44 protein-coding genes and 1 pseudogene (2 of these 45 cut by a window edge) are annotated in these 57,671 nt (G+C 50.1%); 5 read left to right on the top strand and 40 right to left on the bottom strand.

What is annotated here, in order from left to right; genetic code table 11:
* The 18 genes and pseudogenes from metG to adhE all read right to left on the bottom strand — a co-directional run.
* Positions 1–1,991, bottom strand: partial view of a methionine--tRNA ligase gene (gene metG / locus LQV63_RS14610; protein ID WP_233697269.1) — the 5' portion only. Its footprint begins 19 nt before the window's first position; only the first 1,991 of its 2,010 coding nucleotides appear in the window; it begins with the start codon at positions 1,989–1,991; its stop codon lies beyond the left edge, outside the window.
* Between the two features lie 398 nt (positions 1,992–2,389).
* Positions 2,390–2,656: a membrane protein insertion efficiency factor YidD gene (gene yidD, locus LQV63_RS14605; RefSeq protein WP_233697264.1), complete on the bottom strand. Its 267-nt coding sequence runs from the start codon at positions 2,654–2,656 to the stop codon at positions 2,390–2,392.
* Positions 2,653–3,114: a Fur family transcriptional regulator gene (locus LQV63_RS14600; RefSeq protein WP_019422951.1), complete on the bottom strand. Its 462-nt coding sequence runs from the start codon at positions 3,112–3,114 to the stop codon at positions 2,653–2,655. The genes yidD and LQV63_RS14600 overlap by 4 nt, the downstream gene beginning before the upstream one ends.
* 224 nt (positions 3,115–3,338) lie before the next feature.
* A pseudogene (locus LQV63_RS14595) lies at positions 3,339–3,749 on the bottom strand (glycoside hydrolase family 3 C-terminal domain-containing protein); the annotation flags it as partial.
* A gap of 152 nt (positions 3,750–3,901) precedes the next feature.
* Positions 3,902–6,052 (bottom strand): stalk domain-containing protein, encoded by a 2,151-nt coding sequence (locus LQV63_RS14590; RefSeq protein WP_233697263.1) that lies wholly within the window; start codon positions 6,050–6,052, stop codon positions 3,902–3,904.
* Positions 6,053–6,277: 225 nt separating this feature from the next.
* A complete protein-coding gene (gene nagZ / locus LQV63_RS14585) occupies positions 6,278–7,900 on the bottom strand; it encodes a beta-N-acetylhexosaminidase (RefSeq protein WP_233697262.1) in 1,623 nt (540 codons plus the stop codon).
* A gap of 69 nt (positions 7,901–7,969) precedes the next feature.
* Complete coding sequence (locus LQV63_RS14580) at positions 7,970–9,580, bottom strand: response regulator transcription factor (RefSeq protein ID WP_233697261.1); 1,611 nt, start codon at positions 9,578–9,580, stop codon at positions 7,970–7,972.
* Positions 9,577–11,406: a sensor histidine kinase gene (locus LQV63_RS14575; RefSeq protein ID WP_019422956.1), complete on the bottom strand. Its 1,830-nt coding sequence runs from the start codon at positions 11,404–11,406 to the stop codon at positions 9,577–9,579. Before LQV63_RS14575 ends, LQV63_RS14580 begins: the two co-directional genes overlap by 4 nt.
* 27 nt (positions 11,407–11,433) lie before the next feature.
* On the bottom strand, positions 11,434–12,264 hold the full coding sequence (locus LQV63_RS14570) for a carbohydrate ABC transporter permease (protein ID WP_019422957.1): 831 nt from the start codon (positions 12,262–12,264) through the stop codon (positions 11,434–11,436).
* The gene (locus tag LQV63_RS14565) at positions 12,264–13,148 is read right to left on the bottom strand and encodes a carbohydrate ABC transporter permease (protein WP_233697260.1); all 885 of its coding nucleotides are present in this window, start codon (positions 13,146–13,148) and stop codon (positions 12,264–12,266) included. Before LQV63_RS14565 ends, LQV63_RS14570 begins: the two co-directional genes overlap by 1 nt.
* 106 nt (positions 13,149–13,254) lie before the next feature.
* The gene (locus LQV63_RS14560; protein WP_019422959.1) at positions 13,255–14,625 is read right to left on the bottom strand and encodes an ABC transporter substrate-binding protein; all 1,371 of its coding nucleotides are present in this window, start codon (positions 14,623–14,625) and stop codon (positions 13,255–13,257) included.
* A 509-nt stretch (positions 14,626–15,134) separates the two neighbouring features.
* Positions 15,135–16,817 (bottom strand): ABC transporter substrate-binding protein, encoded by a 1,683-nt coding sequence (locus LQV63_RS14555; protein ID WP_233697259.1) that lies wholly within the window; start codon positions 16,815–16,817, stop codon positions 15,135–15,137.
* A gap of 42 nt (positions 16,818–16,859) precedes the next feature.
* On the bottom strand, positions 16,860–17,750 hold the full coding sequence (locus LQV63_RS14550) for a carbohydrate ABC transporter permease (RefSeq protein ID WP_019422961.1): 891 nt from the start codon (positions 17,748–17,750) through the stop codon (positions 16,860–16,862).
* An 18-nt stretch (positions 17,751–17,768) separates the two neighbouring features.
* Positions 17,769–18,752, bottom strand: a complete 984-nt coding sequence (locus tag LQV63_RS14545; RefSeq protein WP_233697258.1) for an ABC transporter permease — start codon at positions 18,750–18,752, stop codon at positions 17,769–17,771.
* Between the two features lie 213 nt (positions 18,753–18,965).
* Complete coding sequence (locus tag LQV63_RS14540; RefSeq protein WP_233697257.1) at positions 18,966–21,362, bottom strand: AraC family transcriptional regulator; 2,397 nt, start codon at positions 21,360–21,362, stop codon at positions 18,966–18,968.
* Positions 21,363–21,681: 319 nt separating this feature from the next.
* Positions 21,682–22,416 carry a pyruvate formate-lyase-activating protein gene (pflA, locus tag LQV63_RS14535; RefSeq protein ID WP_019422964.1) on the bottom strand — a complete coding sequence of 245 codons (735 nt, stop codon included), beginning with the start codon at positions 22,414–22,416 and terminating at the stop codon, positions 21,682–21,684.
* 172 nt (positions 22,417–22,588) lie between these two features.
* Positions 22,589–24,856: a formate C-acetyltransferase gene (gene pflB, locus LQV63_RS14530; RefSeq protein WP_019422965.1), complete on the bottom strand. Its 2,268-nt coding sequence runs from the start codon at positions 24,854–24,856 to the stop codon at positions 22,589–22,591.
* A gap of 461 nt (positions 24,857–25,317) precedes the next feature.
* Complete coding sequence (adhE, locus tag LQV63_RS14525; RefSeq protein ID WP_233697256.1) at positions 25,318–27,945, bottom strand: bifunctional acetaldehyde-CoA/alcohol dehydrogenase; 2,628 nt, start codon at positions 27,943–27,945, stop codon at positions 25,318–25,320.
* A gap of 406 nt (positions 27,946–28,351) precedes the next feature.
* Between adhE and LQV63_RS14520 the strand changes: the two genes are divergently transcribed.
* Positions 28,352–29,059, top strand: a complete 708-nt coding sequence (locus tag LQV63_RS14520) for a Crp/Fnr family transcriptional regulator (protein WP_026011201.1) — start codon at positions 28,352–28,354, stop codon at positions 29,057–29,059.
* Positions 29,060–29,167: 108 nt separating this feature from the next.
* Here LQV63_RS14520 and LQV63_RS14515 read toward each other — a convergent pair whose 3' ends face one another.
* The 4 genes from LQV63_RS14515 to nirB all read right to left on the bottom strand — a co-directional run bounded on the left by LQV63_RS14515 (position 29,168) and on the right by nirB (position 35,099).
* Positions 29,168–30,571 carry an alpha-L-fucosidase gene (locus LQV63_RS14515; RefSeq protein WP_233697255.1) on the bottom strand — a complete coding sequence of 468 codons (1,404 nt, stop codon included), beginning with the start codon at positions 30,569–30,571 and terminating at the stop codon, positions 29,168–29,170.
* Between the two features lie 901 nt (positions 30,572–31,472).
* Positions 31,473–32,264, bottom strand: coding sequence for a formate/nitrite transporter family protein (locus LQV63_RS14510; protein ID WP_233697254.1), 792 nt, complete (start codon positions 32,262–32,264; stop codon positions 31,473–31,475).
* A 49-nt stretch (positions 32,265–32,313) separates the two neighbouring features.
* The gene (nirD, locus tag LQV63_RS14505; RefSeq protein WP_019424027.1) at positions 32,314–32,640 is read right to left on the bottom strand and encodes a nitrite reductase small subunit NirD; all 327 of its coding nucleotides are present in this window, start codon (positions 32,638–32,640) and stop codon (positions 32,314–32,316) included.
* 32 nt (positions 32,641–32,672) lie between these two features.
* Positions 32,673–35,099, bottom strand: a complete 2,427-nt coding sequence (gene nirB / locus LQV63_RS14500; protein WP_233697253.1) for a nitrite reductase large subunit NirB — start codon at positions 35,097–35,099, stop codon at positions 32,673–32,675.
* 429 nt (positions 35,100–35,528) lie between these two features.
* Here nirB and LQV63_RS14495 point away from each other — a divergent pair, with 429 nt between their 5' ends.
* Positions 35,529–38,696, top strand: coding sequence for a beta-galactosidase (locus LQV63_RS14495; RefSeq protein ID WP_233697252.1), 3,168 nt, complete (start codon positions 35,529–35,531; stop codon positions 38,694–38,696).
* 92 nt (positions 38,697–38,788) lie between these two features.
* Here the strand turns inward: LQV63_RS14495 and LQV63_RS14490 are convergent, their stop codons facing one another.
* The 10 genes from LQV63_RS14490 to LQV63_RS14445 all read right to left on the bottom strand — a co-directional run bounded on the left by LQV63_RS14490 (position 38,789) and on the right by LQV63_RS14445 (position 47,988).
* Positions 38,789–39,541, bottom strand: a complete 753-nt coding sequence (locus LQV63_RS14490; RefSeq protein ID WP_233697251.1) for a hypothetical protein — start codon at positions 39,539–39,541, stop codon at positions 38,789–38,791.
* 185 nt (positions 39,542–39,726) lie between these two features.
* Positions 39,727–41,685, bottom strand: a complete 1,959-nt coding sequence (locus LQV63_RS14485) for an ABC transporter permease (RefSeq protein WP_233697250.1) — start codon at positions 41,683–41,685, stop codon at positions 39,727–39,729.
* Entirely contained in the window at positions 41,657–42,436 is a 780-nt protein-coding gene (locus LQV63_RS14480; RefSeq protein ID WP_019424032.1) for an ABC transporter ATP-binding protein, read from the bottom strand. The genes LQV63_RS14485 and LQV63_RS14480 overlap by 29 nt, the downstream gene beginning before the upstream one ends.
* A gap of 203 nt (positions 42,437–42,639) precedes the next feature.
* Positions 42,640–43,722: a sensor histidine kinase gene (locus LQV63_RS14475; RefSeq protein WP_019424033.1), complete on the bottom strand. Its 1,083-nt coding sequence runs from the start codon at positions 43,720–43,722 to the stop codon at positions 42,640–42,642.
* Positions 43,719–44,423 (bottom strand): response regulator transcription factor, encoded by a 705-nt coding sequence (locus LQV63_RS14470; protein ID WP_019424034.1) that lies wholly within the window; start codon positions 44,421–44,423, stop codon positions 43,719–43,721. The genes LQV63_RS14475 and LQV63_RS14470 overlap by 4 nt, the downstream gene beginning before the upstream one ends.
* A gap of 249 nt (positions 44,424–44,672) precedes the next feature.
* The gene (hfq, locus tag LQV63_RS14465; RefSeq protein ID WP_019424035.1) at positions 44,673–44,918 is read right to left on the bottom strand and encodes an RNA chaperone Hfq; all 246 of its coding nucleotides are present in this window, start codon (positions 44,916–44,918) and stop codon (positions 44,673–44,675) included.
* Between the two features lie 237 nt (positions 44,919–45,155).
* On the bottom strand, positions 45,156–45,848 hold the full coding sequence (gene ric, locus LQV63_RS14460; protein WP_233697249.1) for an iron-sulfur cluster repair di-iron protein: 693 nt from the start codon (positions 45,846–45,848) through the stop codon (positions 45,156–45,158).
* A 138-nt stretch (positions 45,849–45,986) separates the two neighbouring features.
* Complete coding sequence (locus tag LQV63_RS14455) at positions 45,987–46,847, bottom strand: DegV family protein (protein ID WP_019424037.1); 861 nt, start codon at positions 46,845–46,847, stop codon at positions 45,987–45,989.
* Between the two features lie 165 nt (positions 46,848–47,012).
* Positions 47,013–47,579: an FAD-dependent oxidoreductase gene (locus LQV63_RS14450; RefSeq protein WP_233697248.1), complete on the bottom strand. Its 567-nt coding sequence runs from the start codon at positions 47,577–47,579 to the stop codon at positions 47,013–47,015.
* A gap of 34 nt (positions 47,580–47,613) precedes the next feature.
* Entirely contained in the window at positions 47,614–47,988 is a 375-nt protein-coding gene (locus LQV63_RS14445) for a winged helix-turn-helix transcriptional regulator (protein WP_019424039.1), read from the bottom strand.
* 223 nt (positions 47,989–48,211) lie between these two features.
* Between LQV63_RS14445 and LQV63_RS14440 the strand changes: the two genes are divergently transcribed.
* From LQV63_RS14440 to LQV63_RS14430, 3 genes are all read left to right on the top strand, one after another.
* Entirely contained in the window at positions 48,212–49,492 is a 1,281-nt protein-coding gene (locus LQV63_RS14440) for a CapA family protein (protein WP_233697247.1), read from the top strand.
* 92 nt (positions 49,493–49,584) lie between these two features.
* Positions 49,585–50,499, top strand: a complete 915-nt coding sequence (gene rbsK, locus LQV63_RS14435) for a ribokinase (protein ID WP_233697246.1) — start codon at positions 49,585–49,587, stop codon at positions 50,497–50,499.
* Between the two features lie 6 nt (positions 50,500–50,505).
* Positions 50,506–51,651 (top strand): GNAT family N-acetyltransferase, encoded by a 1,146-nt coding sequence (locus tag LQV63_RS14430; RefSeq protein WP_233697245.1) that lies wholly within the window; start codon positions 50,506–50,508, stop codon positions 51,649–51,651.
* Positions 51,652–51,674: 23 nt separating this feature from the next.
* Here LQV63_RS14430 and LQV63_RS14425 read toward each other — a convergent pair whose 3' ends face one another.
* From LQV63_RS14425 to LQV63_RS14390, 8 genes are all read right to left on the bottom strand, one after another.
* Positions 51,675–52,481, bottom strand: a complete 807-nt coding sequence (locus LQV63_RS14425; protein WP_233697244.1) for a LutC/YkgG family protein — start codon at positions 52,479–52,481, stop codon at positions 51,675–51,677.
* On the bottom strand, positions 52,478–53,986 hold the full coding sequence (locus tag LQV63_RS14420; RefSeq protein ID WP_233697243.1) for a LutB/LldF family L-lactate oxidation iron-sulfur protein: 1,509 nt from the start codon (positions 53,984–53,986) through the stop codon (positions 52,478–52,480). Before LQV63_RS14420 ends, LQV63_RS14425 begins: the two co-directional genes overlap by 4 nt.
* Positions 53,958–54,713, bottom strand: coding sequence for a (Fe-S)-binding protein (locus LQV63_RS14415; protein ID WP_019424045.1), 756 nt, complete (start codon positions 54,711–54,713; stop codon positions 53,958–53,960). Before LQV63_RS14415 ends, LQV63_RS14420 begins: the two co-directional genes overlap by 29 nt.
* Before the next feature lie 92 nt (positions 54,714–54,805).
* A complete protein-coding gene (locus LQV63_RS14410) occupies positions 54,806–55,657 on the bottom strand; it encodes a fumarylacetoacetate hydrolase family protein (protein ID WP_019424046.1) in 852 nt (283 codons plus the stop codon).
* A 48-nt stretch (positions 55,658–55,705) separates the two neighbouring features.
* A complete protein-coding gene (locus tag LQV63_RS14405) occupies positions 55,706–56,479 on the bottom strand; it encodes an SDR family NAD(P)-dependent oxidoreductase (RefSeq protein WP_019424047.1) in 774 nt (257 codons plus the stop codon).
* Positions 56,480–57,055: 576 nt separating this feature from the next.
* Entirely contained in the window at positions 57,056–57,442 is a 387-nt protein-coding gene (gene rbsD / locus LQV63_RS14400) for a D-ribose pyranase (RefSeq protein ID WP_019424049.1), read from the bottom strand.
* Complete coding sequence (locus tag LQV63_RS14395; protein ID WP_233697242.1) at positions 57,439–57,669, bottom strand: DUF4177 domain-containing protein; 231 nt, start codon at positions 57,667–57,669, stop codon at positions 57,439–57,441. Before LQV63_RS14395 ends, rbsD begins: the two co-directional genes overlap by 4 nt.
* Positions 57,666–57,671, bottom strand: the 3' end of a protein-coding gene (locus LQV63_RS14390) for a cyclase family protein (protein ID WP_233697241.1). Its footprint extends 669 nt past the window's final position; 6 of the gene's 675 nt are visible here — the last part of the coding sequence; its start codon lies beyond the right edge, outside the window — the gene reads right to left on this strand; its stop codon occupies positions 57,666–57,668. The genes LQV63_RS14395 and LQV63_RS14390 overlap by 4 nt, the downstream gene beginning before the upstream one ends.

Below are 57,671 nucleotides of genomic sequence, written 5' to 3'. Positions count from 1 at the left end.
TTTGGCATGGTGTCCGGAACCATGGCGAGCGTCAATTGGCCATCCTTGGATGCCGCCAAAATCATGCCTTGAGACAGTACGCCGCGCAGCTTCACCGGTTTCAGGTTCACCACGCAAATCACTTTGCGGCCTACGAGCTCCTCCGGCTTATAATACTGCGCAATGCCAGATACGACCTGGCGTTGCTCGTAGCCGAGATCAAGCTCTAAGCGAAGCAGCTTATCGGCCTTAGGAACGGGCTCACAATGCGTAACTTGGGCGACGCGCAGCTCCACCTTCGCGAAGTCGTCGATCGCAATCTCTGCCTTCGCATCCTCCGGCGTGCCTGCTTCCGGCTTCGCATCAGTCGTTGCTTTCTCCACCGCAGCTGCTTGCGTGCCTGAAGGCGCTTCTCCCTCTTTCTTGCCTCCGCTCATCGCTTCGGCAATGGCAGCCACTTCCGTCTCTGCCTCAAGGCGCGGGAAGATAGGCTCCCCTTTGACGACCTTCGTCCCGTCAGCGATTACGCCGAATGTGCGCGCCGCATCCCATAGCGTGCTCTCGCCGGCTTGCAGCCCAAGCTGCGCCCATACCTTGGCAGGAGCTTGCGTCAAGAACGGCTGTAGAAGAATCGACGCGATGCGCAAGCTTTCTGCCAAATGCGTCATAACTGACGCCAGATCGCCAGCCTTCGCTTCATCCTTTGCCAGCACCCATGGCTGCGTCTCATCGATATATTTGTTCGTCCGGCTAATAAATTGCCAGATCGCCGTAAGCGCGACGGAAAATTCCATATTTTCCATAGCTGCTTCCACTTTATCCACCGTTTGCGCCGCAACATTGGCCAATTCTCCATCAAATGCTGTCACTTGTCCTTGATAGGCAGGAATGTGACCATCGAAATACTTGTCGATCATGGCAACAGTACGGTTCAGCAGGTTGCCGAGGTCATTGGCCAAGTCGAAGTTAACGCGCTCCACGAACCCTTCCGGCGTAAACGTTCCGTCCGAGCCGAACGGAACCTCGCGCAGCAAGTAATAGCGCAGCGCGTCCAGCCCGTAACGGTCAATCAGCATAACCGGATCGACGACGTTGCCTTTGGACTTGGACATTTTGCCGTCTTTCATCAGCAGCCAGCCGTGGCCAAATACCTTCTTCGGCAGCGGAAGTCCAAGCGCCATCAGCATAATCGGCCAATAAATCGTATGGAAGCGGATAATCTCCTTGCCGACCAGATGCACGTCCGCAGGCCAATACTTCTCATACAGCTCTGGGTTGTCTGTGCCATATCCGAGCGCGGTAATGTAGTTCGACAAAGCATCGATCCACACATAGACGACATGCTTCGGATCATCCTTTACTTTGACACCCCAGTCGAACGAAGTGCGGGATACCGCCAAATCTTCCAGCCCCGGCTTAATGAAATTGTTAATCATTTCATTTTTGCGGGATTCCGGTTGAATGAAATCAGGATGAGCTTCGTAATACGCTAACAGTTGATCCGCATATTTGCTCATCCGGAAGAAGTAGCTTTCTTCCTTTACCAGTTCCACCGGCCGTCCACAGTCCGGGCAGTTGCCGTTCTCAAGCTGGCGCTCGGTAAAGAACGCTTCACAAGGCGTACAATACCATCCTTCGTACGTGCCTTTGTAAATGTCGCCTTGCTTCAGCAGCTGGTCAAAAATGTCCTGTACAACTTTTTTATGCCGCTCTTCCGTCGTACGTATAAAATCGTCATACGAAATATCGAGCTTTCCCCACAACTCTTTAATTCCGCTTACGATATCATCGACGAATTGCTGCGGCGTCTTGCCGGTCTCCCCTGCTTTGCGCTCGATCTTCTGTCCATGCTCATCCGTTCCCGTCAAATACCGAACTTCAAAGCCACGGAGCCGCTTATAGCGCGCCATTGCGTCACCTGCTACAGTCGTGTACGCATGACCGATATGGAGCTTGTCGCTCGGGTAATAAATCGGTGTCGTAATGTAGAACGTCTTGTCTGCCTTTGTCATCATAACAGCCTCCTAGCAAAAATAAAAAAAGCCCGCGTCCGCTTTGGGACGAGAGCTTATTCTCACGTGGTACCACCCAACTTTCTGCCGCTCCGATCACGACCGATATATGACGGCGTGAGCTCCAATAGCGACAGCTTCATTGTGACCGGATGAGCCGGTCAACCATTCGATATCGAGAATGACTCGCCACAGGCTTGTGCATAAATGATTCTGCACTTGCAAGCGGTTCCTCCAGGACCATATTCGGAAGACTTCCCATACCGGTTCGCAGCAATCCCGGCTCTCTGTCATGGCACGCTCTTCGTACTCATCCGTTCTTCGGATTTTTATATTTTCCATGTATAGGATAACAAAAATAGAACTATGCTCAATATAGCGTAGCTATTGTCCGCCTGTCAAGGACGCTTTGGCGGAACCGGGTCCAAGCCTCCGGGATTGAAGGGATGGCATCTTGCAATTCGCCTCATCGTGAGCCAAGAGCCCTTCAACGGTCCATGAACCTCCAACGCTTCCATAGCATAGGCGGAACAGGTCGGATAAAATCGGCACGTCGGTGGCTTAAGCGGTGAGATCCATTTGCGGTACACTCTCACCGGACCTTGAAAAGCTCTCGTCACCCATCTTGGACGAGCTGAAGCCGCGCCGTCGTCGGGCGAAGTCATGATGCACTGCCCTTCGTTTCATCGTTCGCTTTCGATTCTTGTTCCTTATCCATACAAGCTTCGCAATATCCGAACACCTCAAATTTATGCTTAACGACCTGGAATTTCTCAGGCACGTCCGTTAATGGCATCGGGCAAAAATGAATCGGATACGTCTTCTCGCACTGCAGGCAAATCATATGATGGTGATGATGACTTTCCGCACAATGCACTCGGAATTTCACGCCATCCTCGAATACAATTTGCTCTAATACGCCTAATTCATGCATAACACGCAAATTGCGATATACGGTGTCGAAGCTAAGTCCGGAATAGCGTTTTCCCATGAAATCATAGACATCCTTCGGGGTTAGAAAGCCGTCGGTATCCGCGAACAACTTCGCCAAAGTTCGACGCTGGTCCGTTATTCGCAACCCCTGCTCGGCCATCTTTTCGAGTATTTGCTCTGTGCTCAGCATCGAAGTTCCTCCTCTGTATGCAACAACCGGTTATTATTATAATGCTCCAAATGCTGGCGGAAAGTCAAGGAAGGCGCTTACTGGAGGCGTATATATATTTGTGTGGAAATAAGGAGGAAAAAGAGCCTGAACTTTGATAGTGTTAGTGGTGATGCACAAAAACTACAAAGAAGGCTCTTCTATATAAAAATTCGACCACAAGCTAGACCGTCGAGTGCGTAGATTCAACGTGTTCTGCTATATCGTTCCGTCCGTCCGTCTCGAATGACACCGTTCCAATTGAGGCCATATCCAAAGTCATACACATGGTTGTCAGCGTCCACATGACATTCCATGTCGTGTGCGACATCTTCGAACTGTTCCTCTACGGTTTGCATGTTCGCAGGCATCTGCATGGGAAGCAGACCTGACGGCTCAACAGTTCCAGTCAGCACTTCTAGAATAGCCTGATCCTGAACACCGAAGTTGACAACGATCGCATCCACTTCTGCTTCGAATTCTGCCACAACCGTTGGAGTGGACAGGAGGAGAGATACAACCACCGGCTTGTCTTTCATCTTTGCTTCGGTCTCCAGAACGGCCTGCAGATCCGACGTATTTTGCGGCGTCACTGACTTTCCTTTGTAGGAGCGGTTGTGCATCCGTTTCATCGATTCATACTACGGGCGGTTTCCAGAGGGAGTTACTATTTGGAGAGTGAACAAAAGGACAGCCGTTAAGCTGTCCTTTGATTAATGAATGATGAATAAGTGCCGATTCAAAAATGCTGCATTACGTTGAGCGCGTGTTATGAACGCGGTTTTGGCATCGGGAGGAAGAGCAAGTTCACAGGCAGGTTGCTGCCTGCGGCCGGAGAGAACAGAATTTCTACCTTTTCCTCGTAATCGCCCGTACGATATACGACGCTGGCTTCATCCACACCGCTGATCAGTCCATGGTTCGGCGTGTTCACCGTCTGTCCGTTTACAAGCATCGCACCCGAGTAGGATCCTCCGCGGGAGTTAAAAGCGATGAGTGTATGCGGCGCCACCTTCTCCAGCTTCACGCGATAGAGCACACCATAGTTCCCTTTGTTAACCATATCCTGGTACGTCAGCATGTCAGTGCCTGTAAGGTCTTTGTCGTTAATCTTATCTGCGAACACCAAGCGTTCGCCCTTGCCTACTTCCTCTCTGACAGTGAAGTTGCGATCCGCATTAATGTACGTGCCGCGAATATGTTCGTCCGTAGCCAACGGCTGCAGATTCGGCAGCTCGGTCAATACGTCTTTATCCGCATCCAACGCAACTACGGTATATTCCAACGTGGTGCTGCCATAGAAATCAGCATACAACGTGTACGTATCATCCGGTTTTAACGGACGCTGATTCAATTCCGGAATGACAACCTTCGTTTCATTTGGCTTCAGCTGCATCTCGGTCGCTTTATCATTTTTCTCAAAGGACTCGAAGTAGCGGACAGAAGCCATCTTACCTGTTTGCTGAGGGTAGGGGCTTGGGCCTGCCAGCCCAGAATGCTCGACAGTGAAATTAGCAGGGTCATCCGAAATATTTTTCACTACAATATACAATTGAAGATTGTTCGATTTTTTGTTGATGTGGTGCAAAAAGATCCGGGCGCCGCCCGCCACATTGTCCTGGTATAGAATACCATTATTTTTAACATTCTCCGGACTGTTCGAACGGTACAGCGTACGGTTATTTTCCGAAAATTCCGGCTTCAGAAGCTTCAGACCAAGCACGGTACTGCCGTCGTGAGGATACACTTCTCCGACCGGAGTGTATACTTTATTGAACTCATCAAACGTGTACAGCGTCTCGCTCGTAACCGTAATCGTTTGTGAGATTTCGCTGGAAAGGCCGTATTTGTCGGTTACTTTTAACGTAACGGTATGGTTGCCCGGTTCGAAGAAAGCCGGCTTGTTATTCGTCCATTCCCGCTTCAGGTCAGCGACATCATCATCGTCTGTACTTGCATCTTGGTAGCGAATGTATTCACCCATTTTATACGTCGTCTTCTCGGTCTGGAAGTTAGCTACCGGCGGCTCGTTCGGCTTCAACACCGTAATCGTTACCGAGTAAGGCGCACTCCATTCACCGCGCTCGTCGCGCACGCGAAGCGATACCGTATATACGCCTGGATCTTCGTAATAGTCCTGCAGGCCGGTCCATTCTTCTTCTACGATTTGCAGGCCGCGTGGAGATTTGGATTCATTCGTGACCGTAACTGGTGTCTGCTTCGCGAAGATTTCCTTCTCGTTAACACTGAATTTCGCGATTGGCGGAGCGCTTAATTCGATGGTGATGCGCTTCGTCTTGTTATCCCATTGATACGGCATTTCGAACGCTTGCATAGCCGATGTAATCGGAACCATGAACGTTCCCTCTTGCATGTAGGAAGCGCCGCTCATTTGGGTTGCTTTCCCGTTGACGCGGTAATTGCTGCTCCCCACTTTATAACGAAGCTCTTTATCGCCGCTTGCAATAATCGTCTCTTTGGTCTTGCTGTCATAGTTCACTTGCAATCCGAACCGTTCGACGAGAGAACGCAATGCGATGTAAGATACGCCTTTTTTCACAGTGATAGGCTGCGGTGATTTATATTCCGTGCCGTCCTGATACATCAGGTTGCTGTTCGCGATTAATACGAGCACATCTTTGCCAGCGTCGCCGGCTCCGATTCCTGAATTGCTCGTTGAATTCGCATTATTGTTTCCATTCTCATCTACGGTACCCTTTACTTCGTCAGTATCCTGGTCCGTATCCGTGCCGCCATCCACCTCGCCCTGAATGGAGCTGCTTCCCTCTTGCGTAATTTCGCTCGTTACTTGCTTATTATCGGTTGTCGTTGTATTCCCTTCAGCCGCAACGATAGGGATAACGGTAATGAATTGCACTGCAGCTACGCAGGTAATGAAAAGCTTTTTCCAAGATTTCATGTTTACGTCCTACTCCTCACCCATCATATACTTTTGTATGTGTCATATTTACGTTTTGTGTATGTTTGAACATAGTTATAGACGCTTTTCTTTACAAAAAGTTTCTAATTTTGATCGTTTTTCTTCAGCAAAATTTAAGATTTTATTAAAAAAAAGAAAACCTACATCTTTTCTGATGTAGGTTTAATTCGAAATCAACAGCGACAGAAGGTGATATCCCCGCCATTAAGCCCGATGACCGAACGGATATGCAGACGAGATCGTAACCGGCAGCTTGCCGTGCGCCTCCTGACGGCCAAGCAAAACATTGGCCAATGCCGACATCGTTGCCGGGCGATTCTCGTAGCAGCACAGATACGTCAGTGCTTGCGGGAATTGATTCAGATCATATGGATTCCGTGTGGAGGCGACGATAACCCGTTTGTCGGAATCGTGCAGCAAACCTTCTACAATATCAACTTGCCCTTGATGAAGCATGGACACGGCATTATACGTCAGCACGATGACCTGGCGATATTCAGCTGCCTTCGCCAATGTATCCCGCACCTCTTCCGCGTCCGGATACGTGCCGATGCGCAGCTCCGTCACTTGCTTGACGTGCGGCTGGAGCGCTGACGCCAACGTAAAGGTTTGCGTGATCGGCTCATCGACCTCCGTGCGCTGACGAACTTCAGGCCAGATAACGAGTGTGGCCTCTTCCGGATCTATCGGCAAGCTTTGCTTGTCATCCTTCACTAACGTAATGCTATCGGCACAAATACGTTCAACGACAGCCTTCGATTCCGGCGTTCCGAACAAGGTAGCGAATTCCGGCGTTACGTCCGCAAGCCGCTCTATGTGGCGCTTCTCCTTCAGGGCGAGCAAACGATGTACGGATTCGTCGATTTGGGACTCGGAGATTCGACCGGTGCGGACCGCTTCGATCAAGGCCTCGATTGCTGCAACCTGTTCTGTAAACGTATGGCTAATCAGCACCAGGTCCGCTCCAGCCTCGACCGCCATAACGGCTCCTTCGGCGATTCCGAACTCCTTCGAGATGGCATGCATCTCGAGGCAGTCGGTTACAATGACTCCATCAAACCCTAGACGCTGACGCAACAATTGGGTCAACACTTTCCGGGAAAGTGTAGCCGGAATGCCATCAGGCTCGAACGCAGGGAACGTGACATGCGCGGTCATGATGCAGTCCACGCCTTCTTTAATTGCACGGATGAACGGTGCCAGCTCGATCGACATGAGACGTTCTTCGCTATGCGGCACAGCCGCGAGGCCGTGATGGGAATCGACCGCCGTATCGCCATGACCTGGGAAATGCTTCGCCGTCGCGGCGACATTGGCATCCTGCAGCCCGCGAATTTGCGCTGCTCCGAGCTCCGCGACGACGTCAGGACGCTCTCCGTAGGAACGGACGCCAATGACTGGATTTTTCGCATTGTTGTTGACATCCACGCTTGGCGCGAAGTTCATATTAATACCCATGCGAAGCAGCTCTTCTCCGCAGATCTTCGCGGCATCATAGGCATGCTCCGCACTGCGGGTCGCGCCGATGGCCATATTGCCGGGAATGAGCGTAATGTCGTCCCAATCAATACGCGCTACCATGCCGCCTTCCTGGTCAATGCAAATAAAGAGCGGAATATCCGACTGTTCTTGGGAAATCAGCTGCAGCTCATGCGACAGACGGCATACTTGCTCCGAATTTACTACGTTGCGGCGAAAATAAATAATGCCGCCCACCTCGTATTTTTCCAAAAGCGTACGAATTTCCGTATTTACAGCCGGAGTTTGGAAGCCGCACATTACCATTTGGCCAATCTTCTGTTCCAACGTTAATTGACGTTTACTCATGCCACTCATCCCATCCTCTATTTTTGTGTTAAAAAAGCCAATTATCGTGAATTCATTACTGATGTTAGTTTAATCGTTATCACTTTCAGCAGATGCGGTCTGCTCGCGAAATTCAGACGGAGTTATTCCCGTATACTTCTGGAACACCTTCGAGAAGTAGCGGCGTTCTGAATATCCGACCGTAGCCCCGATATGAGTTATGCTCTTATCCGTCATGCGCAGCATGGACTTCGCCAGCTTGATCCGCTGCTTCGTCACGTATTCCACGAACGTTTCGCCGAAGTGAGTTTTGAATAACAAGCTGAAATAACTGCAGCTAATACCGAGATAGTCAGAGATTTCATCGATTCCGATATCCGAACTCAGATTGCGGTGAATGTAATCCTTCGCGGAAATCATAAGCAATTCGCTCGATTTCTTATTCATCGCGTGTTCTTTCGTATGGTTGATCAGCTGCGTAATGACATTGTTCAAATCTTTGACGCTAACGCTATGCTGCAGCCTGTTCCATATCGCTTCTTCTTCTTGGGAACTGACAAGCTCGAGTTCCCTCATCTCGCGCAGCAGATGAATGATGACATAATGAAGAAATTTCTCAACCCGCATCACGGATTGCTCTGGCATCAGCAGCAGGCCGGATTGAAGCGATTGCAAGCTCTTCTCCACCTTGCTCTTATCGTTCTGCTTCATGCCCGATACGATATCTTCAACAAGCTGCCACTCAGAGACGGAAGCCGCTTGACGCGCATTGGAACCTTCGTCCACCTGCACCAGCTGTTCATCGTCGGGATAGAGCACCAAGGAACGCTGCAGCCGCTTATACGTATTGGCAAGACCGGCAAGCTGAATCGGGCCTTTGTCCCAAGCTAGGCTAACCGTTAGCTTGACATGCTCGCGCACCGCCCGTTGGAATAGGCATGCCCAGCGAGCCATGTCGTCTTGAGACACTTCACAGCATTCTTTGGAATATTGCATCAGGACGCACCATTCCCCTTCACGCATCTGCAGCACCGCATAGTCCAGCCATTCACCTGTTATTGCGTCCTGCAAAACGTTGCGCACTGCAAAATTCCATAATTTGCGCTCGTTATCACTCCATGATACGGTATGCTGCACATATCCGTCCAGATCAATTAATAGCAACGCGTAGTCCATTTGATCCGCCTGCAGCCCGTCATCTGCGATCACGTAAGGGGGGGCTCCCGCCGAGAACCCCATTAAGACGTCGAACATCATCTTCTCGTAAGCAAGACTAATTACCTTGCCCCAGCGTCGCTCCGACCTGTTCTTCTCCTGTTGGCGCGAGCGCACCAGATCGGCAATCGTGCGAACGGTATGCTCCAATTCCTCATAATTAATCGGCTTCAATATGTAGTCCCGCACACCGTTCTGCAAAGCAATTCGTGCGTATTCGAATTCCTGATAGCCGGTGAGCATCATCACTTCGGCCTCGCTGCCCATTTTACGGATTTCCCGCAAAAATTCCATACCATCCATCACAGGCATGCGAATATCGCACAAAATAATGTCCGGATCACGCTGACGGACGATATCGATCCCTTCCGCTCCATTGCGTGCCGTACCGACGATCTCCACCTTCATTTCTTCCCAGGGGATAACCATCTTCAAGTTATTTAAAATGTGAATCTCATCATCGATTAATAACGCTTTCACACTCATTCCGCTTCACCCTGTTCATATTTCGGTATAATGCATCGGATTATCGTCCCCTTGCTCGGGGCCGAACAAATAAACAAGCCATATCTAAATCCGTATGTAATACGGATGCGGTCTGCCACACTGCGCACGCCAAGCCCTCTGCGCTCCGTATTGTAAGTTTGTTCCACAATCGGCAGCAGCGCCTTCTGTTCATCGGACTGCATATATTGGAACTTCTTCAGCTGTTCATTAGACATCCCTAATCCATTATCCTCAACATCGATAAAAATGCGTTCAGCGTCATCGTATGCGGAAATGCGTATCCAGCCTGTATGCGTAATTCCGTCGAACCCGTGCTGAATGCAGTTCTCCACCAGAGGCTGCAGCGTCAGCTTCAATATTTGATTATTCAAGATATCGTCCGGAACATCAATTTCAAAGTTAAATAAATCTTCAAAGCGGAATTTCTGGATTTCCAAATAGCTGCGCAAGTAAGCCAGCTCTTCCCGAATCGTAATCTCTTCCTTATCCTGAATGCTGGTCCGCAGTATGTTGCCGAGGCGGTACACCATTTGGCTTACTTTGCGTCCTTCGTTCTGAATAGCGAGCGCATTGATCGATTCAAGCGTATTAAAGATAAAATGCGGCTTAATCTGGGCCTCCAGCACGCGCATTTCCGCCATGTTCTTCTGCTTCTGTTCCTGCTTGACCTGGTCGATGAGCCCAGACACTCGCTCGGTCAACTGGTTGAACCCTTTAGCAAGAGCCGTCATCTCGTCGTTGCCCTTTTCCTCTACCCGAACGTTCAATTCTCCCGTTTCAACCCGGCGCATGAACCTAACGATCCGGTTGACCGAGTTGGTAATCCGGTTCATGAACAAGAGAAAGAACAGCAAGGCCGCCACGACGCAGGCAAACATAATAATCGCCACCCATATCCCGAAATCGACCATTTCTTTCGTCAGCATTTTCCACGATGTCACTGAGACAATATACCAATCGAAATCTTTCAATTTATAGGTGGATATTAGACTTTCCTGACCGTTAAAATCGGTTTTGTAGCTGTTGTATAGCGATGTGCTGTTAGCGATAGGCTCAATGACGGACTGCAAATTACTCAGCTTATGTTCATTGTCGCTCTCATACAATATGTTGCCATTGCGGTTCACAAGATAGAATAACGGGGAATTGGGGTTATCCCACTGGAACTTGTTAAATATCGAATCCAGCTCCCAATTCTTCACCTGTACGACGAGCACGCCCAGATTCCGCAAGGAGCTCATGCTCTTAATAACTCTTATCTGGGTGAAGCCGTCTTCATTGCCTGTAATCTCGGGGTATTCATTGGGCCCAATCCATAATGGGGCTCCTCTTCTCTTCAGTACGTTCTCGTAAATTTCATGCTGCTCAAATTGCTCGAATGGGAGCGCTTTAAATCCTTGCTTATCAAATATAGGCACGACTTGTTGCCAGTTCGAATCGCTGCGAGTGTTGTATAAATAGGCAAAGTTAATCGATGGATGATTGTATAGCAGCATGCGGAAATTTCGCTGATTGGCGTTCAGCTGCAAATAATCGGCTTTGGCTAAATTCTGCTCCCGCGGGTTGCGGGCCGATAGTGCGCCCTCAAACACGGAGCTGCCTATGCCGAGGTCGGTTACCCTGTCCATCTCCGAGAACAGGTAACTGACGCTCTTGCCTGTCGCTTTCAGCGAAAGTTCCGCTTGCTGGTTATATTTCTCTTCAAGCATTTGAAACGCGATCCAGAAGGTTAACGTGCCGAGCAGCAGGAGCGGAATGATAATGAGTGTGACAAATGCAGTCATGAGCTTAAATCGCAGGTTCATCCCATTTCACAGCTCCATCCGAGTAAATTAGCCTTTAACTCCGCCTGCCGTCAATCCTTCAATAATCTTCTCTTGCAGGATGGCGTATATGACCATGACCGGAACGACGCTGTATACAATTCCCGCCGACATTTGAGCGTAGTTGATATTGTAGGCGTCCCGAAATCCGACCATACCGACCGGAAGTGTCTTGAGCGAATCCTCCGACAAGAAATAGTTAGCTAGCAAGAACTCGTTCCAATTGCCCAGGAAATTAACGATGAATACAGTTACTAAGGCTGGAACCGTTAATGGCATTATAATTTTAACAAATATCGAATGGGCCCTCAACCCGTCCACGACAGCAGCTTCCTCAATCTCTGTTGGCAACGAACGCATGAAAGCGGTCAGGATGACGATCGTAAACGGTATCGAGTTAGCCGTATAGGGAACTAGCAGCGCCCAGTGCGTATCAAGAAAGTTAAACTGCCGCATCAGATTGTAGATAGGAAGCAGCAATGCGTTGCCCGGTATGAGAATGCCGATCAGAATCAGCTGGAACAACCACGGGCTAAGCTTGTTGAACCTCATCCGCGTAATGGCAAAGGACGCCATCGATGCGATCAGAATCGTTGCGACCGAGGCGACAACGGCGATGTACAGACTGTTCAAAAAGTACGTGCTTATTTTGGCGTTGACCCAAGCATCCGCATAGTTGCTAAATTTGAATTCTGTCGGTAGCCCGAACGGATTGCTGGCAATTTCCACGTTGTTTGCTTTGACAGACGAGAACAAAACAAAAAGAAACGGGAATAGAATAACGGCGAGATAGGCAAGCAATACGACGTGATTCATGCTGCTTTTAATTTTTTTGACCATCAGTATTCGATCCTTTCCGTTCTTTTTGCGACCAACAGCTGATACAACACGGTAATGATAAGCGTAAAGATAAAGATGAGCACGGCGATGCTGTTGCCGAAGCCGTATTTAAAGCTCTTGATGGAATGCTTCAACATATAGGTCGCCATCACGTCCGTTGCCCCGGATGGTCCGCCCTTCGTCATGACGAGCACGATATCAGCCGCTTTCATCGCGCCGGCCACGGACAACATGATGACGACGGAAATGATCGGCATAATGAGCGGAACCGTAATTTTCCTAGCCCGCTGCCACCCCGTTGCCCCGTCGATCATGGCTGCTTCGTCCAATTCCTTGGGAATCGAGATAATCGCCGCTAACACCATGACGATATAGAATCCCGTCCATTGCCATCCATTCGTGATTAATATCGATATCATTGCCCAACTGCGATCAGAAAGCCAGTAAATTTTGTCTATGCCGAACAATCCCAAGAAGTTGTTCATCAATCCAATGTCTGGCTCATAAATAAATCCCCACAAAATACCTATAACCGCTGTAGACATGACCGAAGGGGCAAATACTGCCGTTTTGTATAAGCCTTTGAGCTTCTTGACATTAGCGATAAGAAGCGAAAACAAAATAATGATTGGAACCTGGATAAACACGGAAAACAAAATAAACAAGCCGTTATTTTTAACCGCTATCCAGAAATTCGGGTCGTTCATCGCCCGTGAGTAGTTAGCCAAGCCCGTGAATTTCACGACGTTGGAAATGCCGTTCCAGCTCGTAAAGCTATAATAGGTGGCATTAATTACGGGATATATAAAAAACAAAGTAAACAAAAACAGCGTCGGAAGCAAAAATAAAATATAAGTGACTGGCTTTCTTAGCGCTTTGTTCATCTCGTACCTCCATACTCCAGATAGTAGGCATCATGTCTCTATTTAAATTCAGCACCACCCGGCCATTTGCGAGTGGTGCTGAATCGGTTGAATCAGAGGCAATAAATTATTGAGCAGCGTCCGTTTCTTCATTGACTTGCTCTTGCACCTTTTGCATTGCTTCAAGCATCGCTTTTGGCTCTTTTACGCCTTCAATGACTTGTTGAATGCCGGTTCCAAGCTCTGTATTCACTTCGGCTTGCACCAGTGCGTCAAATGCAGGCCAAGTGTATTTCACTTCATTCATCCGCGCCAAAATTTCTTGCATCAACGGATGTTCGGCTACTTCTTTCATTTTGCTGTCTTCGATCTTCATCGAAGGAAGCATGCCGTCTTCTTTGAAGGATTGCAATTGAACATCTTCATTAAAGAAATTCTTAATGAACGATTTGATGGCTGCAAGCTTGCGCGGATCTTCCGCCGCTTTCGCAGAGAACGCATAACCGTTATTTGTATCCACCATGGAGCTTGTACCCTCGCCCTCTTTCAGAGGAGGCATCAGGAAAAATCCGAACTTGTCTTTTGTATCTGCTCCCGCCGTCTTCTCATCCGTCAATGCGGAGTAAGCCCAAGAGCCGTCGTACATCATAATAGCTTCGTCCGTGAGAAGCTGATTGCGCTGATTGTTGTATTCCAAGCCGAGCTCGCCCTTCTTGAAGTAGCCTTTCTTCACCCAATCCTGATGCTTCGTCACGGCTTCCACCATTCTAGGGTCATCCCATTTCGATTCGCCTGTTTTGAACCCGTTCGTAAATTCCGCTCCGGCATAATAAGCCCACAGGTTATTCGTCGTCATCAACGGAACCCATGCATCCTTGGACGCTTGCGCAATCGGAACCTTGCCGTCCGCTTTGATTTTCTCGGCAATCTGCTCCATTTCAGCCAACGTCTTAGGCAGCTCTAACCCCTTCTCCGCGAAATACTTCTTGTTATAGAAGTAGCCTTCTATGGAGCCTCCTTTTGGCAACCCATAGATTTTCCCGTCGTGAGTCCATGGCGTCAATGAAACGAACTTGTCCTTGAGCCCCATCTCTTCCAGGATTGGCGTCAAATCGAGCACTAGTCCTTCTTTGGCAAATACTCCGACATCAGGGCTGCCGAATGCGTCGAAAATATCCGGTGGATTGCCCGCGGCCATTTCGCTTCTCAGTTTGTCCTTGCGATTCACTTCGCTCTCGACGCCGTCAAGCTTGATCGTCAGACCCGGATTTTCCGCTTCCGTGTTCTTCACGACAGCTTCCAAACGGCCGAAACGATTTTTGTTGGAGTCCCCAATTTCAATGTGGCGCATCTTCATTTCGAACGGCTCAACCTTCTCCTCCGCCGGTTTATCGTTCCCTGCCTGCGGGCTTGTTGTTTCTTGTTTGCTGCTGCAGGCCGCCAGCACAGTGGATGCGATAAACAGAAGAGATAACAGCATGACCAGGCTCTTTTTCATATTTTGACCTCCCCATAAGTAATTGAATAATTACTACGCTTTAATTATAGAATGACTTCCAGCCCTTGGTAAGGACGACAAATTCATAATTAGGGGATAAAATTCTCCAATCGCCGAAGTGATTTGTGCACGTTGACAAAAAAGCCATCGTTCTTGCGTCCAGCAAGGCATTTTACACATTCGGCATGCTCTAATAAATCGTATGCAACCTCTCTCCTTGATGGCGGGTTCTCCAAAAATCGTTTTTGCCCACTATCCCAACTATTCAGAAAATGAGCACAATATCGAATATTCCAAGCCAGTACCGGGCCGTTCATTTCGCAATCTGAGTTAATGGGAGAATGGACAAAAGAGCATTTCGAGACAAGGTCGCGGGAACCCGTGAGACAGTTTTGAGATGTGCGCACAGAGCAGAAGAGGCGCAGTTTAGCGACCGCGTCTCACAGAACGTAAGCATTCCTAAAAAAAGACGGCCTGCTCTGTCGCAGACCGTCCGTTGCAAATTGCTATTATTTCTTCTTCGTATTGAGAGACTCTTGGTGAATTTCCAGGAAGCGCGGTAAATTCATGCCTTCCAGCGTCTGGATATAGGTGTCCCAATCCTTGTCGAGATCCGCATCGCCAATGACGAAGCGGGCCATCATCTCATCGACATAATCGTTAATCGTCTTGGACAAGTCTGACAGTTCGGCTGCCTGCTCGTCAGTGAAGAACAGCTGCGGCAGCGCCATGTCTGCGCTCGGTTTGTACGGATCGTAATTTTGCTTTGTTTCATTATATAGGATGACTTCAAGGCTCGGCTTGCCGTCATTCGGTACTGCCGAGCTGAGGCGAAGCTCGTTCGAGCGGTACGTCGGCGCCGTCTGCTCCCAATGGACGTTCTGGATCTGCCCGTATTCCTTCAGCTTCGTCCACTTGGCCGGCTTGCCGTTGATGCCGATCTCGCCTTCCGTCGCCTCGCGCCACTCCTCGCCCGGACGTCCGATCGTCGTGCGCAGCGATACTTCCTCGTCATAGAAGCCATCCGCCCAGCGGAACGCCACGTCTGGATGCTTAGAGTTTTTCGTAATAAGGTAGGCTCCAAGCGAATAGCCAAATGGGTTATAAGCGGCATATTGTACACCGCTCGGACCTTTGAGTGCCGGAACAGTCACATAATCGAGCCAGCGTCCGCTCTCGCCAGCGATTTGTGTGAACACGCCCTGATGTCCGCCAAGCGCCGCTCCTAGAACGACGTCACCCGACGCTTCACCCAGCTTGAGCAGCTGATCGCTGTCCTGCGTGAACACCTGCGGATCGATAAGTCCCTCGCTATACAGCTTGTGCAAATATTTCAAGCCTTCGCGCCACTCCGGCTTATTGTAAGCAACCTCGACCTTGCCGTCCTGCACATACATATGAACGCGGGATTCGCTGAATGTCGAGTTGAAGACGAACGCATTCATAATAAATCCGTCGATGCTCGACAGCCATCCGCTTCCGCGTGGCGCACCGGATAGAACCACTTCATCCGCCTTGCCATTGCTGTTCGGATCCTTCTCCTTAAACGCTTTCAGGACGGTATAGAGCTCATCCGTCGTCGTCGGAACCTTCAAGCCGAGCTTATCAAGCCAAGGCTTGTATATCCACATCTTTTGTGCCATCGAGCAGTGGTAGCAATCGTTAATGCTTGGCAGCGCGTAGACGTTGCCGTCAGGAGCTGTAATCGCTGTTCCGAGCACTTCGTTATCGTCCAGAGCTTTCTTGAAATTGACGCTGTATTTATCGATAAAATCGTTCAAGGAAAGAAAGACGCCCTGCTTGCCGTAAATCATCTGCTGTGCCGGAGTGACGCCGAAAGACATGATGACGTCCGGATAATCTCCTGATGCGAGCATCAGATTCAGCTTTTCGCTCGCTGATTGCTGCGGCACAACAATCCATTCGACGTGCACATTCGTCTTCTCTTCGTACCACTTTGTAAATTCATTCGTTTCGAAGTTCTCTACCAAAGAGTTGGAAGGCACCATGACCTTAAGCGTCACTTTCTCCTTCACAATCGGAAACGTGCCCTTCTCCGTTACAATCGACTCGGTGTCCGCACCATTCTTCTCAGCTGCCCCTTTGTCGCCCCCGCCTGAACAGGCCGAGAGCAGGATCACTGTCATCATCATGACGCTCAACAAAAGCGCGCTCCATCGTTTCATCCGCATTCATACTCCCCCTATAAATGAATGGTTATTCATTCTGTGTGATCATCCTTTAATCGAGCCAATCATGATTCCTTTGACAAAATACTTCTGCACGAACGGATAAGCAGCGAGCAACGGCGCGGAGGATACGACGATTAATGAATATTTCAACAGCTCGCGCAAGCCTTGCCGGGCGGCTGCCGTCTGCACGTCACCGAGTGTCTCCTGACTTACCTGGTTCTGTATCAAGATGTCTCGCAGCACAAGCTGCAGCGGAAACAGCTTCTCCTTTTTCAAGAAGATGAGCGCATTAAAGTATTGGTTCCATTGATCGACACCGTAGAACAATGTAACAACGGCGATGATCGGTCCGGATAACGGAAGTACGATGCGCAGCAGGAACATGAAGTCATTGCATCCGTCCATCTGGGCGGATTCAAGCAGTTCCTTCGGAATGCTCGTTCGAAAATAAGTCATCATAATCATAACATTCCAGACAGACAACGCCGTCGGTATGACCATCGCCCAGATCGTATCCAGCATTCCGAGTTCTCGTACGAGCAGATACGACGGGATGAGCCCCCCGTTGAACATCATCGTGAATACGAACAGAAGCGTGAACGCGCGCCGACCTTTAAAGTCGCTGCGGGACAACGGATAGGCAGCGAGTATCGTGATAAATAAGCTCACGACCGTGCCGAGCGCCGTATAGATTATCGTGTTTTGCAATCCCGTCCATACCATGCGATGACGGAATACCGCTTGATATCCTTCCAGTGAGAAATCCACTGGCCACAGCCACACCTTGCCCGAAATAACGGCGCTGGACGAGCTGAACGAAGCGCTCAGCACATATAGGAGCGGATAGAGGACGATAATGAGAAACAAACCTAACACGGCGTTGTTTACGATATGGAACAGGCGATCACCTTTGGCAGCGGATAACGTGTCCATGGTCTGCCTCCTTTCGCATCACCATAAGCTCTCCTGCCCCGTCTTGCGGGCGGTGTAGTTCACCGTTACGATAAGCACCAGCGAAATGGCCGACTTGAACAGTCCGATAGCCGTAGCGTAAGAAAAATTCATCGCTTGCGACAACAGGCCGATCTTGTACACGTACGTATCGATCACTTCGGATGTCTTCAGGTTGAGCGGGTTCTGCATCAAATAAATTTTTTCAAAACCGGTTTCAAGCAGTTGGCCCGTATTCAGAATGAGCAAAATCATAGCGATAGGCAAAATGGCCGGCATATCGATATGCCAGATCCGCTTTGTCCGTCCAGCGCCATCCAATACAGCCGCTTCATGAAGCGCAGGATCCACCGTTGAGAGCGCTGCCAAATAAATGATGCAGGAAAAGCCGATATGCTGCCATATGCCCGACCATACATAAATGGACTTGAAATATTTCATTTCGCCCATAAAATGTACCGGATCGATTCCGAACAAGCCGAACAACTGATTGATCATCCCGGTGCGCGGATCCATAAATTGCAGCAGCAATCCGACAAGGACGACGGTCGAAATAAAGTGCGGCGCGTAGCTGACCATTTGCACCGTATTTTTGAACCATCGGATGCGGACTGCGTTTAGACTGAGCGCAAGCAGCACCGGAAGCGGCGTACTGACGACAAGCGAGTAAATGCTGATGAACAGCGTATTCTCCATGATGCGCCAGAAATCATACGAATTGAAAAATCGCACGAAATGCTTCATTCCGACCCAATCGCTCGCCCACAAGCCCTTAACGACGTTATAATCTTTAAATGCAATTTGCGCGCCGACCATCGGCCCGTATTTAAAGATAACGACGTACAGAAGCGGGATGAGGAATAAAACGTACAACTGCCAGGAACGCTTCATATAAGCGCCCAACGCGATGGATGCTTTGTGGTCGCCACTGACTTCTGTTTCGGAAAGCGAACGCACTGTTTCTTGCTGTCGTTTTTCAGACAAGGACACACCTCCTGTTCCTCAGAATTTCGATCCACCTTTGATATTTGCTTTGGCACGATTTAATGATGGCGCTTACAATCAGCAGTGTTGCTCTGCTGAACGGAAGCGCTCACCGTGTTAATCGTGCCCCTATTGTATGACGTGGCCGAAACCCGAGGAAAGAAGCGATTTTCACAATTTATTCACTTTTTTGGATTGTGCATTATTCCCTTTTTATATGTTTAACATTTTTCGATATTCGCTAGCGCTCATGCCGTGTTTGCGCTTGAAAGCCCGGCTGAATGAGTTGAGTGAATTGTATCCGACCCGCTCTGCTATTGCCGTCACAGGCAGTCCTTGCTTAATCATCGTTTTGGCCGCTTCCAGTCGCAGTTCTTCCACATAATCAGAGAAATTGATGCCGCGCTGTTCTTTGAAGAAGGCAGAGACATACGCCTCGGACACGTGCAATTCATCGGCCACCGCCGTCAGAGAAAGTGAAGAATCGGCATAGTTCGCATGGATATATGCTGTCATATCTTCGAACAGCGTCTCGTTCCTGCTCCGCTTGCGTTCATGAACGAGGCGGCACATATGAACGAACTCTTGCTCGATTGAGTGGAACAGCTTGTGAAGATCCGTTCCTTTCTTCATTAGCTTCTGTTGGAATACCGTGTTCTCGACCAGCATCGCCGCATCTACCGTCTGCGACAGCTTCATAGCTGTCGAATATAAATCCATAAGCAGCCATTGCTTCATCATGCAGGACAGGTGCTGCTTCTCCCAATTCTCTATGCGAGTCGTATGAAGCACCTGCAGCAGCTCTTCTTCATTGCCGCCGCGAACCGCATGGATGAGGCGCAGCTCGACATCCGGACTGTACACGTACAAATCTTCACGTCCCGATTCTTGTTCATCCCACCATGTCCATGCCGACTCAGCATCTCGCTCGAATACCGACTGCAGTTGCTGAGCTTGCTCTAGCGAACGCGGCACATCAAGACGTCTCGACACCATTCCGCCAATCGTACAGATCGGAGTAACATGCGATTGCTTCAGCCGCTTGCACAGCTCGTGCAGCGTATGTTCAATCTCTTGCTTGAAGCGGACAGCCTCATCCTCCCGTGCTGTCTGTCCCTCCGCATGCGTGTTATAGAAGAGCAGCGCGACTTGGTCCTGCTCGATATCGTGTACGTCACAAGGCACGCAGGCCATACCGAACGCTTCATCCATGACGACGAGCCGCTTCAGCTCCATCTCATGCAGGACGGATGTGCTCCAATCGTCTCCGTGCCAGCCAAGCTGCAGCAGCGCAACCGCGTAACGGGAGGCGTTCCGCTCCAGACCCGCATGCTCAAGCGAGGATTGCAGCTGCTGCTCCGTCGCATAGCCGCCGCGAAGCCATTTATCGAACACAGCCATGCGCGCATATTCCTGACGCTCAGTAAGCTTCTGATCGAGCGTCTTCGTCGTCTCGAGCATCTCAGCGAACGCGTCGCGTAAATAAGCGAATATATCCGATCGTTTGCCACGCAGCAGCATGCCCGGCTTCGCGAACGTGTGCACGTATGAGTAGAGCCGCTCCAGCGGACGGCTGTTCCGATGCGACAACCATAAGGCGAGCAGCACGATTACAGCTAATGATATTCCGACGAGCGTGAACGTCGTACGCTTGATGGCATACACGCTTTTCAGGACGTCGGCCGCTGGCTGCGCCGCAATATACGTCCAGCCGGTCTTCTCCGAAGTAATTTGCGAGACGAGCATATCCTGTCCATCCATGTCTGTGCGGTAATGCGAATTACTCATGGACATGGAGCGAGAGATCAACTTATTTATGGAATCCTCATTACCATTCCCGATTGAGCCGATCATTTCACCTTGCTGATCAATAATGCGAACTGTGCCGCCTTGCTTCACATCGATGCTATGCAGTATTTTCTCGATTTCTTTATGCGGAATAAGCGCAACGACGGCTCCTTGATAATATCCCGGGTAACCGAGCGACCGAACATACGTAACCATCTGCTCCTCCGTCTGCCTGTAGCGCACCGTCCTCATGCCGATAAAATCCTTCAAATGAAAGGTCTTTAGCATTTCCTGCTTCCATTGCTCAACATCCCAATCTTTATACCGCAGCACATCACCGTAATAGGCGTCGATAGATTCCACCCGATGAGGTGAAATGACGAGTGAGCTGTTCTGAAAGATAACGAAATAATCCATCAAAAAACGGTTGCTGACGCTGTAATCGTCAAGCGCGCTGCGGGTCGCCATCACTTTGTACGTATTCGTGCCGGCAAATGGCTCCGACACCACTTGAAAGCCTTTGATTTTCGGATGATCGGCCACCTGTTGCACGATCGACTCCACTTCAGCGAACCGCGTTTCGAGCAAGGTCTGCGCTTGATTCAATGCTTTATCGTTCCGTTCCAGCACTTCCCGCTCCAGCACATCAATCGTCTCCCGGTAAGCAATCCATCCCGCAGTTAGCGTTAACATTAAGAAGAGCAAATAGGGCAGCAAAAAACGGATCCACAGCCTCCCCATCAGCTTTTTCGTCCAGATAGAGCGGAGACGCTCCTTTATGGAACCGCTTGCACGAATGGTTTGTTCGGATGATTTCGGCATGCAATAGGCCCCCATTCGGTTTTTTTGTTACTACCATACCAGAAAAAAACACAGCTGAACATAATGTGTGGCAATTTTTTAGATGGTTCCAATTGGATTGATGAAATTCGCTTGTACAATCTTTCATTTTTTTAAATTTTACCTTTGAAGCAAACAAGATCCACTAGAGAATATACAGTAAAATGTTCGAATTGGGCGGTAAAAAGGCATCCGTTGCTTTTTTACTGGACACAATCCAATGCAAGCAGAAAGAACAACGCAAAAAGGGCACTACCTCTCTTGAGATAGTGCCCCGGCTCCTATTATTGTATAAGAGCAATCAATGCTTCGCCGCTTCCATGCGCCCCTGATCGATAAGTCGCTGTGCCCGTTCCACTTCTTCTGCTGTCGGTGAAGGCACGCCCTCGAGTGGATATTTCTCACCGAGATGCTCCCATTTGTATACGCCCATCTGGTGATATGGCAGGATGTCTACCTTCTCAACGCCTTGCAACGATCCGATGAAACGACCGAGCTCAAGCAAGTCCTCTTCCGCATCATTAATCGTCGGCACAAACACATGGCGAATCCACATTTTCTTCCCGTGATCCGATAACCAACGCGCCGTTTCCAGCGTCCGCGTATTCGGAACACCGGTGAGGGACATATGCTTCTCGTTGTTGATATGCTTAATGTCGAGCAGCACGAGATCCGTCAAATCATACAGGTCCGCAAGCTTTGTGACATCATTAACACCGTTCGTATCGAGTGTTGTATGCAAATCCCAACGTTCCTTCACTTGCCGGAACAGTTCCTTGACGAATGGCCCTTGCAGCGTCGGTTCGCCGCCAGACACCGTCAAGCCCCCTCCAGAGCTGCGGTAATACGGCAAATAGGATTCGATTTCGGACAACGCTTCTTCTATCGTCATTTCTTTTCCGTCATTCAAACTCCATGTATCGCGATTATGGCAATATTGGCATTTTAACGCACAGCCTTGCATGAATAATATGAAGCGAATTCCTGGCCCATCCACCGTGCCGAACGTTTCTACAGAATGTATGCGTCCAATCATCGTATCACGGTCCTTTCTCTATTGCTTTCCACGAGGTCATTCATACATATCAACATATGTCTAGTGAAAAAGCAAGAGGGGGCGCCCTCCCGGAAAACACCGCAAGGTGCGTTGCTCGGGTATGGCTGCTCCCCCTCCTTCATTATTCACATATGTTGCTGTCTTAATTCGGTTACATCGAACCGTGGAATGTACGGTTAATGACATCCATTTGTTGTTCGCGAGTCAGCTTGATGAAGTTAACCGCATAACCGGACACGCGAATCGTCAGCTGTGGATAGTTCTCTGGATGTTCCATCGCGTCGAGCAATTGCTCACGGTCGAATACGTTGACATTCAAGTGATGCGCTCCGCTGCCGAAGTATCCGTCCATCATCGACGTAAGATTGGATTTCCGAGCGTCAAGCTCTTTGCCCAATGCTTTCGGCACGATGGAGAAGGTGTTCGAAATGCCGTCCAAGCTATGCTCGTAAGGCAGCTTGGCTACCGAGCTGAGCGATGCGAGCGCGCCCTTCTTATCACGGCCGTGCATTGGGTTCGCACCAGGTGCGAACGGTTCGCCGGCTTTGCGTCCGTCAGGCGTTGTACCTGTTTTCTTACCATATACAACGTTCGACGTAATGGTCAGAACCGATTGTGTCGGCAATGCGCCACGGTATGCTTTATGTTTGCGAATCATATTCATGAACGATTCAACCAACTCAATTGCAATACCGTCTACACGGTCATCATTATTGCCGTAGCAAGGGTAGTCGCCTTCAATTTCGAAGTCAACCGCGATGCCTTGCTCGTTGCGGATTGGTTTGACTTTTGCGAATTTAATGGCGCTCAAGGAGTCAGCCGCTACCGAGAGTCCTGCAATACCGCAAGCCATCGTGCGCAGAATCTCACGGTCATGCAATGCCATTTCGATACGTTCATAGCTATATTTATCATGCATATAGTGAATGATGTTGAGCGTGTTCATGTACAGCTTCGCAAGCCAATCCATCATTTGCTTGAAACGTTTCACGACTTCGTCGTAATCAAGCACTTCGCTCGTAATCGCTGGCAGTTCTGGTCCGACTTGAGCGCCGGATTTTTCGTCTTTACCGCCGTTGATAGCGTACAGCAAGCATTTTGCCAAGTTGGCGCGAGCACCAAAGAACTGCATTTGCTTACCGATGCGCATTGCGGATACGCAGCAAGCGATACCGTAGTCATCACCGTAGAACGGACGCATCAGGTCATCATTCTCATATTGAATGGAGCTTGTTTCAATCGAAACCTTCGAGCAATATTTTTTGAACGATTCAGGCAGTTTCGTGGACCACAGTACCGTCAAGTTTGGCTCTGGAGCTGGTCCCAAGTTATATAAGGTGTGCAGGAAACGGAAGCTGTTCTTCGTGACGCGAGTCGTTCCGTCCATTCCCATACCACCGATTGATTCTGTAACCCAAGTAGGGTCACCGCTGAACAATTCATTGTAGTCTGGTGTGCGCAAAAACTTAACGATACGCAGCTTCATGACGAAATGGTCAACTAACTCTTGCGCTTCTTGTTCTGTCAAGTTGCCTTCTTTCAAGTCACGTTCAATGTAAATATCCAAGAAGGAAGATACGCGACCAAGGGACATTGCCGCACCGTTCTGTTCTTTAACGGCTGCCAAGTAGCCAAAGTATACCCATTGGAACGCTTCTTGCGCGTTCACGGCTGGCTTGGAAATGTCGAAGCCGTGCATTTCTGCCAGTTGCTTCAATTCGCCGAGTGCACGAATTTGTTCAGAGATTTCTTCGCGGTCGCGAATGGTATCAGCATCCATTGCGTCCACTTCAAGGTTTTTCAAATCTTGCTTCTTCTGTTGAACTAAGTAGTCAATACCGTACAATGCGATTCGGCGATAATCGCCGATGATGCGGCCGCGACCGTAAGCATCCGGCAAGCCCGTGATGATTCCGGCTTTGCGTGCTGCGCGCATTTCGGAAGTATATGCATCAAATACGCCTTGGTTATGCGTTTTGCGAATGTCTGTAAACATTTTAACAATTTCATCCGGCATTTTGAAGCCGTATGCTTCACAAGCGTCAATCATCATGCGAATGCCGCCGAATGGTTGAATGGAGCGGCGGAACGGAGCATCTGTCTGAACGCCGACCACTTTTTCTTTATCTTTATCCAAGTAGCCCGGTTGGTGCGATGTGATCGTCGAAGGAGTGTTTACATCGACATCCCATACGCCGCCGCGGTCGCGCTCTTCTTTAGTCAGACGGCTTACAACTTCCCACAGGTCCTTCGTGTTCTGAGTCGGGCCCGCGAGGAACGCCTCGTCTCCATGATAAGGCAAAATGTTGTCATCAAGGAAGTTAGGCACATCTACGTGTCTTTGCCATTTTCCCATTTTGAACCCACGCCATGGATCCATTGTTTTTACTTCAGTCATGTTCTTTTCAATCACCGACATCGTAATCCCTCCATACATTTGATTATCTGTATGTGCTGTAAACAATCCAGAACGCTCACACCTAGCAATATCATGTACATACCCATTCATTGTAATGCCTAATCTTACATTTTGTGACGTTTTTCACTTTAGAAGCTGCAATTTTTTTCTTTCGCTTTTTACTTCTCCAGCGAAGCGTCACTTCCTGCTAAGTGCGGCTGACAAAGAAAGAAATAATATGCTTCATTTTTGTCTTCCCTTGCTGTGATTTAATTGTACCTCTTTTCACGTACAGTTAATGTGATTTATATCACAATATAGTTGTCCTCCATGAAATTAATCACATTTTATTGTTCAATTTTAGTTGAAAACAATGTCCGTGTTTTCATAATGACAGACAATAGCAGCGAAGAGGGCTGGACTCTTCGCTGCTGTATAAAGGAAAGGTGGATTAGGCTGTCATGCTTTCAGTTACTGCGTTCTTACTCGAACCGTCCGTAGAAGGCGTTGCGGTACACTTCCGCCAATTCCGTCACGAGCGGCAGCTTCGGATTCGCTGTCGTACATTGGTCTTCGAACGCGCGGTCTGCCAAGTAGTCTACGCGGGATTCGAAATCCTTCACGTCGAAGCCGATGGCTTGGAACGATTCCGGAATGCCGAGCTCGCGGTTCATGTCGCGAATCGCCTTGATAAGGCTGTTCACGCCCTCTTCCGTCGTGCGGGCAGGCAATCCCAAGATGCGTGCGATTTCCGCGTAGCGCTCATCCGCCACGAAGTGGTCGTATTTCGGGAACGAAGCGAACTTCGTCGGCTTCTTCGCATTGTAGCGAATGACGTGCGGCAGTAGAATGGCATTCGTGCGGCCGTGTGCCGTATGATATTGCGCGCCCCATTTGTGCGCCAAGCTATGGTTGATGCCGAGGAAGGCATTCGCGAACGCCATACCGGCAAGTGTCGAAGCGTTGTGCATTTTTTCGCGCGCCTTCGGACATGCTTCATGATGAGATTTCACTAGATTCGCAAATACAAGCTGGATAGCTTTAATCGCCAAGCCATCGGTGTAATCGCTCGCCATAACAGACACGTACGCCTCAATCGCATGCGTAAGCACGTCCATACCGGTGTCGGCTACCGCAGTTTTCGGCAAGCTATATACGAATTCCGGATCCACGATGGCTACGTCCGGCGTTAATTCATAGTCAGCCAGCGGATACTTCGTGTTTCCTTTTTCTTTATCCGTAATGACGGTAAACGAAGTCACTTCCGAACCCGTACCGGACGTGGTTGGAATGGCCACGAATTTCGCCTTTTTGCCGAGTCGCGGATATTTATAAGTCCGCTTGCGGATATCAAGGAACTTCTGCTTCAGGTTGTCGAATTCCGTATCCGGATATTCATAGAACAGCCACATGCCCTTCGCTGCGTCCATTGGCGATCCGCCGCCAAGTGCGATGATACAGTCTGGCTGGAAGCTCTGCATCATTTCCGTACCGCGTTCAACCGTCTTGGTGGACGGATCCGGCTCTACATCGGAGAACACTTCGATAACGACCGGATTGCGGCGTTGACGCAAGTAGTATTCCAATTTTTCTACATAGCCGAGCTTCACCATCATCGGGTCGGTAACAATCATGACGCGGCTGATGTCCGGCATTTTCGCCAAGTATTGGGTTGCCCCTTTTTCAAAGTAGATTTTATTTGGCACTTTAAACCACTGCATATTCACTGTACGCTTCGCCACCCGTTTAATATTGAGCAAGTTCACCGCCGTTACGTTCGAGGACGTCGAGTTGCGGCCGTAAGAACCGCAGCCGAGCGTCAGGGACGGAATGTTCGTGTTATACAGGTCCCCGATGGCGCCATGCGTGGATGGCGAGTTGACGAGAATGCGTCCTGTCTGCAAGCGGTCCGAGAACTTCGCAATAACGTCGTCATCGTTCGTGTGGACGACCGAAGAGTGGCCCATGCCGCCGAATTCAACGATTTCTGCAGCGCGGTCGATACCTTCCTGTGCCGTTTTCACCTTATAGCAGGCAAGCACGGGACTCAATTTCTCTGCGGACAGCGGATATTTCGGTCCGACACCTTCCAGCTCGGCCACGAGAATCTTCGTGTTGTCCGGCACATTGATGCCCGCCATCTCGGCAATCTTCGTCGCCGGCTGGCCGACAATTACTGGATTGACTGCACACGTTTCGGCTTTCATGGCACTGCCCTGCAGCTTGCCGATTTCCTCTTTGCTCAGGAAGTAGCAGCCTTGGGACTGCATCAGCTTCTTCGTCTGATTGAAAATTGGCTCTTCAATGATAACCGCCTGCTCGGATGCGCAAATCATCCCGTTGTCGAATGTTTTGGACAGAATCAGGTCAGTTACTGCTTGGTTCAGGTCTGCCGTCTTTTCAATGAAGCAAGGCACGTTGCCGGGACCAACGCCAAGCGCCGGTTTGCCGCAGCTGTATGCGGAACGAACCATGCCCGCGCCACCTGTTGCCAGGATGAGCGCTACCTCCGGGTGGTTCATGAGCGTGTTCGTCGCTTCCATCGACGGGAACTCGATCCATTGGATGCAATGTTCCGGTGCGCCATATTTCACAGCTGCATCATGCAAAATGCGAGCCGCTTCCGCGCTGCATTTCTGTGCCGAAGGGTGAAACCCGAAAATAATCGGGTTGCGCGTCTTAATCGAGATGAGCGCTTTGAACATCGTCGTCGATGTCGGATTCGTTACTGGCGTAATCCCCATCACGATACCGACTGGTTCGGCTATCTTCATGTAGGCGCCATTCGGATTGTCTTCAATAACGCCTACTGTTTTTTCATATTTAATGTGGTTAAAAATATACTCCGTAGCAAAGATGTTCTTCGTAATTTTGTCCTCGTATACGCCGCGGCCCGTTTCCTCCACAGCCATTTTCGCGAGATGCATATGTTTGTCTAAGCCTGCCAACGCCATTTGTTGAACCACTTTGTCGATTTGCTCCTGATCCATATCCATGAATGCTTCCTGCGCCTTCTTCGCGCGGTCAATCAGTTGCTGGATGTGCTTCTCGACATTTGCGGTTTGCTCTGTCTTTTTCTCTGTAGCTTTCACTTCTGGTTTCGTTGCCATTCTCTCCGCCTCCATTCAAGGACTAAGTGTGAACCTTAGACTTGGTTTCTCTCTTCATGTCTGTGTTTGGTCTGTTACGGCCTTATCCGAGGTTCATTTGCTTACTATTGATTGTGAATCATTTCACATATTCATTGTAACCGATGGTTTCAATTCGGTATGTGATCTACATCACAACGCAAACTTCTTTATGATTTCTTTTTTCTTCTTATTATTATGATGATGATCACGGCATTTTCGCAAAAATGTAACTAATTTTTAACCTAATTAAATTGACATCTTTCGTTGGAACCTCCATGATAGTATTATCGTATAAAATAGTGAAACTTGTCACATGGAATACCTTGGGTCATAATAACTAAAAATTGAAATAGACAAATTGGAGGAGAATGGAGTGACTAACATCATGGAACGATTTCAAGAGCCTTGTAACACATCGTGCTTCTCGGACCAAAATGTGGAGCGTTTAATCAGTGTAGCCAAAGACCGCACTTATCCAGATAGCTCTCACCTGTTCTGGGAAGGCGACGTCTCCGACAAGCTGTTCCTGCTGAAGAGCGGCCGTATTAAGATTACGAAATCGACGGATGAAGGGAAAGAGCTAATTCTATACATGTATCAAGCTGGCGATTTGGTCGGTCAGGTGGATCCGTTTCATAGCACGAAGCACAACTTCACGGCCGAAGTGGTCGAGGAAGCCGATGTCTGGCTAATCGAACAGAAGGATATTGAAATTCTAATATGCCAGCACTGTGATTTTTCCATTGATTTCATGAAATGGATGGGTATCCACCATCGTCTAACCCAGACGAAATTCCGCGACCTAATGATGTACGGCAAGCCGGGAGCGTTGTGCTCAACCTTGATCCGCCTCTCCAATACGTATGGCGAAGAGCTGGAAGACGGCGGCATTCTCATCAACAAGAAGATTACACATACCGACCTGTCCAACATGATCGGAGCTACCCGGGAGAGTGTCAACCGCATGCTCAGCGACCTTCGCAAAAAAGGAGTAGTCGAGTACGAGAACGGCATGATCGTCATTCGCGAGCTCGAGCATTTACAGGAGATTTGCCACTGTGAGATGTGTCCGAAGGAGATATGCCGCATTTAATGGGCCACATTTATAAGTTCTGTATCTTTAGAAATGAAGAAGAGGGGCGTCAGCCCCCTCTTCTTTGATTTACCGATAACATTATGTGTCACAAAAATACAATCGTCGCTAGGCAGTAATGCGGAACACATGAGCAATAGGAGCTTTATCCCCGAGCGCAGATAACGGGAGAGTAATCGATACTCCATCCTCTACACGGTTGAATTCCAGCACCTCATTCGTTCCAACCAATTCCACTTTACCTACAGCGTCAGTGTATGGAATGAATACGTTTTCCTTAACAGGCGTATTGTCTGATGGGTACAAGTACGAGCAATATACCGTATCCCCTTTGCGGGTGAACGCACACTGCTTCGTGAAATACGGCGCACAAATTCTAGTGCCATAAACAGCCTCGCCGTAAGTCTTCATCCACGCGCCCATTTCCTTCATCCGGACAATAGCCCCTTCCGGCAGCCGTCCATCCGGCTGTGGACCGACGTTCAACGCGAGGTTTCCGCCTTTCGCCACGACTTCGAGCAAAATGTGCACGAGCTGCCGTGTCGGCTTGTACTTATCTTCATATCTGAAAGAGAACGACGTGCCCATCGTAATGCAACTTTCCCACGGAACATCCATCGGTCCTTCAGGGATCGTTTGCTCCGGCGTGATGATATTCTCGTACGGTCCGCCTACCGTCCGGTCGGCTGAAAGGAGCCACGGCTGTTGCTCGCGCGCACGATCGACGACTTCACCGAGGCGGATATCTTGCCATACTCTGCTGCCTTCTCTCACCCATCCAGCATCCAGCCACAGCACATCAATTCGACCGTATTTCGTCAATAATTCCATGATTTGCTCATGAGTGAATTGAACGAATTTTTCCCATAGCTCCGGATGCTCCTTAGGATTGTAAGACGGTCCGCGCCACGTCTTGTTTCCTCGTTCCATGTTAGGCGCCCAGTAATATGGAGTGTGCCAATCCGCTTTGGAGAAATACGTTGCAATCGCCAATCCTTTGTCACGGAACGCATCGAACAGATGCTTGCAAATGTCAGCATATTTGTGCGAGTGAAACGGTGTATCCGCTCCCGTACTCTTGTAATCAGTCGTTTTCGTATCCCACATGCAGAACCCATCATGGTGTTTCGTCGTAAAAATCAAATATTTGAATCCGCCTTCCGCCGCCAAGTCGGCCCATACGTCCGGTTGGAAACGGACCGGATTGAACGTCTTGTTCAGATCGAAATATTGCTGCTTCAGCTCTTCGCCATCCACATCCCAATCGATTCCGTCCCGGGACCACTCTGCATCCTCGTCGCTAAGCGCCCAAGATTCCACTACACCCAATTGGGAATACGTTCCCCAGTGCATCATGAAGCCAAGCTTCTGGTCTTTGAACCATTCCAGACGCTCTTGCAATTTCGGGTCTTCCGGTTTCACCCATTCGTCTTTCGCACTGAAGTTGTGCACGCCTTGTTCCACTACTTGCTCTTCCTGTTGTGCATCGTCATGTTGTGTCGCTTCACTCATTTGCTTGTAACCTCCCATTATGGAACTGAACCAGCCGGTTCGAAATCAAAATGTTTCCGCTAACATGGTACATCCCTAGTAAACCAGATCAAGGAGGCCCGACGCAACATACAAATTTCTACCCCTTTACTTTTTTCACAAAATACATGTGTACACCTAGCATTATCGGAGCTGATCGATGAGAAAATGAAGTGCCGCCGTTCGCCACTGGCCCCGCTCCCCCCCACACTTCCAGTTTACGGTATTATGTCACTTGCGCTTTAGCGCCACTCTACCCTTACGTCAGGAGACTGCAGCATTCGTATCTCAGTGTCATATCCCCCCCACTAAGATCATTTCAGAACACTTGCCGTTTGGGGTTTAACGCCGCTCTACCCTTACGTCAGAAGACTGCAGCGTTCGTATCTCAGTGTCACATTTCCCTCCACTAAGATCATTTCACAACACTTGCCGTTTGGGGTTTAGCACCACTCTACCCTACGCTCAGGCTTACATGCGTTTCTGAATTGATGTATGGGGAAAAGCTTATGTCACGGTACGCATCACTCTCATTTCCAACATCGTCTTGGTGTCGAAAGTTAATAACACTGTCCAAATCCAGGTCGCGAACCTACACGTTACTTTTCGCCTCTGAGTCGCGGGGAGAGTGGTGCTATGCACTATAAGCTCTTATGCAGTATCGTCTTCTTCCTGTGTCATTTCCCGTTCTGATAGGTGCGCGGTTGCATATCACAATCGTTATAAATAAAGCCCAGAGCAAGAGACTTCTCGCTCCGGACTTCTAGATTTTCAAGATTAAGGATTAAGGTTTAAGGATTAAATGATTATAGGTTAGCTTATTAACTTATCCGCTATTGGGTTCTAAGCTGCTTTGCTTTTTCACTTATTTGCTGCTTAGGTTCTAGGATTTGCTGCGAGCGCTTCTTACCGGGCTGATGAACCAGTAGGCCATTCCGACGAAAACGGCCCCGCCCATAATATTGCCGAGTGTGACGGGCACCATGTTGTGCAGCCAGCCCGCCAGCGTAATCGTGTCCGGATGCTGCGGCAAGAGCAGCGCCACGGTCATGAGCGACATGTTGGCTACACTATGTTCGAACCCGATGGCGATGAACGCGTACAGCATCCACCAGATGAGCAGCAGCTTTGCGACGTCTTCCTTTGCACGCATTGATGTCCAAATGGCCAGGCAGACGAGCCAGTTACATAAAATTCCGCGAAAAAACAACTCCGTCACCGGCATGCTCATCTTGTTCGCCGTCGCTGCGAACAGCAAATGTTCTGGCGGAATGCCGCCGAACACGCCTGAAGCTCTAATGAGCAAGCTGAACAGAACCGCTCCGAGCACATTGCCGGCAAAGACGATACCCCAGTTTTTCAACGTTTGCATCCATGGTGTTTTGCCGGATAAGCTGCTTACTGTAAACAGCATGTTATTGCCGGTGAACAACTCTGACCCCGCAAAGATGACGAGTGTGAGCGCGATTCCGAACGACATGCCCATCACCATCGGAACGGCGGGCGATCCTGCTGCTTTAAAGTTGCCGCCCACTGTGAAAATGAGCACGATTCCAAATCCGACATACGCCCCTGCAAGCATTGCAGCCACCACATACCGGAGCAACCCGCTGGACATCAGCTTCTTTTTTGCTTCGACTGTTTCATTGATTTTTTCCAATGTCGGTGTATACATGGGTTTCTCTCCCTTCGAGCGTGTGTGCCGAAACGCAACGCTTAACGGTTCACATCACAGCGATATAAACCGAATCCTCTTCAACCCGAACCGCGAAAGTGCGCGCCTGCCCTGTATCGGGCGCTTGGACGCACCCGTCGCGCAGATCGATTTTCCAATCGTGCAGCGGATCGTACAAATAATGGCCAGACACGATCCCCTCGCTCAACGGTCCGCCTTTCGGATGCGGACTGCGGTTCTCAATTGCATATACGGCCTCCGTCGTGCGGAATACGGCTACCTCTACGCCGTTGATTAATATGACACGCCCTACTCTGGGCATGAAGTCATCCTGCTTGCCTACGGCAACCCATGCCGCTTCCCTATTTATTGCCATATGCCAACGCTCCCTTCACCACTTTAACTCCGTTATTGTTGAAAGACGACTTTACCGAACATCTTGTCGCGCAGCCCTTTATCGCTGATAACTTGCTGCCACGGTTCCTCTGAACGCGACGATAATGCTTCATCCATCCGTGCCACCAGTTGTTTGCGCCCCTCCGCGTCTTCGACCGTCGTCTTGTGGATGTGTTCCAATCCGATTCGTTCCACCCAGTCCGAAGTGCGCTCCAAGTAATTTGCCGTTTCGCGATAGTGTTGTAGGACTGCGGCTGTAATTTCAATTAGCTCTTCATCTGTCTTCACCTTGCAGAGCAAGTCGGCCAGACGCGCCTTAATGCCGCCGTTGCCGCCGATATAAATTTCCCATCCGCCGTCGTTACCGACGATGCCGATATCCTTCGTACACGATTCAGCACAGTTGCGCGGGCAGCCGTTAACAGCGAACTTTACTTTAGCAGGATAGTCAATGCGCTCGAACTTGCGTTCCAAGAGTGCGCCCATTCCCATCGAATCCTGCGTGCCGAAGCGGCAATAAGTCGCGCCAACGCAAGTCTTGACGGTGCGCAGCGACTTGGCATAGGCATAACCGGAAGGCATATCCAGCTCCTCCCATACGCTGGGTAAATCCTCCTTCTTCACGCCGACGATATCGATCCTTTGTCCACCTGTCATTTTCACAAGCGGCACATTGTATTTTAATGATACGTCTGCTATCTTCTTCAATTCCGCAGGTGTCGTCATACCGCCGTACATGCGCGGAACGACTGTATAGGTGCCGTCCTTCTGAATGTTCGCGTTCATGCGCTCGTTGACAAAGCGCGATTCTTTCTCGTCCTGATACGTCTGCGGCCAAATCATGCCCAAGTAATAGTTCAGTGCCGGGCGGCACTTCGAGCAGCCTTCCTCCTGCTTCCAGTCGAGCACGTTCATGATCTCTTTCGTCGAGCGGAGCCCCTTCTCGCGAATAGCCGCTACAATCTCGTCGCGCGACATCGTCGTGCAGCCGCATATCCCCTGCTTGCTCCCTCCAGCTTCAAAGCCGTCCCCGAGCACATGCTGCAGCAGTTGTTCTACTAAAGGCTTGCATCCGCCGCAAGAACGGGATGCGCCTGTGCAGGCTTTCACCTCGTCGAGCGTCGTCAAGCCCTGTTCCGTGATGGCGTCCACAATCATTTTTTTGGTGACGCCGTTGCAGCCGCATACGATATCATCGTCGGCGAAGTCGGCTGCCGCATTCGCTTTGGTGCCGCAGCAACCTCCTGCTCCGGTCAGTTCGTTGTAGAGCTCCTCCGTCATTTCCGCGCCTTGCTTGACGAGCCGTTCCAATTTTGATGCGTCATCGATATTGCCAAAAAGCACCGCGCCAGCGATGACGTTGTCTTTTAAGACGATTTTTTTGTAGGTCCCTTTCCAAGCATCGTGGAACGTCACGCATACACATTCCGGCGTCTCCAGGAACAAACCCGTCGAGAACACGTCCACGCCGGACACCTTCAGCTTCGTTGAGCATACCGAGCCTTCATACGGCTTCGTCTCCACTCCAGCCAATCCCTTAGCCAACACCGCCCCTTGTTCGAATAACGGGGCGACGAGGCCATAGCACACACCGCGGTGCTCCGTGCATTCGCCTACGGCATATACGTCCGGTGCTGAGGTGCGAATATAATCGTCAACCACGATGCCGCGGTTGACGGCCAGTTCGCTGGCACGAGCAAGCTCCACGTTCGGGCGGATGCCGACGGCCATAACGACGAACTCCGCTTCCAGCTCGGTACCGTCGCTGAAGCGCAGTCCTTCGACTCGCTCGCCCCCGATCAGCTCCTGCGTCTGTTTGCCGAGCGCGAACTTAAGCCCTTGCCGCTCCAGTTCCGTCTGCAGCATCCGGGCGGCCTTCTCATCCAGCTGCCGTTCCATCAGGAAATCCGGCAAATGGACAACCGTTACGTCCATTCCGAGCTGTACGAGACCTTTCGCTGCCTCGAGACCTAGCAAGCCACCGCCAATAACGGCTGCTTTTTTGTACAGCTTCGCAGCCTCCATCATCCGGTCGCAGTCTTCTATGCTGCGGAATCCGATGACGCCTTGTTTATCCGCTCCTGGAACCGGCAGGATGAACGGCGTCGAACCCGTGGCAATAATGACACGGTCATAACCGACTTCGTGCCCGTTGTCCATCACGACGACGCGGCGGGTCGTGTCCACCCTAGTCGCTGTCGTGCCCGTATGAAGTGTAATGCCCGCTTCGTCGTACCAAGCACGCGGGTTGATGACAATATCATCCATCGTCTTGCTGCCATCCAATACGTAGGACAGCATAATGCGGTTGTAATTTGGATGCGGCTCTTGACCGATGACAGTAATGTCGCAGCTGTCGGTCAGCTTCATCAATTGCTCCACCGCGTTCATTCCCGCCATCCCATTTCCAATAACGACCAATTGCAGTTTCCGTTTCATGATTGGTTCCTCCTCCATCGCCCCGCATGATGTAAGCAAGCGGACTACAAACATGTACATGTTCTATTTTTCACATAATATAACGAAATGTGCCGTTCTTCCTCTATCTCTATCTAGCTGCATGTTCCCAATGAACTTCATAGTCATGATACGCTGATCACACCTGTATCTTACTGGAAATATATGAACCCGTAGTGTGATTACACTCACTCCGATTATGGCAATATTCACAAATTTAAAAATCTGCTATCGGCTTGTCACAATTTGTTCATCCAAATGGCCGGTTCATCAATATTCCGGATCATAGGGCTCAAAGGGTGCACTATTAATTTAAAAATAGGAATATCTTATAAAGACAAACCATGTGCCTTCAACTATAATGGGTTGTGAACAATTTGCTGACTGCAATGAATAAAGGAGCTATATAATATGAGTCTTTCTTATGTATGTCTGTATGATCCTAACATGCCCATATCTATGGATCCCCTTCGTTCGGACATTCTGCAAACGCTTACTGAAAAGTGGAATATTGTGCAAGCGGATCGTTTGTCCGAGACGCTAGATGGTCTTCAAGACGGAGTGTTCATCAATCTTCACGCCCCTTATTTCCCTAAGCATGCCTGGAAATCAATCTTGTCCTTCCTGCAACGGGGCGGGAATCTGTTAAGCATTGGCGGAGCGCCATTCCGCACTCCTGTCTATCAGGACGGCAACAGCTGGATTGCCGAACCGGAACAGACCGCATATCACCAGCAGCTGCAAATCCATGAATGCATGACTGTTAATGACGAACGCTTCTCCCGCTTTGTAGCGAACGAAGAACGTCCTCTCTTCGCCGATGCGGTCTTCGCATGGGAGAAAGAGCCAACGTGCAGCTTCGTGCTGTGGGTGACACGGAACGACGATTGCCCAGGAGAACATGGGTCGGCAGGATCGATGGATGCACACATTACTCCGCTCGTGACGGCTGTATCCAAGGATCAGCGTGAAATCGGCGCGCCGGTCGTCCTGCTCGAGAATACGAAGGGCACCTTCTCCGGATCACGCTGGCTGTTCGTCAATCAGCGTCTCTCAGAAGCTTTCTGGAACCTGTCTTCTATCAGGCAATTAACCGACTGGGCTGAATACTGCTCACAAGGTGTAAGCGAATGGTGGTTGAAGCCAAGCGTCGCTTGTTACGATCCGGGTGACAGACCGAAATTGACGCTGCAATCGCAATATTTGCCGCAAGCGAGACACGCTTACCGCAATGGCACTCCTTTGTTGAGAGGAAGCGAGTACGCGGAAGACCGTCCCATCACGTGGCTGGGGGAATTGACGCTGTATGATGATAGCGGTAACCTTCTATGGGAGGAAAAGCTAGAGCTTGCTTGCGGCAGGGAGCTGGAAGTGATGTCCTTCCTTCCTGACATACTATTAGAGCCGGGGATGTACCGGGCAACTGCAAGCTTGCGCAGCAGCCTCGGAGAAGTGCGTCATCTCCATCAAGGGTTCTGGTGCCGGGATGAAGCGCTTCTGAGAAGCGGCTCCTTCTTAACGGTCAGCCGCGATTATTTCGAGCGCGACGGCGAACCGATGCCGATAGTCGGCATGACGTATATGTCCAGCGATGTCGCGCGCAAGTTCATTTTTCTGCCGAACGCAGCGGTATGGGATCGCGATATGGCGCAGATGAAGCGGGCCGGCATCAACATGATTCGAACTGGAATCTGGACGGCTTATCGTCATGTGATGTATGTGGACGGCCATCCGGCCGAGGATGTGCTGCGGGCGATCGACGCCTTCTTCCTGACGGCCAAAAGGCATGGCATTGAGGTCTGCTTCAACTTCTTCTCCTTCGCACCAGAACTGTGGGAAGGGTCCAATCCGTATCTTGATCCGCGCAGCGTGGAAGCGCAGAAACGATTCATCGGCGCCATTGTACAACGTCATCGTCATTCCACCCACGTGCATTGGGACTTGATTAACGAACCGTCCGTATTCGATCCGAAGCGCGTGTTCGCCGGACCGCGCAGCGCGAAGGATAAATACGAGGTTGCGGCGTTCAGAGAATGGCTGAAGGAACGATATCAAGGCGATATTCGGCTGCTGCAGGAACGTTGGGCAATGACACCGGATCAGGTGCCGGGGTTCGGGGCTATCGTGCCGCCGGAGCCGCAAGACATTAATTTCAATTCACAGGATATGATACGGGAGAAAAAAGGAACACGCTGGTTAGACTATGCGCTGTTCTCGATGAACATGTTCAACCGTTGGGTCTACGCGATGCGGGACACGATCTCGTCCTTTCAACCGCAGCAGTTGGTCTGCGTTGGACAGGATGAAGCGCTCGCTTCCCAACGTCCAAGCACGTTCTTCTACGAAGGAGCGGTTGACTATACGTCCAATCACTCCTGGTGGATGTATGATCAGATCGTGTGGGACAGCGTATTTACGAAGACACCGTATAAGCCGAACATCATTCAAGAAACGGGCATCATGTACGCGCTGACCCCGGACGGCATGGCGATGCGCTCCGAAGAGCAGCTTCGCAACATACTGGAGCGCAAATACGCCTATGCATTCTCTACCGGCTGTGCCGGAGCCATTCAATGGATTTGGAACACGAATTTCTATATGAACAACGTCAACGAATCCAATATCGGTGCGCTGCGGGCAGACGGTACGGAGAAGCCCGAAGCCGATGTATCCTACGATTTCGGCGCATTCATGAAAGACACAGCTTCCCTGTTCAAAGAGCGGGAATTGGAGCCTGTCGTCGTTATCTATCCGGAATCTAACGATTTATCCAACCGCAGAATGGCGGTCGAAGCCACTTCGTCAGCCTCGCGTGTGCTTGCCTATGAGCTTAAGTCACCGTTCCGCGCACTCGGTGAGCTTCATTTGGATGCATTATACGCTCAGCCGGCACAGCTCATTATCGTTCCGTCCGCCCATCATTTGACGGATGATGCTCTTCATAAGCTGCTCAGCTTCATAGAACATACCGGCGCCACTCTGCTCGTCACCGGACCGGTCGGGCGCAACGAATATTGGCAGCCGTCTTCGCGCTGGGACAGCCTCGTCGGCGAGCGGCAGCTGCATAACATTTTACGGGAAGAGTGCTTCCTGCTTGAGGGCGACTGCATTCCGTTATCCTATGGCGGCAAGAAGATTATGCAGGTCTATAAGGAAATCGATAGCACAGTTGGGACGCAAGCATGTCCGTCGCTCATCCGTCGTCAGATCGGCAAAGGGACATTATTATGGATCGGTTTGCCGGTGGAATGGAACGATCGCCCCGCTTCCATTGCCTCGCTGTATGATTATGCTATGAAGACGGCTGGAATCGGACAAGAGATGGAATGGGAAGAAGGACAAGACATTAGCGGCATTTACGGACGCCGTATATCCTTCGCCGCTGGCGATTTGTACATTTTCGTATCCGAATACAGCCAACCTGTTAACGTGCGCATCTCCCATCCGGTTCATAAGCATTCCTACAGCTTTGAGCTTGAGAGTGAGCGAACTGTGATGTTTGCCACAGATGAGAAAGGTGACATCATCGCAGTCTATCGTCCGCACGAAGTAGATATTGACTCACATTCCGCATGTTAGTCTAACCATAACAATACACGAAGCCCTTGAAATTCAGCTCGTCTTGCGACAATTCTGAATTCAGGGGCTTTTTCTTCATACATCATGGTTCGTCAGGGCGAAATAATCAATTCCACACGATCATCCGGTTCAAGAATCTGCTCCATCCCCTCACCCGGCTGCAACTGTTTGTCATTCACTTTAATGTTGACCGTTACGGAGCTGTCCAGCTTCTTCTTGCCGATGCTTGTCACTTCTGCTCCGTCTGAAGATAACTGAATTTGAGCAAATTCCCCAACAAGATCGCTGACTTTCATCTGTTCCTGCCATGACACAACGTAGGAATTTGTAATTTCAGGCACCGTCTTCCCCCCCTCAATTCGTAGCGTGAATCCGGGAGAAGGAACCGCATTCGTTTTTACATCATGTCGTTTCACAAATACGACGATCGAATCACTTGGCTGTACATTGCTCTCCATGGACTCGGGCTTCCGCAGTTCCTCATCGTTCAACAGAATGCCCCACCCCATCTTGGAGTCCAACGACACGTCCCCGACAGATGCGATCGTGATGTTATCTTCCGCTAATTTCACGGAGCCTGATTGCTTTAACGCTTCGGACACCGTCATTCCGGACTTCCACTCCAACGATATATGCTCAGATAAATTTGGTATATAGGATCCGCCATCAATTTTTATCGCAATTTTTGGTGTCGGAACTGGATTTTCTTCGGATATCATGTCATTTTGATCAGGTGCTTTAGAACACGCTGCGGTAAAAAGAAGCAGCAGCAACGCGATAAGCGTTCCTCTCCTCTGTACACGCCTAATGTAGTTGAGCGTCTGATTTATCATGCCTTCACTCACTTTCTTGCCCTCTATTTCAACTGCATACATCGGACTTCTAAGTCTATTATGCAGCAAAGAGAGCAAGAAATCGTATCAATCCCGTAACAAAAAATGTCCGTTTGTTCATTTATCGACAACATGGGCCGGCGATATGATGACATTTTTATAGAGGCTGTTCAAAAAGCCCCCTTTTGAACATGCACTTATATGACAACTTCCTCCAATATTTTTTTCATGTACGTGCGCCGGGCAGCTAAAAAGTAAATCGTCTGCATCAGCACGAACATGCCGACCACGATGAGAGCGTACCACATCACGTTTGTCATCAACAGGTTGCTTAGCGTCTTCATGGCGAATATCGTATGCATGCTGCCAACCAGGCAAGGAGCAAAGAAGATGAGACCGACCTGCACCGTCACGACGTGTCGGATCTCTTTAATCGACAACCCAATGCGCGTTAACGCCCTGAAATGAGCTTGATCATCCTGCAGCTCCGTAAACAATTTAAAGTAAATGACGCTTCCGCTAGCGATAAAGAATAGCAAGCTGATAAACATGCCGATGAACAGCGTCAACGATGTCGCATGCCTATAATCATTCCACATCTCTACGCGGCTTGTAATCGAATAGCTTCCTTCTTTCGGCAGGTGGTCGCGAATTTTCTGTTCCAGCTTTATGGAGTTCTCCCAGTTGCTCCAATTGTACAATTGAATGGTGCGAGCCGTACGGGACGGAGACGCTGCATACATCTGATCGATGACCGGATCTTCCACGACGAGCAGGTTGAACCCGTAGTACCCCGGATCCAGAACCGATTGCTGCAAGCGCTTCGTTACTTGCAGCACCATGCTATGCTCGGTGTCGTTAATGGTCGCCTTCATGGGACCTATATATTTCTTCTCGTTTATCGGTTCTTCCATCACTTCAGTTCCGTACATCCCGTACCTCGATTGATTGACGAGGATCGCTTCCTTTCCGGTGACGGACAATTGGTCCGTATGCAGAATATCGGCCAAGCGGTTATAGTCGGATACGGAAATCATGCCGGTATAGTCGTCTTCAAATTGTTTTCCTTTGAGTTCAACCCGCACATGCCGAACCTCGGCATAATCCGTAACCTTGAACCCATCATCTTGCCCCCATCCCTTCACCAGCTCAGGAAGGAGTACAGGAATATCGTTTTTCGGCGTACCTAATGTAAATACATAAGGATTACCTGCAAGGGTTTGCTGCTTCATCCCCTGATCAAACGCATAAAAAGTCGCTGTTGCCGTCAAGATGACGGTGCACAATATCGAGACATTGAATAATACCCGCGCATTGTCTTTCATTTTATACGCCGCTTGCGACACGTTCAGTAAATGCGTTCGGCGGTAGTAAAAACTTTTATTTTTCTGCAAAAGCCTGATGATCGCGACACTCAGCTGCGTATATAAAAAATACGTGCCAAGCACCGTAAATCCGATCGTCGGCAGCGCCGTTGCGATAAACAGTTCGATGTTCGTAACAAACGCCAATCCATAACCCAGCACTAAGGAGAACAGTGCCAAAATAACAAGCACCCATGAGAACTTTGGCGGCGTCTTCGGTTGCTTCTCCGAGTGTATTAAATCAATAATCTGCGTACGACCTACTTTTCTGAGAGAGAACAATGATATCGCAGCAAACAATACCAAATAACCTACGACCGTCAGAATAATAGCTGACGAATCGATATAGAACCGCATCGGAGATTCCACTCCAAGAATACGGGACATCGCCAGCAGGAACAGCTTGGTAGCTACAGTTCCGATTCCGATTCCGACGAGAATGGCTAGCGAAGAAATGATCATATTTTCATAAAAAACTAAGCGACGCAGTTGTGTCTTCGTCATTCCGAACAACGTAAGGAGTCCAAATTCCTTCTGTCTCGATTTCAAAAATGCCGAACTGGAGTACAGGGTGAAAAAGAACGAAAAGATGATAATCAAATATTCACAGGCCACCATCATTTTCTGCACAGAATCGCCGCCGCGAATATTTCCGTTCACAACATCGGGATGATAGATGAATGCGGCGTAGACGAAAAATATCATCACAGCAAAGGCACTGCTTAGGAAATAGGCACTGTATCGGTGCCAGCTTCCACGTATATTACTGGTAGCGAGCCGTCGGAACGTCATCGAAGTTCCCTCCTAACAAGCTTAACGAATCCAGAATATGCTGGAAGAAGGTCTGCCGGTTCGCTCCACGGCGAATTTCCGAGAACAAACGTCCGTCTTTAATAAAAATGATTCGTTTGCAGAAGCTCGCGGCAAAGGCATCGTGCGTCACCATCAGAATGGTGCGGTTCGCATTCTCATTCAAGTCTTCTAATGCTATCATCACGTCTTTGGCAGACTTGGAATCCAAGTTGCCCGTCAATTCATCAGCCAGCAGCAGTGAGGGCTGGTGGATGACGGCTCGCGCGATCGCGGTGCGCTGCTTCTGTCCGCCCGATACTTCGTAAGTTCGTTTGTCCAATATATGTTCGATACCAAGCCACTTTACGGTTTCTGCCAGACGACGTTCAATTTCTTTCGTATTCACTCCGTCAAGCGCGAGCGGCAAGATGATGTTTTCTTTGATGCTTAGCGTGTCCAACAGGTTGAAATCTTGGAACACGAATCCAAGCTCACGGCGGCGAAAATGTGCCAATTTCCGATTGTTCAGCTTCGTCGGATCCGTCCCATTTATAAAAATATTGCCTGATGTCGGGCTGTCAATCGTTGCCAAAATATTAAGAAGGGTCGTCTTCCCGCTTCCGGAAGGACCCATAATTCCTACAAATTCACCTTCCTCCACTTGCAAGTTAATATCCTGCAGCGCAGTATAGGTCATCTTCCCTTTCGTTCCGTACACTTTCGATAATTGTTCCGCCTTTAATACAGCCATGAGCAGCAAACTCCTTTCCGTCCTGCCTATCCTATGCTTTGTCAGTATTCCATTCGATATGTTCTCAGTATACCCCCTTGGGAATCCCTTCCGACATCGAATAATCTTTCAATCCGATTTCCATCACTTACAAATTTGTAACCTTCAATAATAACAGCCCTTCTTCTGTATGAAAAAGGGCTGAATTTCTGCCTATGGCACATTTAAGATCGTTGAATCAAATCATGGTGCAGTGCCGTCGTCGAGAACAGCAGCGTCACCGCAGTTCCTTCGTTAAGCTTGGAAGCGATGCTCACGTTATGTCCGAGGCGGGCGCAAACTTTGCCTACCAAATAAAGCCCCATACCGGTTGCATCCCCTTCTTTCCGGCCATTTTCACCCGTAAAGAAAGGTTCGAACACGCGCGGAATATCCTGCTCTGCAATGCCGACGCCTTCATCCTCCACCTGCAGACGAACGACTCCATTCGCTTCCTCCACAAGGAATTGAAGCGACTTATTGCCGGGCTTGTCCTTCGAATATTTAATGGCGTTGGTCACCAATTGAGTAAGGATGAAGGATAACCACTTCTCGTCACTTTCCACGATGACGTCACCTGGAGTTACCTTCGGGTAAATCTGATAGCGGATAAGCGCTTTTTTGTTCTGGTTGATCACTTGTCGGATCACATTTTGCAAATGAAGGCCTGATACGTGCAAATCCAGCTCGAATTTGTCGAGTCTGGCGGTGTGCAGCATCATATCCAGCCCTCTTGTCAAGCGGTCGCCCTCTTCGCTTATGCTAGAGAGGAGTTGCTCCGTCTCTGTGCTCGTCAAATCATGTGAAGGCTGCTGGGTTAGCAGATGGATGACCGATAGCGGTGTTTTCATATGGTGAACCCATTGATTCGTAAAATGAACATGCTGTTCCCTGTCCTGACGCAAAGAGAGCAGCTCGTTCATAAATGAGCGGTACTGACGGGTCACCAATGCGTGCATCCGTTTCTGCTCTCTCGATACAGGGTGCTGTAAACATAGCGTGAAATCGCTATCGCTCATGTTCGATTCTGCATTGTAAATCTCTTTATACCAGCGGCGCTGATTTGTATAGTCATACACTAAGCCCGCCATCATTACAATCGCTCCGAGAATGAAAATATAAACCAAACTCTCGCTGTTCACATATCGCTGCCCGATACCGAGATCCAGCCATACGACGACTAGAGACAACGCAATCGCAATCAAGCAAGAACAAATGATAGTCAAGCGGTCCTTCACATATTGGAGAAAGGTCATGCCAGGTTTCATTGCTCCACCCACGATGCCAGCATGCGGTACCCTTGCCCCCGAACTGTCTCAATTGCTTTGTGTATCCCGATTTCCTCCATCTTCTTGCGCACTCTTGTCACGTTTACGGTCAGTGTATTGTCATCGACGAAGTCGACATCGTCCCATAACGTTTCAAGGAGCGTTTCTCTGGATACGATATGTCCAATTCGCTCCATCAAGCAGCCGACCAGGAGCGCTTCATTCTTGGTCAAGTCCACCCGTTCGCCCTGCCATTCCAACGTATTTTTTGAACGATGCAGCACAAGCCCTTGAACAACCAATTCTTCTCCATTACCCCCGCCATTTGCCGCGTACTCGCCGTACGTGCGGCGCAGCACGCCTTTCACCTTAGCCAGAAGCACATCCAGATGGAACGGCTTCGTAATAAAATCGTCACCGCCATTCTCGATGGCCATCACCTGATCCATCTCGCCCGTGCGCGCAGACACAAAAATAATCGGCGCATTCGTTACATTGCGGAACTGCCGGCACCAATAAAATCCATCATATGCCGGAAGATGAATATCAAGCAGAATCAGGTCCGGATTTATCGTTAAAAGCTCATCCTTCAACGCTTTGAATTGAGTAGCCCGTACGACGTTGTAGTCGTATTTCGCAAGGGAAGATTGTAAAATGGAAGCGATCTTGTCATCGTCCTCCACGATCATAATGGTGTACATACTGATTCCTCCAACCGTCAACAGTTTCGCTGCATACTTTCCTGTTTTAACATCATATCACAAAGAAATGTCCTTTATATAGATATGATTCAGTCAAATACATCTAACCGGAGCATCTTTTGTGGGCAAATGTTCCGGTGCTAAGGGCCATTGTACGGGAGTTCGGCATTCTAGAACATTGAAAAAAGTCCCTATCAAGGGACTCTTTCACTCGTCTTTGCATTTCTTCAGAGATGACAAGACCGCCATTCAGTTCGTGGTGTTGCCTCGGTCGTTGTGATTCGATAATGACACACGCTTAGAAGGAACAATAGTGGAAATGGCCGCTTTGTTGATCAGGTTCGATTTCAAATCCGTCTGCAACAAAATACTGTACGTATCAAAACAAGTAATCGTACCTTGCATGCGCACGCCATTTTTTGTAATTAGCGTCACCATCATTTTTTCTGACACCAATTGATTTAAAAAATGTTCTTGCACCTTAATTCTCACCATATTTACACATCCCTTTCTCTATATATTAGGATTCCATACCAGTTTAACATAGATTTTCCTAAAAGTGCATCAAACATCGACGGCAAAGCAAAACGACCGACGTATCGTCGATCGTTCTACAGTGTTCCATATATGCTCCATCCCTAACGGGCGTCGGCTGGCCTAATCAATCTATCGCCAACACTATGATCAAATGTCACAGCACTAGACTCCGGATGTCGGCAAGACAACATCAGCTTAGGCGGCGCCGTATCGCGGAAAGAGAATGTTGTTCTCCAAGTGAACATGTTCGAAGGTCATACTCTCCAATTCTTCCAACCGCGTATACGTAATCCGGTATGTCGTGCATGCGCCTTCCGGCAGCGTAAAGTCCTCGGTCAACATGCGTATTTGCTTCAGAAGCGTACCCGCTCCATCATGTTCCCCTTCAAGTTCTTGAATCGTGCGCGCGACCTCATCTCGTGTCACGGAAGCAGGCTCTTCCTCCGCTGCAAGAATAATTGAGAATGACAGGTCCTCTTCCTTGGCAATATGCTCTTCGAGCTCTGCTTTCAGTTGGTTGAACTTCTCAAGCAGTTCGATTAGATGAGGTTGATCTCCACCATGGACATGAGCTACACGGGCCACATTGGCTGCGATTTGCGGCAGCTGCTCGCGCAAATAACGATGGTGCTTATTCACAACATACTCGATTAATGAACGGGATGACATGTATTGCCAATCCATCGCCGTACCAGCGGTCGGCGCTTGAGCCTTCATTTCCGTTAGTTGGGCGACGATCGCCTCTGCCTGCAATCCTCGCTCGGCTGCCGCTTCAGCAATCGGACGATTCCCTCCGCAGCAGAAATCTATTTTTAAACGTTTGAACACATCGCTGGCCGCCGGATATTGCAATACCGCATCGCGCACGGTCATTTCGGTTGAAAACATAACGCTTCCACTCCTTTATCCTTCGCTCTTGCTTCATGCAACAGAGCTGAAATGGTATGATGACTTGTGAATCTGGATTCATCATACGACAGATAAAGTAACGGAAGCGTGATTACAGTCACTTCATTTTATACAATTTTACGACGGCTGGGCAGCTTGCTGGAACGTTACTAATACCCCACCTTCTCCGGCGTACGTACCGATGATCGGCCCCATATTGATGAACAATACTTGATCAAAGTGATATTTATCCATTAATTCCTTCAAGAATGCTTTGGCGCGCTCCTCACAGTTAGAGTGCGCAAGCGCCACCCAGTCTTTATCCACTTGATGCCATGCATCGCCGACTTTTTCGAGCAGACGGCGGAGCGTCTTCTGCGTTCCGCGAATCTTCTCCATGACTTCAATCGCGCCTTCTTCATTTGCTTCCATCAGAAGCTTTATATTTAACATGGAGGCAACCGTGCCCTTCAATCGGCTCAGCCGACCGCCACGAATGACATTCTCCAACGTATCCAACGTAAAGTAAGTTCGGGTCTGATTCACGTAATTCATCATCTTGTTCATCAGGTCCTGCAGTCCTGCGCCTTCCTTGGCCAATTGAGCCGCACGCACGGCCAGCAACCCCAGTCCCAAAGAGGTCGTCTTCGTATCAATGACCTCGACTTGATTCGGATGACCTTCTTCCTCATACATTTCCTTTGCCATGACAGCATGATTGTAAGTGCTGCTCAAGCTGGAAGTTAAGGCTAAGACCAAAATATCATTCTCCGTGCCAAGCGACCTATACATATGATAGAAATCGGCAGGCGACGGACTGGACGTCTTCGGCAATTCTTCCTCCTCCCGCATCCGTTCGTAGAAAACTGTCGTGTCCATGTCGGAAGTGAGCACCTCTTGACCGAACCGAACGTAGAGAGGCACAACGTGAATGCCGAATTGTTGAATGATCTCTGGAGTCAAATCTGAACTGCCGTCCGTAATGATGTGAATGGTCATGTCATTCCCCTGTCTTTTTAGTCTATTTTCAGCGTCATTCCGATCTATTATAAGGGGTACCCTACCAGTTTACAACGACTAAAAGAAGCCAGCCCGCAGGAAACACAAAAAACCGAGGAACGGAAGTTCTCCTCGGTTCATTAGCTTTTATGCCGCTCTGACTTCTTATCCTTTATACACATCATGGTCCACGTAACGCTCGCCATTCAACTCGCTGATGACGTTGATTGCTACTTTGGCACCGTCTCCTGCCGTAATGATCGTATGCATGCTCACCCCGGCGGCAGTTCCTGCGGCCCACACCCGTTCCGCACTCGTCCGGCCTTTATCATCCGTGTCGATAACCGTCTTCACGCGCGGCTCTGTGCCTGGCTTCAGCTTCAATCCGCTCTGTTCCGCAGCGTCCAGGGCGAGTCCCGTCGCTACAATGACATGCTGAGCTTCGTAGCTGTCTCCGCTCTCCGTCTTCACGGTAACAGAAGAAGAACCGGATTCAATGAGAACCGCTTTGTCCTGCTTAAAGACAGCTCCGAATTTCTCAGCTTGCTCACGCCCAATCGTCAGCATGTCAGGTCCGGAAATGTCGCTCGCTCCATAATGGTTCGCAAGCCACGCCCGCTTGGTCAGACCGTGATCGTTATCCAGCACAAGCGTAGATTTGCCGGATTTGGCCGCGAACAATGCCGCGCTTCCTCCGGCAGGTCCTCCACCGATAACAATGATATCCTGCATTCATTCTCATCCTTTCATGAAGAGTTTCTTCCCTTTATGAATTCACCGGATGTTCTGAAGTTGAATCATCGTCGCTAATGCACTCCACCGGGTCGTTCACCCAACGTTCCGCCCACTCTTGAATGGCTTCCATGACCGACTCCAGAGCGCGCCCTTTATCAGTCAACGCATATTCAATGCGAACGGGTGTCTCTGGATACACATTCCGTACGACAATACCTGCCGCCTCAAGGTCTTTCATACGTTCACTCAACATTTTGTCGCTCATGGTAGGAATGAGTGCGGAAATATCTTTAAATCGCTTCGGGCCACTCAATAGCACCTGTATGAGCAGTCCGTTCCAGCGCTTGCCAAGCACGCAGAACGCAGCTTCAAACCGCGGGCACATACCCAAATGATGTGATTCCATCCGTTCATCCCTCCTTCTTAACTTACAAAATGTAAGCATATTTATTTTACCATAGCGTTTTTAAAAAGAAAACGGGGGCGGCAGTCCCATTCGTAACAAAAATATATTTAATTGCAATCGTTCTGATACTTATCTTATGCAGATGTACAATATAATAAAGTAAATATTACCCATAAGAACAGAATAGTAACATTGCCTGTTCAATGTGAATAGGAGGAACCGATTGCATCACAATCAAGTAAGTCGAACCGAACGGCATCAAAAGCGGAAACAGCTTAGAAAACAACGAATGAAACGCACAGCAGCGCTATGCAGCTTGCTGGCCGTCGTCATCTGCGGCATATTCGTCGGAGTCTACTACTCTTCAGCATCTGACGAACAGTTATCCGGCCAAGGCGAATTCAAAGACGCGCCCCCTTCAGCTTCACCCTCTTCCACTACTCCATCGGCAGCGAAGAAAGAAGCGCCGAAGAGGGAAGAGGGTATGCCGAACAACGAAGCGGCAGCCGCTCCTGCAGAGGAAGGGCCAATACATATCATATTCGCTGGAGATGCGCTGATGGATTGGTCCGTCAAAAAAACAATTCAGCAAAAGGGGCCTGATTATCCTTTTCAATATGTAGCCAGCGAAGTGCAGAAGGCCGATTATGCGGTCGTCAATCTGGAAACTGCGGTCACTCACCATACCGAAAAGGACACGAATCAATTGTACAATTTCAAATCGGATCCGATATCGCTGAAAGGATTGAAAAATGCCGGATTTGATCTCGTTTCGATCGCCAATAATCATACACTCGATTTCAAGCAGAAGGGCTTTCTCGATACGCTGCATTATTTGAAGGAATATGACCTGCCCTATGTAGGCGGAGGGATGAACAAAGAGGAAGCCTATCGGGCTCATACCGTCACCTTGAAAGGGAAGACGATTAAATTTCTCGCCTTCTCCCGCTTCATTCCGCAAACGTATTGGTTCGCTGGAAAAGACAGACCTGGGATTGCCGAAGCCTATAACAAGTCCAGCGTCCTTCCCGTCATTAAAAGGGAACGCAAAGACTGCGACTATTTGCTCGTCTACATGCATTGGGGCGTTGAGAAAAACAACCGCCCTGAAAAGTGGCAGCGCACTTACGCACGGGAAATGATCGATGCCGGAGCAGACGCGATAATCGGCAGTCACGTGCATGTGCTGCAAGGGTTTGAATTTTACAAGGATAAACCGATCGCCTATTCCATCGGCAATTTCCTGTTCCCCGATTATGTCAGGAACAATCGCGCAGATACGGGACTGTTGTCGTTAATGATTGACGAGGATGACATTTCAATGTCGTTCGATCCTTATTTTATTTACAAAGATCAAATCGTTAAAAAAGATGAAGCTTACGAGAAAAAGCAATTTATATATTTGGAATCTATTTCATTTGGTGTTAAAATGAACGGCAAACAGGTGCGGGATGCGGTGAAAGTCGATCAAAAAGAACCATCCCCTTCTAACCGCAAAAGCTAAGCTAACACCACGAACACAGACGCGAACCTGTTCCAAGGGACGCGTCTGTTTATTTGTGTTCTACGAGATGAGAACAAAGGACGGTTTATGGAGTGAGAAAAGCCAGGGTAACAGTAATTGGAAGCTTGAATGTCGATATGGTTACGGTCACCTCGACCATTCCAGAGCAAGGCGAAACCGTGCAAGGAGACAGATTCGCCACCTTGTGCGGGGGCAAAGGCGCGAATCAAGCGATCGCTTGCGCCCGTCTCGGCGCCGAGGTCCGCTTTATCGGATGTGTAGGCGACGATACGTTCGGCCGGATGATGCTGGACAATTTGCAGCAGGAACAAATTCATACAGAAGGCGTCGACATCATTAGCGAGGTAGCATCTGGAACCGCATCCATCATCGTCAATGATGGGGATAACCGCATCATCGTCGTTCCGGGGGCGAACGGCCTGCTCACACCAGATCATATTAGACGACATGCCGAGACAATCCGGAGCTCCGACGTCATACTCATGCAGCTTGAAATTCCGCTCCCTGCCGTGCGGGAAGCGTTGAGCATTGCTGCCGAGAGCCATGTGCCCGTCATTCTCAATCCGGCGCCGGCCATGCCTCTGACGGATGAGATGCTGGCGCACGTCTCCATCCTGACGCCGAATGAGCATGAATTGGCGGCTCTCTTTGGCGGGGATGATTCGGAGCAGGCTTTTGAGTGGAAGACGGCTATACGCTCCATGCCTGGGCGCATCGTCTTGACCCGCGGCGCGGACGGAGCTTATTGGTCGGATACCGCCTGCCATCTCCATCATCAGCCAGGCTATGAAGTCAATGTCATCGATACAACCGGAGCAGGCGATACATTCAATGGCGCGCTCGCCGTGCTTCTTGCCGAAGGCAACAGCATGGATGACGCGGTGCATGGTGCGGTGGCTGCCAGTGCGTTAGCGGTGACTCAGTTCGGAGCCCAGAGTGGGATGCCCACACGCTCTCGATTGGAGCAACAATTAAAGGAGGATTGAACTTTCATGTATCAGATTCGTATGCTGCAGCCGCTCGATTTTGCCGGAGCGGTCTCCATATCAGATGAAGTATTTCGCAATGATACGCAAATGTCGATGGAACAAGGTTTTCCGTATTTATTTTCTCCAATCTATTCCCATTCGTATGGCGCATTTGAGGAAGAACGGCTTGTCGCGCATATGGGAATGCTCCCATCCAAGCTGCGCCTGAATTCGGTTCGGCTGCCTGTCTTCTCGCTCGGCTCTGTCTGCACATCGCCCGTGGCGCGCGGCAATGGCGTCGGAACCGAGCTGCTTCATCAGGTGCAGCGTCATGCCGATGAGACTGGAGCCGTGCTTATGTTCATTTCCGGCGGCCGCTCCTTGTATACGCGCAACCGCTGTTACCCATTCGGACAAGTGTCCGTATATACGGTGAGCCGTAATGACGAGGCCGTAACATCGAATGCGGCGTTGTCTGAGAGCGAACAGGCGCATGTACGCGAGCTTACAGTGCTGGACTGCTTCGCATGGCATGAGCTTGTCGAGCAGCGTCAAGCAGCGTTTGATTTCAGCATGTGGGATTTGTACGGGCTGGAGCATGCAGGGGCTTACGCTTCTTGCGTCATGATGAAGCCGAAGTTGTATGTGCTCGAACGTGGCGGTAAGATTGCAGCCTATGCCTATGCGCTGCGGCCATCAGCCAAGCAGGTGGATGGCGTGCCTCGCATATTGGAATATGGGGGGGCGGGACCAGACATCGCTCTTCTCATGCAGCTGCTCTTGAACAAAAAGAAATTCACCCAATTGCAAATCTATGTGCCATGGCAGGACCAGAGCCTGCATGACACGTTATCCGCCTATCCTTCTCAGGTGCAAGCGAATGACGGGACCGTATTCATTCCGAATATCGAACGATTATTCCAGCATTTGCAGAGTTGGTGGCAGGAGCGCGAGGCGCTCGCCGCGCATATTGAAGTGAAGCAGCTTGATAATGGTGCTGTACAGCTCCGCTATCCTGACGCCGAACTGGTTCAGCTGGAGGAGCAGGACGTTGTGAAGCTGCTGTTCAGTCCGGATGCGGACGGCCTGCTGCCAACGTCCTGGCCGTCCTTGGAACAATTGAATTTCACGGTTCCGCTGCCATATACGGTCGGATTGTATTATATTTAATACTTCATTTATCGGTTTGTAAATTATGTCAATATGACGGCGCTGACGATTCCAGGACCATGAATTCCAATCGTCAGGTCGTTCTCGATATCAGCACTGCGGCTCGGTCCGGTAATCAAATTCAACGATGACGGAAGGCTCGCCATCTCACCGTGAGACGCCCGCAGCCGTTCGAACACTTCCCCCATGCGCGCGACGATTCGCTCCGCCGGGAAGACTGCCAGCAGCATGCCGGGCATAAGACTGACCGAACGGCCTTGCGCTCCCGCAGACAGCACTGCCAGCGTGCCCGTATTCGCCACGACGGCTTCGGGAACGACAATTCCAAGATGACATCGTTCCACAGCCCGAAGCAGCGGACTGCGCGCCTGCCATTTCTCCCCAGCAAGCGCTCCCGCTTCTCCGGGCTCTGATGTGCCCAGCTGCTCTAATGCAGCCTTCCACGCGTCTTCCTCGTCTGCTGCGCTTGCCGATTCCGACCATGGCACACCGACTAGGCGCTGCTCATGCAGCACCTGCGGAACGCCATAGGACTGCAATTCCGGTGTTTTGGCATAGACTACACGCTCCAGCATGCCACGCTCCTTCAGCTCGGCAATACTAGCGGAGATGGCTTCTGCCGCTTGCGAGACAGGCGCCACGCGGACAAGCCCCGTCAGCGCCGTCCAGCTATCCATGAACAACTGTACACATTCCTCTTGGCCCAATTGTCCCATCCGCTTGCGATAGGAATCAGGCACCCCATTGAACATCGTGGCCGGCGGTTGTTGAAGCGGCTTGGCGCGTCCGAGGCGCACTGCGATTTGCGTCAGAAACTGCTGCTCATTCATCTGTCCACTCCGTCCTTTCCTCTGTCTTCTGAAGCGGCTGCCTCCCGTGAAGCTGGATCCTGCTGCAATTCACGCTGCAGCTCCGCCCATGAATCCCGGAACGATTGCTTCGGTATCGCCGGGAAGGTACGAGACTTCGTCCACCCTGCCGCCGGTCCAGGCGCCTTGCGGATGACTCCGTCACGGACAAGCGGCTTCTGCCCATAATAAGCTGCTTTTCCAGCCATACGGTACCATTTGACATTGCCGAATACCTTGCCGAACATTTTGAAACCAAGACGTTCCGCAGATGGGGTGAATCCTTCTTTCACCTTACGCGCCCGCAAATACACGAGCATATCATGCAGCGGAATTTTAACCGGACACGCCTCATAGCAAGCCCCGCATAAGGAAGAAGCGTAAGCGAGCGTACCCGCCTCCTTCATATCCTGCTGCAAGAGCGGGGTCAGCACGGCGCCGATCGGTCCGCTGTACACCGAGCCATACGTATGGCCGCCAACATGGCGATAGACCGGGCATACGTTCAGACAGGCCGCACAGCGGATGCAATGGAGCACTTGCTGGAACTGTGGATCGCCCAACTGCGCTGAACGTCCATTATCCAAAATAATGACGTGCAGCTCTTCAGGTCCGTCCAAGTCCCCTTCTTGCCGCGGTCCAGTGATGAAGGACGTGTATGTCGTCAGCTTCTGCCCCGTAGCGCTGCGGGCGAGCAAATTAAGCATGACCTCGACATCTTCGAAGGTCGGAACGAGCCGCTCCATTCCCATGACGACGACATGCGTCTTCGGAACGGTCGTGACCATACGGCCGTTGCCTTCATTGGACACCAACGTCACCGTGCCCGATTCCGCAATGCCGAAGTTGCATCCGGTCAGCCCGATCTCCGCCTCCAGAAAGAACTGTCTCAGCTTGCGCTTCGCGAAAGAGGCCAGCTCCTTGGTCTCCGGCGGGAGCTTCTTGCCCGCTTCCTTCGTGAACAGCTCCGCAATTTGCGACTTGTTTTTATGAATCGCCGGAATAATGAGATGGGACGGCGTCTCCTGCGCCAGCTGCAAAATATATTCGCCCAGATCGGTCTCGATGGCATCGATGCCGCGCTCCTTGAGGCGATCATTCAGATGCATTTCCTCCGACACCATGGACTTGCCTTTGGCTACAAGCTTCGCCTGCTTCTCCTCCGCAATGCGCAGGAAGGTCTGAACCGCGTCTTCCCCTGTGCCGCAAAAATGGACGTGTCCGCCCCGGCTCCGCACCTGATCCGCAAATTGTCCCAAGTAATAATCCAGATGCGCAATTGTATGCTCGCGAATCACTCTGCCCCGTTCCCGCCATTCTTCCCAATCCCCGAATTGTTCTGCGGCGGAAAGACGTCCCGTACGCAGCTTATCCGTAGTGAAGGCGACGGCTTGGCGCAGAAAATCGTTCTGCAGCACCTCCTGCGTACGCTGCTTCAGTCCGCTGCCGATACCTCCGTTAACGTTGTTGGATGAAGTTGTGCTCACGACGCTTCACTCCTTCCTCGAGCAGCTCCGCAAGATGCATGATCCGAATCGGACGCCCCTCTTTATTGAGCCGCCCTCCGATGTTCATTAAGCATCCCATATCGGAACCGATTAAGATGTCCGCCTCTGTATCAACGACATACTGCGCTTTTTCCGTAACCATCGCTTCAGACATTTCCGGCATCTTGATGGCGAATGTGCCGCCGAAGCCGCAGCAATCTTCCTTATGCGGCAAATCGACTAGCGTCAAGCCCTTCACCTGCTGCAGCAGCAGCATAGGCTCCTCAGTGATGCCTAACAATCTCGTGGCATGACAGGAAGGATGATACGTGGCCTTGCCATCGAACGCCGCCCCGATATCCGTTCTTCCCAATACTTGAACAATGAACTGGGAAAATTCATACGTGCGTTCAATGAGACGCTTCGCTTTTTCGAGCCACTCCGGTTCATCCATGAACAAATCTTCGTAGTAATGATGCACCATACCGGCGCAGGAGCCCGATGGCGTCACGACATAATCACTATGCTCAAATGCTGTAATCCATTGCCTGGCGACTTCCCTTGCATCATCATGATAGCCGCTGTTGAAGGCAGGCTGCCCGCAGCACGTCTGCAGCGGCGGGAAATCCATTTCACAGCCGAGCCGGTGCAGGAGCCGGACAACGCTTTCAGCAACATGGGGAAAGCAAGTATCCGCCAAGCAAGTTACAAATAACGATACGCGCATAATTGCCCCTTCTTTCATCGTCGTTCATCGAGGAACGAGCAGAATGGAAAAGAAGCGCCCGCAGGCCTTTCAGCCGTCGAGCGCTTAAGTCATTAGCGCTCGGCTGCCATACGGTTGGTAAGCGAACCGAGCTTCTCGATTTCGATGGTGACGAGGTCCCCGTCTTGCAAGTAGACGCGCTTGTCTTCCGGCAGTCCGAGCACAACGCCTTCCGGCGTGCCTGTCAAAATGATATCACCCGGCACAAGCGTCATGTGACGTGAAATGTAGCTGACGATTTCGTCGCAATCGAAGATCATGTCGGACGTATTGGAGTGCTGGCGCGTCTCGCCGTTCACGATGCATTTGATGTCGAGCTCATTCGGATTGCCTACTTCGTCGGCCGTGACCAGATACGGTCCGAGCGGGCTGAATCCGTCGCACGACTTGCCGAGCAGCCATTGCTGGGTGCGCATCTGCAGATCGCGTGCAGACAAGTCATTGACGCAGCAATATCCGAAGACGTAATCGAGCGCTTCCTCTTTGCTCACATCCTTCGCCGTCTTCCCGATAACCATGACAAGCTCCGCTTCGTAGTCCACCTGATCGCTTACACGCGGAAGCACGACATCGTGACCATGCCCCGTGAGCGTGTTGTTGAACTTGTTGAACAGAATAGGATACTGCGGAATCGGCGCATTCGTCTCTTCGGCATGCTTGCGGTAGTTCAAGCCGACGCAAATGATTTTTTGCGGCTGCGGCACACATGGCCCATAATTCAATTCGCTCTCATTCAGCACCACACTCGCATTCGCCGCATACGCTTCGACTTCCAAACGCAGGCCTGCGCCGCCTGCAATAATATCGTGCATCGAATATGCTTCACTTACGTCGACCACACCACGGTCTGTTGCTGCCCCCGTTCGAAGCTGTCCATTTTGATCATAGAACGTGACATATTTCACCGCTAATTCCTCCTCCGTGAAGTACAATTATATATATGTGTTATTTCATTACGCATTTTTGCCGAACACAACTCCGCCATCGATATAAAGCGGGGAGCCCATCATAAATTTGGATTCGTCGGAAGCCAGGAACAGGGCACCTTCCGCGACATCTTCAGGACGTCCCAGTTCCCCGCTGAGCTGCCGTGTCTTAATGGAGGCAATGGCCGCTTCCGGATCATCGTAGGAATTGCGCAAATAGTTCTCCACAAATGGTGTGAAAATGGTTCCCGGCAGCAGTGCGTTCACCCGGATGTGGTATGGCGCATAGTCCACCTGCATGGACTTCGTCAATGAGAGAACCGCTCCCTTCGTTGCCGCGTAGGAAGCGCGATTCGCCAAGCCCATCTCCGCAATGCAAGAGGACATGTTAATAATGGTCCCGCTTTGCTGCTCCATCATGTAAGGGAGAACATATTTGCTCGGCAAGAACACGCCGCGTATATTAATCGCAATGACGCGGTCCCATGCCTCTGGCTCGATTTCGTGCAATCTCCCTACACCGCTCACGCCCGCATTGTTGAACAAGACGTCGATGCGTCCATATTGCTTGACTACGGCGTCCGCCATCGCCTTCGCTTCCTCTGGAGAAGTGACGTCGACTTGAATGAACATCGACTTTCCTCCCAGTTCTTCAATCATCCGTACCGTTTCTTGTCCGCCTTCTGATTGAATATCCGCTACGACAATGGTCGCGCCTTCCTTCGCGAAACGTAGGGCGGTACTCCGGCCAATGCCGGAGCCCGCGCCCGTGATGATACATACTTTTGCTTCCAAGCGCATGCTGAATCTCCTTTCCTTCTATTCGAATGTAATCTTTATGCTAGTTATGCTAGATCGCAGATAAGTTGAACTATTGAATTCCGATCATTCTCCCCCTCGGTCAACAACAATGGTTCCAGCATCGCCCAAGAGCTCGATGGTGTGGACGAACGGTTGAGGTGGGGAACTTGTTGATTGAATGGGAGCGTCTCCAACTGCAATAATACAGTTAAGAGCATCTTTTTTCCGTCTTTCGTCACGCTGGACTGCAATTGTAGGGTAACTAGATTGAAAAAGTTGGCGCACTCCGGTCTGCGGCTTATCATAGCGACGTCCTCTACTTTCGCTGCTTTCGATCAATCTCCCCTTCGATCAGTAACAACGTTCCCGCATATCTCAGGCGCTAGACGGTGTGATCGAACGGTGATGTTGCCGCATCGACTGAGAACCAATGTTGGCCTCAGTTAAACTTCACCCCTACGGTTTCTGAATGAGAGGGAGAGTGGATAGAAGGACTTGGCAACGTACCGTTATTGGCTTTCGGCAATCGCCATGTCGATATAAATTCATCGCCGTTCACACATGCATCATTGAACGTTAACCAGATACGATCATGAGATTGGCATATGGCGTCGTATCTCCCGTCCGAATGACCGCTCTCGATTCCTGGCACAGCTGCTTGAACTCAACGTGCGCCATCACCTTCCACCGCACATCCGGCAAAAGCGCCTTGAGCTCAGCCACCCGTTCCGGACTGAACGACTGCATCTCTTCTGTAATGACGACGCAGTCGATGATGAATTCTCCAGCCACCGCCTGCAGCACGTCCACGACAGTCGGAATATCGTCGCATAAAGCCAGGTCGAGCCGCTCAACGCTCATCGGCACCGGAAATCCCCGATCACAGACTGTTAACATATCGGTATGACCCGTCTCCGAGAGAATGCGGTTCAGCTGCGGATGCAGAATGCCGCCCTTTTTCATCGGCTCACCTCCTTGGTGCTAGTGGAAGAGAAAGCGGCCTGCCGGGCCACTTCCTCTCTTTGATCCAGCGTCAGCCGCTCGCGGAAGCTCGGAGCCGGCCGCTTCAAATACAATTGCTCCACACCATCGACAACGGTGACGGCAACGAGCTCCCAGCCTTGTTCCCCTAATTCATTCAAGGAAGCCGCATCATGCTCGATGCGATATTCCCACTTAGAAAGACTCAACG

It is taken from the genome of Paenibacillus profundus, from assembly GCF_021369635.1.
GTDB classification, from domain to species: Bacteria; Bacillota; Bacilli; order Paenibacillales; family Paenibacillaceae; genus Paenibacillus_B; species Paenibacillus_B profundus.
The sequence above is the reverse complement of the archived record's forward strand: the minus strand, read 5'-3'. Positions and strand labels throughout refer to the sequence as shown.

Bases quoted from the DNA above. Each gene is read 5' to 3' on its own strand.
- LQV63_RS14590 (WP_233697263.1), bottom strand. From the start codon at position 6,052: ATGAAATCTTGGAAAAAGCTTTTCATTACCTGCGTAGCTGCAGTGCAA.
- LQV63_RS14565 (WP_233697260.1), bottom strand. From the start codon at position 13,148: ATGAACAAAGCGCTAAGAAAGCCAGTCACTTATATTTTATTTTTGCTT.
- LQV63_RS14480 (WP_019424032.1), bottom strand. From the start codon at position 42,436: ATGGCTGTATTAAAGGCGGAACAATTATCGAAAGTGTACGGAACGAAA.
- LQV63_RS14470 (WP_019424034.1), bottom strand. From the start codon at position 44,423: ATGTACACCATTATGATCGTGGAGGACGATGACAAGATCGCTTCCATT.
- adhE (WP_233697256.1), bottom strand. From the start codon at position 27,945: ATGGCAACGAAACCAGAAGTGAAAGCTACAGAGAAAAAGACAGAGCAA.
- yidD (WP_233697264.1), bottom strand. From the start codon at position 2,656: ATGACTTCGCCCGACGACGGCGCGGCTTCAGCTCGTCCAAGATGGGTG.
- pflB (WP_019422965.1), bottom strand. From the start codon at position 24,856: ATGTCGGTGATTGAAAAGAACATGACTGAAGTAAAAACAATGGATCCA.
- nagZ (WP_233697262.1), bottom strand. From the start codon at position 7,900: ATGAGTAAACGTCAATTAACGTTGGAACAGAAGATTGGCCAAATGGTA.
- LQV63_RS14575 (WP_019422956.1), bottom strand. From the start codon at position 11,406: ATGAACCTGCGATTTAAGCTCATGACTGCATTTGTCACACTCATTATC.
- rbsD (WP_019424049.1), bottom strand. From the start codon at position 57,442: ATGAAAAAGGGCGGCATTCTGCATCCGCAGCTGAACCGCATTCTCTCG.
- LQV63_RS14510 (WP_233697254.1), bottom strand. From the start codon at position 32,264: ATGTATACACCGACATTGGAAAAAATCAATGAAACAGTCGAAGCAAAA.
- LQV63_RS14495 (WP_233697252.1), top strand. From the start codon at position 35,529: ATGAGTCTTTCTTATGTATGTCTGTATGATCCTAACATGCCCATATCT.
- LQV63_RS14425 (WP_233697244.1), bottom strand. From the start codon at position 52,481: ATGAATGAGCAGCAGTTTCTGACGCAAATCGCAGTGCGCCTCGGACGC.
- LQV63_RS14520 (WP_026011201.1), top strand. From the start codon at position 28,352: ATGGAACGATTTCAAGAGCCTTGTAACACATCGTGCTTCTCGGACCAA.
- LQV63_RS14515 (WP_233697255.1), bottom strand. From the start codon at position 30,571: ATGAGTGAAGCGACACAACATGACGATGCACAACAGGAAGAGCAAGTA.
- LQV63_RS14550 (WP_019422961.1), bottom strand. From the start codon at position 17,750: ATGGACACGTTATCCGCTGCCAAAGGTGATCGCCTGTTCCATATCGTA.
- LQV63_RS14485 (WP_233697250.1), bottom strand. From the start codon at position 41,685: ATGACGTTCCGACGGCTCGCTACCAGTAATATACGTGGAAGCTGGCAC.
- hfq (WP_019424035.1), bottom strand. From the start codon at position 44,918: ATGGTGAGAATTAAGGTGCAAGAACATTTTTTAAATCAATTGGTGTCA.
- LQV63_RS14450 (WP_233697248.1), bottom strand. From the start codon at position 47,579: ATGCAGGATATCATTGTTATCGGTGGAGGACCTGCCGGAGGAAGCGCG.
- LQV63_RS14475 (WP_019424033.1), bottom strand. From the start codon at position 43,722: ATGAAACCTGGCATGACCTTTCTCCAATATGTGAAGGACCGCTTGACT.
- LQV63_RS14445 (WP_019424039.1), bottom strand. From the start codon at position 47,988: ATGGAATCACATCATTTGGGTATGTGCCCGCGGTTTGAAGCTGCGTTC.
- LQV63_RS14415 (WP_019424045.1), bottom strand. From the start codon at position 54,713: ATGCGCGTATCGTTATTTGTAACTTGCTTGGCGGATACTTGCTTTCCC.
- LQV63_RS14555 (WP_233697259.1), bottom strand. From the start codon at position 16,817: ATGCGGATGAAACGATGGAGCGCGCTTTTGTTGAGCGTCATGATGATG.
- LQV63_RS14570 (WP_019422957.1), bottom strand. From the start codon at position 12,264: ATGGTCAAAAAAATTAAAAGCAGCATGAATCACGTCGTATTGCTTGCC.
- LQV63_RS14455 (WP_019424037.1), bottom strand. From the start codon at position 46,847: ATGACCATTCACATCATTACGGACGGCAGTTCAGATTTGACTCCAGAG.
- LQV63_RS14560 (WP_019422959.1), bottom strand. From the start codon at position 14,625: ATGAAAAAGAGCCTGGTCATGCTGTTATCTCTTCTGTTTATCGCATCC.
- ric (WP_233697249.1), bottom strand. From the start codon at position 45,848: ATGTTTTCAACCGAAATGACCGTGCGCGATGCGGTATTGCAATATCCG.
- LQV63_RS14580 (WP_233697261.1), bottom strand. From the start codon at position 9,580: ATGAGTGTGAAAGCGTTATTAATCGATGATGAGATTCACATTTTAAAT.
- LQV63_RS14430 (WP_233697245.1), top strand. From the start codon at position 50,506: ATGTATCAGATTCGTATGCTGCAGCCGCTCGATTTTGCCGGAGCGGTC.
- pflA (WP_019422964.1), bottom strand. From the start codon at position 22,416: ATGATTGGACGCATACATTCTGTAGAAACGTTCGGCACGGTGGATGGG.
- LQV63_RS14405 (WP_019424047.1), bottom strand. From the start codon at position 56,479: ATGCGCTTGGAAGCAAAAGTATGTATCATCACGGGCGCGGGCTCCGGC.
- LQV63_RS14600 (WP_019422951.1), bottom strand. From the start codon at position 3,114: ATGCTGAGCACAGAGCAAATACTCGAAAAGATGGCCGAGCAGGGGTTG.
- nirD (WP_019424027.1), bottom strand. From the start codon at position 32,640: ATGGCAATAAATAGGGAAGCGGCATGGGTTGCCGTAGGCAAGCAGGAT.
- LQV63_RS14540 (WP_233697257.1), bottom strand. From the start codon at position 21,362: ATGCCGAAATCATCCGAACAAACCATTCGTGCAAGCGGTTCCATAAAG.
- nirB (WP_233697253.1), bottom strand. From the start codon at position 35,099: ATGAAACGGAAACTGCAATTGGTCGTTATTGGAAATGGGATGGCGGGA.